This is a genomic window from Brenneria sp. L4-2C, assembly GCF_040240335.1.
Taxonomy (GTDB): Bacteria; Pseudomonadota; Gammaproteobacteria; order Enterobacterales; family Enterobacteriaceae; genus Brenneria.
Genome location: NZ_JBEIAC010000013.1, coordinates 57,672 through 114,360, shown reverse-complemented (window position 1 = coordinate 114,360; position 56,689 = coordinate 57,672). Strand labels below are relative to the sequence as shown.

The 56,689-nt window shown below is 53.1% G+C and carries 53 protein-coding genes and 2 pseudogenes (1 of these 55 running past the window's edge); 21 read left to right on the top strand and 34 right to left on the bottom strand.

Translation table 11 applies throughout. The features are described 5' to 3' along the window. Positions 1–29: 29 nt before the first annotated feature. Complete coding sequence (locus ABRZ26_RS17660; protein WP_319605462.1) at positions 30–929, top strand: LysR family transcriptional regulator; 900 nt, start codon at positions 30–32, stop codon at positions 927–929. An 897-nt stretch (positions 930–1,826) separates the two neighbouring features. Here the strand turns inward: ABRZ26_RS17660 and ABRZ26_RS17655 are convergent. Next, a pseudogene (locus tag ABRZ26_RS17655) lies at positions 1,827–2,063 on the bottom strand (integrase core domain-containing protein); the annotation flags it as partial. 45 nt (positions 2,064–2,108) lie between these two features. Between ABRZ26_RS17655 and ABRZ26_RS17650 the strand changes: the two are divergent. Continuing rightward, positions 2,109–2,279, top strand: a complete 171-nt coding sequence (locus ABRZ26_RS17650) for a hypothetical protein (RefSeq protein ID WP_319605461.1) — start codon at positions 2,109–2,111, stop codon at positions 2,277–2,279. A 38-nt stretch (positions 2,280–2,317) separates the two neighbouring features. On the opposite strand, the gene ABRZ26_RS17645 is transcribed toward ABRZ26_RS17650, so the two are convergent. Next, positions 2,318–3,208 carry a LysR family transcriptional regulator gene (locus tag ABRZ26_RS17645; RefSeq protein WP_319605460.1) on the bottom strand — a complete coding sequence of 297 codons (891 nt, stop codon included), beginning with the start codon at positions 3,206–3,208 and terminating at the stop codon, positions 2,318–2,320. A 99-nt stretch (positions 3,209–3,307) separates the two neighbouring features. Between ABRZ26_RS17645 and ABRZ26_RS17640 the strand changes: the two genes are divergently transcribed. Continuing rightward, positions 3,308–4,669 (top strand): DHA2 family efflux MFS transporter permease subunit, encoded by a 1,362-nt coding sequence (locus ABRZ26_RS17640; protein ID WP_319605459.1) that lies wholly within the window; start codon positions 3,308–3,310, stop codon positions 4,667–4,669. Positions 4,670–4,692: 23 nt separating this feature from the next. On the opposite strand, the gene ABRZ26_RS17635 is transcribed toward ABRZ26_RS17640, so the two are convergent. After that, positions 4,693–5,736 (bottom strand): MerR family transcriptional regulator, encoded by a 1,044-nt coding sequence (locus tag ABRZ26_RS17635; protein ID WP_319605458.1) that lies wholly within the window; start codon positions 5,734–5,736, stop codon positions 4,693–4,695. Between the two features lie 158 nt (positions 5,737–5,894). Next, positions 5,895–6,629, bottom strand: a complete 735-nt coding sequence (locus ABRZ26_RS17630) for a GntR family transcriptional regulator (protein WP_319605457.1) — start codon at positions 6,627–6,629, stop codon at positions 5,895–5,897. Between the two features lie 244 nt (positions 6,630–6,873). Between ABRZ26_RS17630 and ABRZ26_RS17625 the strand changes: the two genes are divergently transcribed. From ABRZ26_RS17625 to ABRZ26_RS17615, 3 genes are all read left to right on the top strand, one after another. Beyond that, a complete protein-coding gene (locus ABRZ26_RS17625; RefSeq protein ID WP_319605456.1) occupies positions 6,874–8,226 on the top strand; it encodes a class-II fumarase/aspartase family protein in 1,353 nt (450 codons plus the stop codon). 35 nt (positions 8,227–8,261) lie between these two features. Continuing rightward, a complete protein-coding gene (locus ABRZ26_RS17620) occupies positions 8,262–9,683 on the top strand; it encodes a DASS family sodium-coupled anion symporter (RefSeq protein WP_319605455.1) in 1,422 nt (473 codons plus the stop codon). Positions 9,684–9,993: 310 nt separating this feature from the next. Then, the gene (locus ABRZ26_RS17615; protein ID WP_319605454.1) at positions 9,994–10,515 is read left to right on the top strand and encodes a hypothetical protein; all 522 of its coding nucleotides are present in this window, start codon (positions 9,994–9,996) and stop codon (positions 10,513–10,515) included. 77 nt (positions 10,516–10,592) lie between these two features. Here the strand turns inward: ABRZ26_RS17615 and ABRZ26_RS17610 are convergent, their stop codons facing one another. The 3 genes from ABRZ26_RS17610 to ABRZ26_RS17600 all read right to left on the bottom strand — a co-directional run bounded on the left by ABRZ26_RS17610 (position 10,593) and on the right by ABRZ26_RS17600 (position 15,408). Beyond that, positions 10,593–11,288 carry a DJ-1/PfpI family protein gene (locus tag ABRZ26_RS17610; RefSeq protein WP_319605453.1) on the bottom strand — a complete coding sequence of 232 codons (696 nt, stop codon included), beginning with the start codon at positions 11,286–11,288 and terminating at the stop codon, positions 10,593–10,595. Positions 11,289–11,965: 677 nt separating this feature from the next. Then, positions 11,966–13,663, bottom strand: a complete 1,698-nt coding sequence (locus ABRZ26_RS17605) for an AIPR family protein (protein ID WP_413556313.1) — start codon at positions 13,661–13,663, stop codon at positions 11,966–11,968. Positions 13,664–15,084: 1,421 nt separating this feature from the next. Further along, positions 15,085–15,408 carry a helix-turn-helix domain-containing protein gene (locus tag ABRZ26_RS17600; RefSeq protein ID WP_319605452.1) on the bottom strand — a complete coding sequence of 108 codons (324 nt, stop codon included), beginning with the start codon at positions 15,406–15,408 and terminating at the stop codon, positions 15,085–15,087. 98 nt (positions 15,409–15,506) lie between these two features. On the opposite strand from ABRZ26_RS17600, the gene ABRZ26_RS17595 reads away from it, so the two are divergent. Next, the gene (locus ABRZ26_RS17595) at positions 15,507–15,767 is read left to right on the top strand and encodes a helix-turn-helix domain-containing protein (protein ID WP_121576508.1); all 261 of its coding nucleotides are present in this window, start codon (positions 15,507–15,509) and stop codon (positions 15,765–15,767) included. 21 nt (positions 15,768–15,788) lie between these two features. Here ABRZ26_RS17595 and ABRZ26_RS17590 read toward each other — a convergent pair whose 3' ends face one another. The 5 genes and pseudogenes from ABRZ26_RS17590 to ABRZ26_RS17570 all read right to left on the bottom strand — a co-directional run bounded on the left by ABRZ26_RS17590 (position 15,789) and on the right by ABRZ26_RS17570 (position 19,660). Continuing rightward, entirely contained in the window at positions 15,789–16,106 is a 318-nt protein-coding gene (locus ABRZ26_RS17590; protein ID WP_319605451.1) for a helix-turn-helix domain-containing protein, read from the bottom strand. Between the two features lie 87 nt (positions 16,107–16,193). Continuing rightward, positions 16,194–16,374, bottom strand: a pseudogene (locus tag ABRZ26_RS17585) (hypothetical protein); the annotation flags it as partial. Between the two features lie 191 nt (positions 16,375–16,565). Continuing rightward, positions 16,566–17,429, bottom strand: a complete 864-nt coding sequence (locus tag ABRZ26_RS17580; RefSeq protein WP_319605450.1) for a YicC/YloC family endoribonuclease — start codon at positions 17,427–17,429, stop codon at positions 16,566–16,568. A gap of 115 nt (positions 17,430–17,544) precedes the next feature. Continuing rightward, positions 17,545–18,453, bottom strand: coding sequence for a LysR family transcriptional regulator (locus ABRZ26_RS17575; protein ID WP_319605449.1), 909 nt, complete (start codon positions 18,451–18,453; stop codon positions 17,545–17,547). Positions 18,454–18,583: 130 nt separating this feature from the next. Continuing rightward, the gene (locus ABRZ26_RS17570) at positions 18,584–19,660 is read right to left on the bottom strand and encodes a dipeptidase (RefSeq protein ID WP_319605448.1); all 1,077 of its coding nucleotides are present in this window, start codon (positions 19,658–19,660) and stop codon (positions 18,584–18,586) included. Positions 19,661–19,868: 208 nt separating this feature from the next. On the opposite strand from ABRZ26_RS17570, the gene ABRZ26_RS17565 reads away from it, so the two are divergent. The 6 genes from ABRZ26_RS17565 to ABRZ26_RS17540 are packed head-to-tail and all read left to right on the top strand — an operon-like array spanning position 19,869 to position 26,446. Next, complete coding sequence (locus ABRZ26_RS17565; RefSeq protein WP_319605447.1) at positions 19,869–21,464, top strand: ABC transporter substrate-binding protein; 1,596 nt, start codon at positions 19,869–19,871, stop codon at positions 21,462–21,464. Beyond that, positions 21,464–22,474, top strand: a complete 1,011-nt coding sequence (locus ABRZ26_RS17560) for an ABC transporter permease (protein ID WP_319605446.1) — start codon at positions 21,464–21,466, stop codon at positions 22,472–22,474. The genes ABRZ26_RS17565 and ABRZ26_RS17560 overlap by 1 nt, the downstream gene beginning before the upstream one ends. Continuing rightward, positions 22,471–23,373, top strand: coding sequence for an ABC transporter permease (locus tag ABRZ26_RS17555; RefSeq protein ID WP_319605445.1), 903 nt, complete (start codon positions 22,471–22,473; stop codon positions 23,371–23,373). The genes ABRZ26_RS17560 and ABRZ26_RS17555 overlap by 4 nt, the downstream gene beginning before the upstream one ends. Continuing rightward, positions 23,374–24,201: an ABC transporter ATP-binding protein gene (locus ABRZ26_RS17550; protein ID WP_319605444.1), complete on the top strand. Its 828-nt coding sequence runs from the start codon at positions 23,374–23,376 to the stop codon at positions 24,199–24,201. Beyond that, complete coding sequence (locus tag ABRZ26_RS17545; protein ID WP_319605443.1) at positions 24,201–24,947, top strand: ABC transporter ATP-binding protein; 747 nt, start codon at positions 24,201–24,203, stop codon at positions 24,945–24,947. Before ABRZ26_RS17550 ends, ABRZ26_RS17545 begins: the two co-directional genes overlap by 1 nt. Next, the gene (locus ABRZ26_RS17540; RefSeq protein WP_319605471.1) at positions 24,938–26,446 is read left to right on the top strand and encodes a serine hydrolase domain-containing protein; all 1,509 of its coding nucleotides are present in this window, start codon (positions 24,938–24,940) and stop codon (positions 26,444–26,446) included. Before ABRZ26_RS17545 ends, ABRZ26_RS17540 begins: the two co-directional genes overlap by 10 nt. On the opposite strand, the gene ABRZ26_RS17535 is transcribed toward ABRZ26_RS17540, so the two are convergent. From ABRZ26_RS17535 to dgcA, 8 genes are read right to left on the bottom strand one after another with little or no spacing between them, the layout of a single operon-like run. Beyond that, the gene (locus tag ABRZ26_RS17535) at positions 26,437–27,387 is read right to left on the bottom strand and encodes an isoaspartyl peptidase/L-asparaginase family protein (RefSeq protein WP_319605442.1); all 951 of its coding nucleotides are present in this window, start codon (positions 27,385–27,387) and stop codon (positions 26,437–26,439) included. The two genes, ABRZ26_RS17540 and ABRZ26_RS17535, sit on opposite strands and share 10 nt — an antisense overlap. A gap of 22 nt (positions 27,388–27,409) precedes the next feature. Next, a complete protein-coding gene (locus tag ABRZ26_RS17530; protein WP_319605441.1) occupies positions 27,410–28,231 on the bottom strand; it encodes a M55 family metallopeptidase in 822 nt (273 codons plus the stop codon). Positions 28,232–28,241: 10 nt separating this feature from the next. Further along, the gene (locus tag ABRZ26_RS17525; protein WP_319605440.1) at positions 28,242–29,300 is read right to left on the bottom strand and encodes a DmpA family aminopeptidase; all 1,059 of its coding nucleotides are present in this window, start codon (positions 29,298–29,300) and stop codon (positions 28,242–28,244) included. A gap of 9 nt (positions 29,301–29,309) precedes the next feature. Further along, entirely contained in the window at positions 29,310–30,209 is a 900-nt protein-coding gene (locus ABRZ26_RS17520) for an ABC transporter permease subunit (RefSeq protein WP_319605439.1), read from the bottom strand. A gap of 8 nt (positions 30,210–30,217) precedes the next feature. Then, complete coding sequence (locus ABRZ26_RS17515; protein WP_319605438.1) at positions 30,218–31,138, bottom strand: ABC transporter permease; 921 nt, start codon at positions 31,136–31,138, stop codon at positions 30,218–30,220. A gap of 25 nt (positions 31,139–31,163) precedes the next feature. Continuing rightward, positions 31,164–32,705 carry a glutathione ABC transporter substrate-binding protein gene (locus tag ABRZ26_RS17510; protein WP_319605437.1) on the bottom strand — a complete coding sequence of 514 codons (1,542 nt, stop codon included), beginning with the start codon at positions 32,703–32,705 and terminating at the stop codon, positions 31,164–31,166. A 39-nt stretch (positions 32,706–32,744) separates the two neighbouring features. Then, positions 32,745–34,634 carry an ABC transporter ATP-binding protein gene (locus ABRZ26_RS17505; RefSeq protein ID WP_319605436.1) on the bottom strand — a complete coding sequence of 630 codons (1,890 nt, stop codon included), beginning with the start codon at positions 34,632–34,634 and terminating at the stop codon, positions 32,745–32,747. Between the two features lie 20 nt (positions 34,635–34,654). Further along, positions 34,655–35,620: an N-acetyl-D-Glu racemase DgcA gene (dgcA, locus tag ABRZ26_RS17500; RefSeq protein ID WP_319605435.1), complete on the bottom strand. Its 966-nt coding sequence runs from the start codon at positions 35,618–35,620 to the stop codon at positions 34,655–34,657. A 339-nt stretch (positions 35,621–35,959) separates the two neighbouring features. Here dgcA and rph point away from each other — a divergent pair, with 339 nt between their 5' ends. Together rph and pyrE are read left to right on the top strand one after the other, a co-directional pair. Beyond that, a complete protein-coding gene (rph, locus tag ABRZ26_RS17495) occupies positions 35,960–36,676 on the top strand; it encodes a ribonuclease PH (protein ID WP_319605434.1) in 717 nt (238 codons plus the stop codon). A gap of 105 nt (positions 36,677–36,781) precedes the next feature. Next, complete coding sequence (gene pyrE, locus ABRZ26_RS17490; protein ID WP_319605433.1) at positions 36,782–37,423, top strand: orotate phosphoribosyltransferase; 642 nt, start codon at positions 36,782–36,784, stop codon at positions 37,421–37,423. 114 nt (positions 37,424–37,537) lie between these two features. Here pyrE and slmA read toward each other — a convergent pair whose 3' ends face one another. The 3 genes from slmA to coaBC form a co-directional block, all read right to left on the bottom strand. Beyond that, entirely contained in the window at positions 37,538–38,134 is a 597-nt protein-coding gene (gene slmA, locus ABRZ26_RS17485; protein WP_319605432.1) for a nucleoid occlusion factor SlmA, read from the bottom strand. A gap of 116 nt (positions 38,135–38,250) precedes the next feature. Continuing rightward, complete coding sequence (dut, locus tag ABRZ26_RS17480; protein WP_319605431.1) at positions 38,251–38,709, bottom strand: dUTP diphosphatase; 459 nt, start codon at positions 38,707–38,709, stop codon at positions 38,251–38,253. Further along, positions 38,687–39,940: a bifunctional phosphopantothenoylcysteine decarboxylase/phosphopantothenate--cysteine ligase CoaBC gene (coaBC, locus tag ABRZ26_RS17475; RefSeq protein ID WP_413556315.1), complete on the bottom strand. Its 1,254-nt coding sequence runs from the start codon at positions 39,938–39,940 to the stop codon at positions 38,687–38,689. The genes dut and coaBC overlap by 23 nt, the downstream gene beginning before the upstream one ends. A 183-nt stretch (positions 39,941–40,123) precedes the next feature. Between coaBC and radC the strand changes: the two genes are divergently transcribed. From radC to ABRZ26_RS17450, 5 genes are all read left to right on the top strand, one after another. Beyond that, the gene (radC, locus tag ABRZ26_RS17470) at positions 40,124–40,789 is read left to right on the top strand and encodes a RadC family protein (RefSeq protein WP_319605430.1); all 666 of its coding nucleotides are present in this window, start codon (positions 40,124–40,126) and stop codon (positions 40,787–40,789) included. A 238-nt stretch (positions 40,790–41,027) separates the two neighbouring features. After that, positions 41,028–41,264, top strand: coding sequence for a 50S ribosomal protein L28 (rpmB, locus tag ABRZ26_RS17465; protein ID WP_048637009.1), 237 nt, complete (start codon positions 41,028–41,030; stop codon positions 41,262–41,264). 11 nt (positions 41,265–41,275) lie between these two features. After that, a complete protein-coding gene (rpmG, locus tag ABRZ26_RS17460; protein WP_004392084.1) occupies positions 41,276–41,443 on the top strand; it encodes a 50S ribosomal protein L33 in 168 nt (55 codons plus the stop codon). A 304-nt stretch (positions 41,444–41,747) separates the two neighbouring features. Next, positions 41,748–42,557, top strand: coding sequence for a bifunctional DNA-formamidopyrimidine glycosylase/DNA-(apurinic or apyrimidinic site) lyase (gene mutM / locus ABRZ26_RS17455; protein ID WP_319605429.1), 810 nt, complete (start codon positions 41,748–41,750; stop codon positions 42,555–42,557). A gap of 118 nt (positions 42,558–42,675) precedes the next feature. Next, positions 42,676–43,569, top strand: a complete 894-nt coding sequence (locus ABRZ26_RS17450; protein WP_319605428.1) for a glycosyltransferase family A protein — start codon at positions 42,676–42,678, stop codon at positions 43,567–43,569. Between the two features lie 88 nt (positions 43,570–43,657). On the opposite strand, the gene coaD is transcribed toward ABRZ26_RS17450, so the two are convergent. The 4 genes from coaD to aldA form a co-directional block, all read right to left on the bottom strand. Beyond that, positions 43,658–44,137 (bottom strand): pantetheine-phosphate adenylyltransferase, encoded by a 480-nt coding sequence (gene coaD, locus ABRZ26_RS17445; RefSeq protein WP_319605427.1) that lies wholly within the window; start codon positions 44,135–44,137, stop codon positions 43,658–43,660. 37 nt (positions 44,138–44,174) lie between these two features. Further along, positions 44,175–45,452: a lipid IV(A) 3-deoxy-D-manno-octulosonic acid transferase gene (gene waaA, locus ABRZ26_RS17440; RefSeq protein WP_319605426.1), complete on the bottom strand. Its 1,278-nt coding sequence runs from the start codon at positions 45,450–45,452 to the stop codon at positions 44,175–44,177. 272 nt (positions 45,453–45,724) lie between these two features. After that, positions 45,725–46,879, bottom strand: coding sequence for an FMN-dependent L-lactate dehydrogenase LldD (gene lldD, locus ABRZ26_RS17435; RefSeq protein ID WP_319605425.1), 1,155 nt, complete (start codon positions 46,877–46,879; stop codon positions 45,725–45,727). Between the two features lie 43 nt (positions 46,880–46,922). Next, positions 46,923–48,362, bottom strand: a complete 1,440-nt coding sequence (aldA, locus tag ABRZ26_RS17430; RefSeq protein WP_319605424.1) for an aldehyde dehydrogenase — start codon at positions 48,360–48,362, stop codon at positions 46,923–46,925. A gap of 199 nt (positions 48,363–48,561) precedes the next feature. On the opposite strand from aldA, the gene ABRZ26_RS17425 reads away from it, so the two are divergent. After that, complete coding sequence (locus ABRZ26_RS17425; RefSeq protein WP_319605423.1) at positions 48,562–49,806, top strand: glycosyltransferase family 9 protein; 1,245 nt, start codon at positions 48,562–48,564, stop codon at positions 49,804–49,806. Positions 49,807–49,933: 127 nt separating this feature from the next. Here the strand turns inward: ABRZ26_RS17425 and ABRZ26_RS17420 are convergent, their stop codons facing one another. The 7 genes from ABRZ26_RS17420 to rfaQ all read right to left on the bottom strand — a co-directional run. Then, positions 49,934–50,932, bottom strand: a complete 999-nt coding sequence (locus tag ABRZ26_RS17420; protein WP_319605422.1) for a glycosyltransferase family 8 protein — start codon at positions 50,930–50,932, stop codon at positions 49,934–49,936. Positions 50,933–50,985: 53 nt separating this feature from the next. Beyond that, positions 50,986–52,053, bottom strand: coding sequence for a glycosyltransferase family 9 protein (locus tag ABRZ26_RS17415; protein ID WP_319605421.1), 1,068 nt, complete (start codon positions 52,051–52,053; stop codon positions 50,986–50,988). 103 nt (positions 52,054–52,156) lie between these two features. Further along, positions 52,157–53,173: a lipopolysaccharide 3-alpha-galactosyltransferase gene (gene waaO, locus ABRZ26_RS17410; RefSeq protein WP_413556310.1), complete on the bottom strand. Its 1,017-nt coding sequence runs from the start codon at positions 53,171–53,173 to the stop codon at positions 52,157–52,159. Positions 53,174–53,220: 47 nt separating this feature from the next. After that, the gene (gene waaB / locus ABRZ26_RS17405) at positions 53,221–54,303 is read right to left on the bottom strand and encodes a lipopolysaccharide 1,6-galactosyltransferase (protein WP_319605420.1); all 1,083 of its coding nucleotides are present in this window, start codon (positions 54,301–54,303) and stop codon (positions 53,221–53,223) included. A 22-nt stretch (positions 54,304–54,325) separates the two neighbouring features. Further along, positions 54,326–55,123 carry a lipopolysaccharide core heptose(I) kinase RfaP gene (gene rfaP, locus ABRZ26_RS17400; protein ID WP_319605419.1) on the bottom strand — a complete coding sequence of 266 codons (798 nt, stop codon included), beginning with the start codon at positions 55,121–55,123 and terminating at the stop codon, positions 54,326–54,328. A gap of 9 nt (positions 55,124–55,132) precedes the next feature. After that, positions 55,133–56,254, bottom strand: coding sequence for a glycosyltransferase family 4 protein (locus ABRZ26_RS17395; protein WP_319605418.1), 1,122 nt, complete (start codon positions 56,252–56,254; stop codon positions 55,133–55,135). Next, positions 56,251–56,689, bottom strand: partial view of a lipopolysaccharide core heptosyltransferase RfaQ gene (rfaQ, locus tag ABRZ26_RS17390; RefSeq protein ID WP_319605417.1) — the 3' end only. 644 nt of this gene lie beyond the right edge of the window; only the last 439 of its 1,083 coding nucleotides appear in the window; its start codon lies beyond the right edge, outside the window; its stop codon occupies positions 56,251–56,253. Before rfaQ ends, ABRZ26_RS17395 begins: the two co-directional genes overlap by 4 nt.

Sequence of the window (56,689 nt, the reverse complement as noted above, 5' to 3'; positions counted from 1 at the left end):
GAATAGAACCGTTATTTGCAGGAGTCGTCATGCAACTCAGGGCATTACGATATTTTAATGAAGTGGCGCAATGCGTTTCGTTACGTAAAGCGGCCACCCGACTCTATGTGACGCCCAGTGCGGTAAGCCGCCAGATTGAACAACTGGAGCATTTTTATGGCGCTTCGCTGATTGAACGGAATCCGCGCGGCATCCGCTTAACACGAGAAGGCGAGTTTCTTGCGCAGGCGGTCAGCGCCACGCTGCGCGAACTGGATCATGTGAAGGAACATATTGCCAACAGTCAGGGGGTGGTGGCGGGCACCATTCGGATGTTCGTCAGCGAGAGCTTAATCGCCAGCATGCTGGCGCCGGTGCTGGCGAAATTTTCCCAACAGTACCCCAAAGTGCAGTTTCAAATCGAAACCGGCAGCGCGCCCCGTATTGCGGATGCGTTTCGCGCCGGAGAAGCGGATATCGGGCTGACCTTCTACATGCCGCCCTGCGCCGAAATTGAAGTGACCCACCATTGCGATGTATGGCATCGGGTTCTGGTGCCGAAAGGACATGCGTTCACCGAACGCCACTCCATCACCATACGAGATCTTGCCGGCCAGCCGCTGGCGATACCCAATTCCACTTTCTCCACCCGGCAAATCATCGAAGCCGCGGCACGAAAAGAGGGCGTTCAGCTTAATGTCGCCTACACCACCAGTTCGGTGGAAGTACAAAAATCCCTGGCTCGGGCCGGTATCGCCTTGCTGGTGCTGCCGCAGGCCGCGCGCCAGAATCGGGATCTGGGGGATGGCCTGGTCGCCGTCCCGTTGCTGGATCCGCTGATTGAGCGCGTACGGGTCGATCTGTGTCTGCCCCGGCAGAGGACGTCATCCATCGCCATCAAAACCTGCCAGAGTATGCTGGCGCAAATTATGGCGGATTGCTCGATTTAATCGGATCACGGGGAGCGACGACGCCTTGTTCCGGGATGTTAATCGTAACCTGATAAGGAGAGCTGTTTAAAACAATCGCTTATCGCAGAAATCGTCGCCTGAACGCGCCCCGCCGACCAGACGTCCGGATTGACCGCCAGCTGGATGTCGGCGGTGGTGAAATCGCTATTATTTCCTACGCCGGCCCTAAACAGGATTATATCAACGCGTTGTATCGCATCTTCTCCCTCTATTATCAAAGTCTGAATCGACAACGATTCATCATGACCATGTCTAGTACCGCAGTCTTATCCCTTTGCTATCAGTGATAGCCGGATAGAAAAAATCAAACCGGCGTTGACTGTCCGGGGAAGTCCGTAGAGTAGAAAACGGGATGGGCTGATTATTCATAATAGTAATAAAAATCCCATATGATATATGGAATAATGAAAATAAAAGTAATAATCTCAATTTGAATGTTTAAATGAAATTGTACAATTTGGGGGTGGAGTATTTAATTTATAAGGGTTATATTAAATATGCTTAAGTACGCTTTGTTTTAATCTATAAGGAGCAAGGATGACTATTATCATATTATTATTGATACTCATCTATATCTCCACTGCGTTTCACATAGATGGGGTAAAACACAGAAATCCATTGTATAAGTTAAGAAAAAAGAGGAGGCAAAAACTTACATATAAGTTAAAAAGAATAGTTAGGGTGCTAGTATTTTCTAGCTAGAAAATAGCACTAATAAGTAGATCCGCCAGTGAGTATTCGACCTTATATAACTGTACCCTTACTCATTGAAAATACTTTATTTTATAGGTAATGACTTAAATAACTTCGCCTAATAGCGCTACGGTTGTACCTTTCGGTAATCCTCCTGTTTTTAACGAAGGTCATAAGTAGATTTTATGTAGCACGTAATATATTTTGCTTTTGTGTATATCTACCCAGTACCATATTGGGCCTTTCGTGATTATAAAACCATAGCCGTACTGTTGCATACGGCTGTAATTAATCCAGTGATGAAAATAGATATTTTCCCAGCTAGTCATAGCGCACTGTCCGGTTGTAGTGCTCAATATAGGCGTTCTGTTGCGGTTTACCCGGCTGGATAAAATTCAGTTCAATGTCATTATTTTTAGCCCCTTTACCAACTCGCCACGCGTATATTCCGGGTCATGGTACCTATTGAATGAATACAACGAGCGTTTAAGTCGGCCGGTCGCCGTCCCGTTGCTGGATCCGCTGATTGAGCGCGTACGGGTCGATCTGTGTCTGTCCCGGCAGAGGACGTCATCCATCGCCATCAAAACCTGCCAGAGTATGCTGGCGCAAATTATGGCGGATTGCTCGATTTAATCAGATCACGGGGAGCGACGACGCCTTGTTCCGGGATGTTAATCGTAACCTGATAAGGTGAGATTTTTAAAACAATCGCTTATCGCCGAAATCGTCGCCTGAACGCGCCCCGCCGACCAGACGTCCGGATTGACCACCAGCCAGATGTCGGCGGGCTCGCTGCGGGCGGGCATAACGTTTATCAGTTCAGGACAGCAGCGTTGCATGATTTCCCGCGCCATCATGCCGATACCCTGGCCCTGGCGAAGGGCTTCGATGTACATCCACTGCGAATTGGTTTCCAGCACGATACGGCCATTGGTCAGGGGCTCCCCGCACAGCCTTTGCCAGTATTGCGGCACGGTTTCCTGTGGAAACATCACCAGATCGTGGCCGGAAAACGCATTGCCGGGTACGGGTCGGCCTCGCCGGGAAACATATTCCCCGGAGGCATACAGACCAAGCTGCAACGTCGCCAGACGGCGGATGATTAAATTGCTATCCGTGGGACGGGCGCTGCGTACCGCCAAATCGGCTTCACCGCGCCGGATATCCACCACGTCGGGGGCGGTGGACAGGGTTATCGTAATGTTGGGGCAGGCTTGTTGGAGTTCATGCAGCGCCGGCAGCAAAAAACAGCGGGCCAGCGAGTCGGTGGAAGCAATATGCACTTTGCCCGCTAAAGACGCATTCATTCCCATGCTTTTTCGTTCGATAGATGCCGCCGTCGCTTCCATCCGTTCGATATCGGGCAGCAGTTGCTTCCCGCTTGCCGTCAGACGATAGCCTTCCGGAGAACGATGGAATAACGAGGTATTCAGTTGTTGCTCCAGCGAGCGTAATCGGCGGGCAACCGTTGCCTGATCGACGCCCAGGCAGGCGGCGGCGGCGCGTAAACTTCCAGTACGGGCGACGGCTAATAAATAACGGGCGTTGTCCCAGTTCATCATCCCCTCTGCATTTTTGCTGCGGATAAGTCTATTTCCGCTGCGTTTTCAACTCATCCTTCTCTTTTTACACTCGTAGCCCTGTTCCGCCAATAGGGGAAAATGATGTCGCCGCTGAGTTTGGTCACCGATGAACCGCGTCAGGTTCATACCCTGCTGACGCTGTGTGCCGGAATGTTTATGGCGATTCTGGACGTCAATGTGATTAATATCGCCACGATGAATATTCAGTCCGAGTTTCATGCATCCCTCTCCGCGGTGACCTGGGCTGTGGATGCTTATAATCTGACGCTTTCCGGGCTGATGCTTTCGGCGGGGGTTCTGGCCGATCGCTACGGCGCCCGACGTATGTGGTTGCTTGGCCTGGTCGTGTTTACCGGCGCATCGGTCGGTTGCGGCATCAGCGGGTCGATGCCGCAATTAATTCTGCTGCGTCTGGCGCAGGGTGTGGGGTCGGCGCTGTTTATTCCCGCGTCATTTTCATTGCTGTCGGTTATCTGGTCGGATAATCAGTCGCGACAGCGGGCGATAGGGCTGTTTGGCGGCATGGTATCGGTGGCGGCGGCAGCGGGACCGGTACTCGGCGGCTTTCTGGTCGGCTATTTCAGCTGGCGCGGTATCTTCTTGATTAATTTGCCTATTGGGTTGTATGGCGTGCTGACCGGTTGCCGCCTGCTGCCTTGTTCGTTGGCGAATCCGGGAAAAGGGCTGGATATGGCGGGACAGATTTTGGCGATCGCCACGCTGGGCTGCATCAGCTATGTGCTGATACAGCTTCCGGCGCAGGGATGGTCGCATAGTCTGTTACCGTTTATGACGCTGTTTGCGCTGATATGCGGAGCGGGTTTCATCGTAGTGGAACGGCGCGCCGTTTCCCCCATGCTGCCGTTATCTTTCTTTCGCCGTCGCGCGTTTAACCTCGCCAACCTTACCGGTTTTTTGATTAACGTCTGCTATTTTGGCAGCCTTTATGCCCTGAGCCTGCTTCTACAGCAGCACCTGCGCTATACGCCTTTGCAGACCGGGATCGCGCTGCTGCCGCTGGCGGCTTGTCTGATGGTCGGCAATTTATTGGCTGGCCGCTCAATGTCGCGCTGGGGCGTGAAAAAACAGATGATCGCCGGATTGCTGCTGAGCGCCATGGGATATGCCGGCATGTTGTGTTTAGACGAACAGGTAACGTTTCCCGTGGTGATAGCGATGGCGCTGCTGGCCGGCGGCGTGGCATTTGTGGTGCCGCCGATGACCGCGACGGTGTTGTCCGGCCGTTCCCCGGATACCGCCGGCACGGCGTCGGCAGCCCATACCGCTTTTCGCCAGATTGGGTCGTTAATGGGTATCGCTCTGGCCGGCCTGATATTTTCGCTGGCGGCCTCGCCATTGACGATGCTGATGGCGCTGGCGGCGCTGATTCACATACTGCTGGCGTTAGTGATTGCCTGCATGTTGAGCATGGATGATTGAGCCCTCGCTTGCGGCAGGTTGGGTTACGGTATTTTGGCCTGACGACATTGCACCATTATCCCGATCGCCTGTTGCAGCCACTGGAGCACGTCTGGCGTCATCCAGGTTCCTTTCAGCATATGCGGCTCCTGCTGCATGGCGAAATGAAATTTTTGCTGCGTGACGGGATCTTCCCCCGCATACGACTGGAAGAGTTCAAGCCAGTTTTCCGCCAGCGCCTGTCCGTCCTCGGACGCCGGATCGAGCCTGTCCCGGCTGGCCTGATGCAGCTTCGCCACCAGCGGCGGCCACTCCATCAGGCGATCAAAATAGTGCGTCCGGGTAAAGGCCAGCTCTTCCGGCGTGAGATAATGCTGCCAGATAGTCAGCTTGCTTTCGGCGAAGGCGCGGGTGATGTAGTCGGTCATCTGTGCGGTAATTCCGGTCAGTTCCCGCATTTGCGGCTCGACGCTGTGCATCGCGTTCAGCCGGTTTAAAAACTCCGCTTTCCCCGCGGTATCCTGCTCCAGCCGCTCCATCCAGCGGATCGCCAGATCTATCGCCCGCGGATCGGCCTCATCGACTTTCTGCGACATCAGCGTTTGCGCTTCCATCACCAGCGCCGCCCAGAGGGATGACAGTCGTTCGCTCTGCGAGACGAACGGCAACTGCTGCAACTCTTCTTTGCTAAACCAGCGATCGTACATATTCATTAACTCCAGAGTCTGTAACCAGGACTCCAGGTCAGGCTCTTCTCCAGCCGCCAGCTCCGTACGCAAAAACACCAACTGGTCGCGCAGCGTATTAATGCTGCGCATGTGTTTATCCAGCAAGGCGATTTGCGCGTCGAGAAGTTCCGGCATAGAGAGCGTATCCTGCTCCAGAAAATCCTTGATCTCGGCAAGCTCCAGCCCCGCTTTTGCCAGCGCCTGAATCATATGCAGGCGCTGAACATCCGCAAGATTATACAGCCGGTAACCCGCCGCGCTTCTGGCGGAAGGCAACAGCAACCCTGTTTGCTCGTAGTGGTGTAAAGTACGAACGGTGATCCCGGCGCGTTTCGCCAGTTCCCCCACTTGTATCAACATCGCTGCTCCTTGTCCTTAGCCAGTTGCGCTACTCTGCGGCCTTACGTTACGTGAGGGTCAAGACAATATGCAAAAAATGCCTGAAGGCGTTAAATACCCCGCTTAAGCGCCTCTTCGAGATCTGCTGACGAAGCGCGGCCAGTGGCGTTCAGCGGTTGTTAGCTGTTGTTCTGCCGTTTTAGCACAATAGAGCAGGTGTATCGGTCTGCGGGATGGATCGATACCGTGGTTTCAAACGTTTCACCGTTGCGATCGATATAGCGGCGTATGATTTTCAGAGCAGGCGAACCGTTTTCAACGCCAAGCGCTCTGGCTATCTTGGCGGGAATGCTGACGGCGGAAATGGTCTGCCTGACTTCCTCGCTCTGCACGCCATAGTGTTCTTCGATTAAATCGCTGATTAACGCGAACGGATCGCTGCGCACCAACTGGCGTATTTTGCTGTACCTTGGGCTCGCGTAACTGTCGGTCCAACATATCGGTTCATCTTTTTTCTCGCTGTCTTCACGGATACTGGCGATATGCAGCCAGCGCGCGCCGGGCGCGCCGCCGATGATTTGGGAAAGCTCATAGTCCGCAACGATTTCATCGATCTTCTTCACGACCCGCAGATTGTTTTTCGCCAGGAAAAATAAATCTTCAAGACATGCCAGCGGATGGTTGAGTCCTTGGTTTGCCGTTCTGTCGGCCACCAGGGTGCCGATACCTTTACGTCGCAGAATTAATCCCTGCTCGGTCAGCTCGCGCAGTGCTTCGCGTACCGTATGACGGCTGACCTGATACTGTTCGCACAATTCCAATTCGGACGGCAAAAGCGAGCCTGCCGGAAACTGGCCGGACGCGATGTTTTGAACCAGTTCACGCGAAATACGTTTATACAAAGATTCTTTCATAGGTAACGGCTTCAATAAATATTGATGATCCCCATCACAAAGGGATAGAAAAAAACTTCCCTTTAAATGTCCGTACATTCTATCTTGTCTGCACAAATTAAATGTACGGACATTTGATGTTGTTCGGCCATTTGACCGGCTGCGTATGTCTCATCATCGTACGGCATTCAACAGATAGTCGCCGCGTTCCGACGTAAGGCATGTCGCATTTTATCACCCTTCATGATGTATCAAGGATTCTTTTATGGCCTCGAATGTACTTGATTCAATTTTATTTCGTGATTCTTTCGGCACACCGGAAATGCGCGCTATTTTTGACGACCACGAACTGATTCGCAAATACGTGGAGGTGGAAATCGCGCTGGCGAAAGCTCAGGCTCGCTGCGGCGTTATTCCTGAAGCGGCCGCGCGGGAAATCGCCGCCAAATGCGACGCCGACGCGCTGGATTTCGATCTGCTGCGTCACGAAACGGAAATCGTCGGTTATCCCATTCTCCCGCTGGTGCATCAAATCTCTAAGCAGGCGGGGGAGTCCGGCGGTTATGTCCACTGGGGCGCAACCACGCAGGACATTATGGATACCGCCGTGGTGCTGCAAATCCGCGACGCTTTTGAACTCATCAAAGCGGATATCAAAACGCTGCGCGGCACGCTGGCCGATCTGGCGCAACGTTACCGCAATACGCCGATGGCGGGTCGTACCCATTTACAGCAGGCGTTGCCGGTGACATTCGGCTACAAGGCCGCGATCTGGCTGGATATTTTTGATCGTCATGAAGAGCGTCTTCAGCAAGCCAGCCCGCGTATTCTGGTCGGCGAGTTCGCGGGCGCCGCCGGCACGCTGGCCTCTCTGGGCGATAAAGGGCTGGATGTGCAAAAAGCCATGATGGAGGAGCTGGGCCTGGGCGTGCCGGTTTCAACCTGGCACGTCGCGCGCGATGGGTTTGCCGAAGCGGTCAATTTATTGGCGTTGATCACCGGTTCACTGGGCAAGATTGCCTATGACGTGATGCTGATGGCTTCCAACGAGTTCGGCGAGCTGTATGAGCCGTTCGTGAAAGGCCGCGGCGCCAGCAGCACCATGCCGCAAAAACGTAATCCTATCTCCAGCGAATTGATGCTGGCCTGCGCCAAGGGCGTGCGTCAACAGGCGGGTTTGATGCTGGACGCCATGGTGCAGGATTTGGAACGCGCCACCGGGCCGTGGCACGCGGAATGGATCGCCATCCCTGAAAGTTTCGTGTTGACGGCCGGCGCGTTGCATCAGGCCAAATTTATGCTGAGCGGACTGATCGTGGACGAAGAGGCGATGGCCAGAAATCTCGATATGACCAAAGGACTGATCGTTGCGGAAGCCGTCATGATGGGGTTGGCGCCGTATATCGGCCGTCAGGATGCGCACGACATCGTTTACGACGCCTGCCGGATAGTGAACGAGCAAGGCGGTCGTCTTGCCGATGTGCTGAATGCGATGCCCAGCGTTTCCAGCCGTCTTGATGCTGAATTAATAGAACGACTGACGAACCCGGCTAATTATCTCGGCATGGCGCCGGCCATGGTCGATCAGGTATTAAAAAGTTCGGCCGCGCGCAATTAATTCACGCTAATCGTACAACGATTGAGGAGATGATTATGTCATCTGGATCGTCTACGGGGAAAAAGCTGATTGCCGCCATTATTCCTGTCGCCATCGGCGGAATAATCTGGTTTTCTCCTGTCCCGGAAGGTCTCACGCCTCAGGCATGGCATATGTTTGCTATTTTTGCCGCGACTATCGCGGCAATTCTAACCCAGCCATTACCCTCTGGCGCAGTGATGTTAATTGCGCTGTGCGTGACCATATTCACCAATACATTAACTGAAGCAAAAGCATTATCCGGTTTTTCCAGCGGCACCGTATGGTTGATATTTTGCGCTTATATTCTTTCTCTCGGTTTTGTGACTTCCGGTCTGGGGAATCGAATTGCGTATAAAATGCTGTCGTTATTCGGCGGCAGCAGTCTCGGTATCGCCTATTCATTAGGGGTATCCGATTTGATCATGGCGCCGGCCATGCCTTCGGTAACGGCACGATCGGGCGGCATTATTTTTCCGATAGCCCGTTCGATTAATGTCGTTCTTGGCTCTGCGCCGGGCGAGACCGGGAAAAAGATCGGTGATTTTCTCACTATGGTCTGTTTTCAGTTTACGCCGATCACCGGCGCGATCTTCCTTACCGGAATGGCGGCCAACCCGCTGGTCACCAGCCTGGCGAAAAACTCTTTGCAGGTGGAAATCACCTGGGGAGGCTGGTTTATCGCGGCAGTGGTTCCCGCTATGGTGTGCTTTTGCCTGATGCCGCTGCTGCTGTATAAAATGCTTAATCCCGAGTTAAAACGCACTCCGGAAGCGAAAGAGATGGGGCGTCGCTCGCTGGAAACGCTAGGCCCCATGACAAGGGTGGAGAAAAAGGTCGCCATTGGCTTTATTCTCGCGCTGGTTGGATGGGGAACCAGCTTGATCACCGGGTTATCCGCCACATCGATTGGGCTCGGACTGGCGGCCTACCTGTTTGCCGTCGGCGCCGTCGACTGGAAAGCGTTGCTTAAAGATCATGCGGCCTGGGATACCGTCATCTGGTTCAGCGTGATTATCAGCCTGGCCGGCGGACTTTCCGAACTGGGCTTTATTAAATGGATGGCCGCGATATTAGGCGATTCTGTTGATGGCTTTGGCGTGATACAAACATTTGTATTATTGGGGGTGCTGTATATTTACGTGCATTACCTCTTTGCCACCGCCTCCGGCCATGTTGCGGCGCTGTATGTTCCTTTTGCCGCGACGGCCATCGCCGCAGGCGCGCCGCCGATGATGGTCGCCATTTGCTTCGGTATTTTTAGCAACCTGATGTGGAGCACCACGGAATATGGCGGCGGGCCGGGGCCGATTTATTTTGCCCAGGGATATTTTGAACGCGCGCGCTTCTATAAAATTAACTTTGTCATTGTCACCTTTAATGTGTTCCTGATTTTCGCCGTCGGTTTGGCATGGTGGAAATTACTCGGTTACTACTAATAAGTCATAAAATAAGGCCGTATCCCTTATTTAACGAATAGGCGGATAGGGCCTTTTTTTGCGGTAAGTTGCCATCCTCTGCATATAAAATCATTTATCATTGCTGTTTTAAGCTGAAATTATCCTGTTGGCATACGCGATAAGTGGTTTATAATCTTCACACTTCCAGTTGCCTGTGTGTTGGCGTTGTTACTTGGCCGCTTCAGTTGCCGCCTTCCTGCAACTCGAATGCGCTATTTAAGAATTCAAAGAATAGGCGCTCCCAGCATGAGTAAATTAAAAGCAAACGGCACAATCGAGGTGTTCTCTAGTGGCGAAACGTGTTATTGATTTGATAATAAAACTTGTCCTGTTTTTTGCGGTAATGATGATGGTTGCTAAATTTGGGCATTATGATGATTTGGTCAACAACATCATGAACAAGTACGTCAGCTTCGATACCGCCGATAAATTAGGTAAATTGCTCTTCGGAGAGGCCGATCCAGAACCTTACGAATCAGTCAGCTATTACATCAACATTCTTATTAATCTTCTCATCAGTGTGCCATTACTCAGTGCGATGATAACTGTTTTTAATGTTATAACTAACCGAGTGAAATTCACTGAACACCTGAGCGAATGTGCTTTGTCTATTGTGAGACGGTTTGTAAAAATCTTTATTTTTACTTTTCTGTTTTTGGGGGTGTTTAGAATATTTCCCTATGAAATTTTTATCTCTGATAATCAAAGGATTTCTTTTGCCACTATGGCGACAGTAGTGGGTTTTAATCTTTTGATAACGATTGTTTTCTATTATTTCAGCGCTAGATTAGTAAATAAACGGAATTGGTAAAATGCCAATTACGGTGATAGGTAGCTGAAAGATGATGGCGGCGCAGATATTAAGGGGATCTAACATCATCTTCTGTATTACGGCGTCAGTTTTTTGGCCGCCAGTAGCGTCGCCTCGCGGCGTGTTGCGATGAAATCAGCAATTTTTTCTCGCGCGGCGGCAACCTGCTCCGGCGTGGCTGAACGAGGCGAACCGCTGCGAAAGGGCGGGGCTGGGTCATACTCCATCTGCAATTGAATCGCCTGCGCCGTTTCCGCGCCATACAGTTCAGCCACCAGCGTCAGAGCAAAATCAATACCGGAGGTCACCCCTGCGCCGGTTATGCGATTACCATCGCGCACCACGCGTTCATGTACGGGTATCGCCCCCAGCAAGGCCAGTTGATCGACGGAAGTCCAGTGCGAAGTGGCCCGATAGCCTTGCAACAATCCCGCCGCGCCCAGCACCAGCGACCCGGTGCATACCGAGGTAATCAACCTCGCCTGTTGTGCCTGACGGCGTAAAAAGCACAGTGTTTCTTCATCCGACATCAGCGCAATCTGACCCGGCCCCCCAGGGACGCAAACCACATCCAGCAGCGGACAGTCGGCAAAGGTGGTGGTGGGCAGCATCGCTAAACCGCGATCGGAATACACCGGTTCACGGTTTTTCCAGATAAGGTGAGTTTGCACGCCAGGCGTGCGGGCAAAGACCTCAAAAGGGCCGGTAAGATCGAGCTGTGTCAGTTCAGGAAACAGCAGCAACCCGATAGTGAGTGGGACGGGAAGTGACATAGCGGCATTCCTTGTAGGTGATTCCTCATGCTGATTGCACGGAGTCTTGAGGGGATCTCCCCGCAGGGCAAAGGAAGCATTAATCTTCTGCCACCCATATCAAAAGCCCCGAAAAATCCAGTGAAAGCCGGCACGGAAAGTTGTTTGGTATGCCGCTAACAGGTTTTAGCCGCATATCGTGATTTCCACGATAGCCAGTAGCCGGGATCTCTTCAAGCTTTAGATGGGATAGACGCCAGAGGGTCTGAAAGCAGTTGCATTACCCGCTTGGCATAGTCCGCGGAAACGCCCTGAAAACAGGGCGTTGTGGAAGTTGGTGGAACAGGGGGGAAATTATTCGATTGGACCTGTTTATTGAATATGAATAAAAGGTATTAGAAATTAGCTTGTTAGTGGGATTTATTCTGTTTCGGTGGGGATTTACTACCCAATGTACTACCCGTTTGGGGTTGGAGATTTTTAGGCCTGTAGAGTCGCTATTTGGCTTCATAGGTTAAGGAATGTAATTGGCTGTTTGGCTTCAATTCGCTTCAATAGTCGGGCCAGTGCCAGAAAATGATACTACCAAAAACCCAGTGTCTTGACAAATTGGGAACAGGTCAGATTTATATAACGAGGAGTTTATAAATAATCAACTGAAGAAATAAGAGAGGGGGAGGTTTCCCCCTCAATAATCATTATATTTTGGCTAACATTTCCTCAAGAATTGTCTGCCGTTTCATTCTATCATCTGTAATACCTTCAATAGATAGCACTATTTCTACAGCTTTCTGGAAGGTTGCCTTAATTTTATCACCGTGTTTTGTCATCTCTGTTATTATTTTTCCGCAGTAGGCGTCCATTTTCTTTGAACCTAACTTTGGAATTTCTTTGCCAGCGATAACTGCTCCAACAACAGCCATTAAATGCCATTTGTATTTTCGGATGTTTTGTGGAATATCTGCATTAGATGTCAATAGGTGTAGTCTGTACAGGGTAAGGCAAGCAGCATAAAATACGATCTCTTTAGAATCGCTTGAAAAAATCTTTTCTGCAAGAAGTTCGTACATTCTTTTCGGATATCTATAGGAAAGATCAGGTCGTCTAAAGAACATTGCTGCAACGCATTTGGCTGCCATATGTACAGAGAAAACTCTCACAGCAGGTATATCTCTACCTATAAATTGTCTTTCGCGTCTTTCCAAGAATAGTCGACCATCTTGGCCTTCATATGTATCAAAATAGGCTTCAACTTTTTTAATGATTGGGCGTAGAGAATAAAATTGTGTCTCATCAACTTTTGTTTGACTGTTTGTTGCTCGAACTAACTCAGAAAAAACGTCTTCATTTGAAGTTTCTACAACTTTAAGGTTTACCATCATTGAATCATCTAAGGAATTTCGGCATTCATAGAGAACGTTCGAAGTTTGGCAACCATTAACTATTTGAAAACTCTCTAAATGTAAAATATTACCTTGAAGTTTTACATCGGGGCTTACAATGGTGATACCATTATTTAAAACGGGAAATCTTGAAGCGGAATCTTTATTTTTTATTGTCTCGGCAATAGAGGCGTTTACTAGATTATCAATTCCTAAGAAAGCTCGGACATTCTCAACAAAGACATGATTGCGAAGAGAACCTTCCTCTGTTATTAACAAACTGTCTACAAAATCCTTGGCTTTAACAACAGCAAGATAAGCCTCTTCGATGCCATTTATTTTAGGCAGAGCTGCATTGCTAAATAAAGGAAGCTCTGCATTTACAACTGAATATGTGTCGATCCAAGTGCGCGTTAGTTCATCTCGGTCTACAAACTCAACACTGATGTTACAGAAATATCCCAGTTCATTAACTTCATTGATAAATGCACTTCGAGCTGATTCAAGTTCTTTTGGTTTTTTATATATTCCAGTTGCTACATATCTTGCTGTGAAAGTAGGCCTGCCACCTCTTATTTTAGGTACGTTCTTAATAACAACGTCGAATATATCATGGGCATTTTTTTGGATATCATCTGTGGATGAATAAGGTGTCTCTTCTACAAACCGAAAGATTGATTCTTTGAACTTTAAAAAATCGCCAAGATCGAAGGATTCACTTCTTTTTGATTGAATAAAAACTATGTCGACATCATGGTTTTTCCGTTGTGATGAATATACAGAGTTTGCATCTTCTGGAGAGATACAAAGTTCTTCATCAATAATGATAGCAACACCGTCCATACCATCATCACCAGAACCGCTTGTTACGTCATCAATCTCGAAATCCATACTAATTCGCGAAGATAAGATAGCTTTATTACAAAACAACTCAAATTGAACATCTTCTTCGAGATTTTCAATACCAAAACTTTTCACGAAACTTTCAAGGTGGGCTTTAACTATTCTGTGCATAGGACAAACCTTTGAAAACAGCGGTTGAAATTTTTCTTATCCTATCACTGGAAACTTGGTTTGGATATTTCCTTAAGCTCCTATTGCCCGTTTCACTTAACAGCATGGTTTTTATGCACACTGTAAATCGCTATCGGGGCCGCCATACAACAAATTTCGCATAAAAATGGTGCATGAGACTCATACATTTTCAAGCGACATAAGCATACACTCATGCGCATTCAGGTCTGCCAGAGATGAGGTAAATAAAAACCCGGTATAGGACCGGGAAAATTTCTCAGGCAGGTGACTGCTGCCGGTGAGATAGTTTTCTGGCTGAACCGTAATGGTTAAGTGTAACTGTTTCATATAATAGAGCTATCCACTCTTAACGGTCTTACTACATGCGGATTATGTTCCTGAGGCTATCAGCAGCTTCTCGTTCATAACATTCCAAGACGCTGTTATTGGAAAATTGTGCCAGAAGCGCATGTTACACATATTCGCTGCGTGTTAATCAATGGGGAACAGATCAAATAGGTAGGTCCTATGGTTCTACTACAAGGTCGGTCGGAATCAACTGTACTTGAACAAGTCTGTCTCCTGAAATGAATAATTATTCGGTAATTTTTACAAATTATTTATCTTACCGTGTGTGGACTCCCACGCTCCTTACTGGATTTCTATGGAATAGAAATCCAGTAAGGAGCCAACAAGCGCAGCGCGTTAGCCGCTTGATATACGGATTTTGGCGCAGTAAATTGTCAGTGCTATACCGCTGCTGCAAGCAGCACTCCCATGTTGCCACGACCTTCAAGGCAACGCGCAGGACCAACCTGTGTGGTCGATTCCCAACCCGCCTCGCTACCACTTTGCGGGTGATCGCTGCGGCGATGGTAGCTCACTTATCCCAATGCCTTAGGGCTGCATCCTGTTTATTCTTGCCTTTCGCATACGCATTGATGCGTAACAACCTTTATAGCTGGCGCAACCGTCAACGGCCATTTGCTGCCTCAGAGAATGCATCCATGAGGCAGCGGCGTCACTTCATACGGCGCAAAGCCGTTGCAAGTGACGCCGCTAACGATCTCTGCGCCAGCCCTTGCGCCACAGCGCTTTCCGGCGCTACCTGTCATCTGACGCACATTTTCTGCGTCAATTCTTATCAACCCACTTATCAGAGGAGGACTGAACCGATACCTGAGGCAGGTTTTTAGCCTGAGGGGATTACCCTGCTGATGCAGGCGGCTGCCCCGAGTGCATAACCGATATCCCCGTCATACCTCAACCGCTGCCGCTCCGGCGCGCAGGTATTGTTCAGCGTGGCACGGTAAATCCGTGTCGTAAATCGCCGTGCGCTGGAGAACAGAGGTTGTTGAGGATGGAAGAGAGGGTAATGCTTGAAGATAAAAGAAATATGTAGGAAGCAGCCTTTAGCGACGCTATTCAGCCCGGCTTTTTACCAGCGCCAGAATTTCCGATTTTTCCTCAGGCGGCAGCGCCTGAAACGCCAGTATTAGTTCGGCCAGTTCGTCATCGGCGGTATAAAAGTAAGCTACAGGTAATTCCAGCACCTCCGCCAGCAGTTGAATCGTCTCAATATTGGCCTGATGTATGCCTCTTTCATAGCGATTGATGCGCGTACTGGCGACAAACTCATCTATCCCGGCGTCAATACCAAGCTGTTTTTGCGAGAGTCCTTTGGCATGACGCGCCTGCTTAAGCCGTTGACAGAAAATGTCGTGATAATTAGGTCTTGTTTTCATGGCTACGAGAATCGTAGTTTTTGCTTGAGTCGGATACTACGAATAACGTAGTATTGGGTTGTGCATGATCCTTTTACGACGAAGAGTTAGGGGGTTACATGAAAAACGACTGGCATAAGGCGGATATCGTTGCGGCCTTGCACAAACAAGGCACCACAATGGCTGCGCTTTCCCGTGCGGCAGGGCTGAGTTCATCGACGCTGGCAAACGTAATTGCTCGTCCCTGGCCGAAAGGTGAATGGATGATTGCCGAGGAATTGGGCATTCATCCTGCCGAGATCTGGCCGAGTCGCTATTATGATGAGACAGGGAAATTAATCGATCGCAAGATAAGAATCAGAGGGCGGCAGTCTGAGTAAAACATGATTGCGTTACTTTGTTTATTTGTTTTCTAACGATGCAAGCAGTGCGCTTTGTTGTGCGGCGGGCAGATCGGAGAAAAGCAGGATTATTTTCGCCAGATTGTCATCATCCGCATAGAAATACGCCAGCGGGACGTTTAATGCTTCCGCTAATCGGTTTGCCGTTACGATGTTGGCTTCATGCACGCCTTTCTCATAACGGTTAATACGCGCACTGGCAACAAACTCATCAATCCCGGCAGCAATACCCAGCCCTTTCTGGGACAAGCCCCGAAGTAAGCGGGCATCCTTAAGACGTTGACTGAAAATATCACGATGCTGTCGGCGAGTATTCATGACTACGATATTCGTAGGTATAAATTCGCCTGCATACTACGAATGTCGTAGCTTATATGTCGCTGGTACAACCGGAAGTAGAGAAAATTAATAGTTCGCAATAATCGGCTTACCGAGGTCTGCCAGTTTACAATGCGCTTCCCGCTGTTCCTCAAAGTAATCATACCGATCATAAATGCCTTCAACGCCTTTCAGCTTATGATTAAGGCACCGTTCGGCGACATAGCAGAACGCCTAACGCAGCCAGCAGGCTGCGGCAGGTGTGGCGCGATCTCTCTGGCGAAGATCCGCTGTGGGATAGGCGGGTGTTTAAGGCGTCGCACCAAATCCTGTTTCCAGTCGTTAAACAGATCGTTGACGTTATGGATTCTGGCGGGGCGATTGCGTTTACGTTCGGCGATAGCAACAAAAACGCCCTGAAAACAGGGCTTTGTGGCAGTCGGTGGAACAGGGTGGAAATTATTCGATATTTTGGATCTGCTCGCGCATCTGCTCAATCAGCACCTTGAGTTCGATGGCGGAGGCGGTGACGTCGGCGTTGATGGATTTGGAGGCCAGCGTGTTGGATTCACGGTTGAACTCCTGCATCATAAAGTCCAGACGACGGCCGACGGCTTCCTCTTTCTTCAGAATTTTATAGGTTTCCGCCACGTGCGCTTCCAGGCGGTCGAGCTCTTCCGCGACGTCGATGCGCTGGGCCATGATGACCAGTTCCTGTTCCAGCCGGTTATTTTCCAGCTGTACCTGCGCGTCTTCCAGCTTGCTGAGCAGTCGTTCGCGCTGCCATTGCAGAATATTCGGCATCTGCGCGCGCACTTTGGCGACTTCGGCGCTGACGCCGGCCAGACGCTGTTCAATCAGCGTTTTTAATGCATGGCCTTCGCTTTCCCGCGCGCTGATGAAGTCATCCAGCGTGCGATCCAATGCCTGCAACAGCTCGGCGCTGATGGCGTCCAGATCCTGTTCTTCCGCCGCCATGACGCCGGGCCAGCGCAGGATATCGACCGGATTGATTTCCCCTTCGTCGCTCTGCATTTTTACCCAGTTGGCGGCGCTGACCAGCTGTTTAGCCAGATTTTCATTCAGAATCAGCGAGCTTTGCGCGCGCGGGTCGAGATCAAAACGCAGGTTGCATTCAATTTTACCGCGGGTCAGACGGGAGCGGATACGATCGCGAATAACAGGCTCCAGACTGCGGAACTGTTCTGGTAAACGGATGTAGGTTTCCAGATAGCGCTGGTTAACGGAACGCAGTTCCCAGGCTGCGCTGCCCCAGTCGCCCTTGACTTCCTGCCGGGCGTAAGCGGTCATACTGCGAATCATCGGTGCATACCTGTAAAGCAAATGATGCAGGGATTATAGCGTCGTGTCTGCGGGCAGGGTAGGACAAAATCTTTGATCCGGCAGTCAGGCTGCCCGTTTGGGGGCAGGGTTGCGGCTATACGGCGTGCAATAGCGCTTCATTTTGTCTGGCGATCTCCCGGCATTTGTTCTTCATCATCTGCTTTAGCTGCAATGTCGCCCGCGACTGCGGGTTATCTCGTCGGCTGATCAGCGTGACTTCAAACGGCAAGGGTTGATCGATCGGCACGATTTTAAGCAGATCGGCATAGCGACAGGCGGTAAAGAGGTCGACCACGCCGACGCCGCCGCCGGCCAGCACCATATCCGCAATGACCGAGTAGGTTTTGATGTACAACGAGGCCGGCGGTTGCAGATTCCGATCGCGCAGCGCGCGGTGCAATACCTGTCCGAGCGGATCCTGGCGCTGCATCATCAACAGATTGTTTGCACATAACCATTCGAGCGACACCGGGCCGTTCACCGGACTGGTTTTCGGCAGCAGCGCCACCATGGAGGACTGAAACAGCGGTTCCGCCAGCAATGCCGTGTCGACCTGCTGCCCGAACACCAGGGCGAAATCGAGCTGGTCTTGCAGGATGTTCAGGCACAGGGTGCTGAAATGCTCCGTCACCAGTTCCACGTTGACGCGCGTTTCCTGTTTATGAAACTCGACCAATGCCGGGGCGACAATCATTTGTCCAAACGCGTGCGCGGCGCCCAGGCGAACGGACTGCTGTTTGCCGATTTTAATCTGCTCGGTCAACCTACTGATGTTTTGCAGCTGTTTATACAACTCCTGCACTTTGGGGATCAGGCTGCGTCCTTCTTCCGTGGCGATCATACCTTGCGTATGTCGTTCAAACAGGGCGAAGCCCAGCTGTTGTTCAGCATGGTTAAGCACCCGGCTGACATTGGGCTGAGAAACGTTGAGCAAACGGGCGGCGCCGCTGATGGTGCCGGCCTGTACGATAGCCTGAAAAATTTCGATATGTCGTAAACGCATGGGAGCACGCCCCGTGTATCTGTGGTGGTGGCTGTACCCTGAGGCACAACGCTGTCTGCAATATTCACTATGCAATATCCACGCCATACGGCAGAGGTTAGCGCTCCTTTTCCGTTTCCGCTGGTTTACCTCACCCGCCCCAGGTCGTTTCCAATACGCGCAGCCAGTTGCCGTAGCAAATCTTTTCCAGCAGCGGGCGATCGTAACCCTGTTTAGCCAGCGCATCGACCAATAGCGGCAGACCGGCGACATCGGCCAGATCCGGCGGCACGGTGGTGCCGTCGAAGTCCGAGCCCAGGCCGACGCCGTCTTCACCCAGCTTTGTCAGCAGATAATCAACGTGGCGGACGATTTCGCCTACCGTCGCATCGGGATCTTTTTTCCCGTCCTCGCGCAGGAACATGGTGCCGAAGTTCACGCCGACGAAACCGCGGCTTTCGCGGATCGCGGCCAGCTGTTTGTCGGTCAGGTTGCGTGACTGGGCGCAGAGCGCGTGAGCGTTGGAATGGCTGGCGACCAGCGGCGCGTCGCTGATGGCGGCGGTTTGCCAGAAGCCTTTTTCATCCATATGCGAGACGTCCACCATAATGCGTTTGGCGTTACAGGCCCGCACCAGACGTTTACCGGCTTCCGTTAATCCATCCCCGGTATCCGGCGAGGAAGGGAAGCGGAACGGCACGCCCTGACCAAAAATATTCGGGCGGCTCCATTGCGGCCCCAGCGTGCGTAATCCGGCCGCGTGCAGGATATCCAGCAGCGTCAGGTCGGGATCGAGCGCTTCGGCGCCTTCAATATGCATCACCATCGCCAGCACGCCTTCCGCCATACACTGGCGGATATCCGCCGCGCTGCGGCAGATTTTGGCCTGCCCGGCGGACGCCGCCTCAATGCGCAGCAGAGTGGAAATGAATGAAAACGTGATCTCCCTTGCGTTTTCCATCGTCGGCGTGGCGTGAGGCACAAATAGTCCCCCGTTTTCTGGTACGGTTTTTGCTGGTGCTTTGGGTGAGGGAACATAAACGGCAAACAAACCGCCGGCAAAGCGGCCTTGCCGGATGCGCGGCAGATCGATCTGGCCCGCGGCCGGTCCGTTTAGAAAGGCTTCTACCGGGTTATCCCGATGAGAAGACCAAAGACGCAGGAGTACGTCGTTATGTCCGTCGAAAACAGGGATTTGTTCACTGAAGGGAAACTGATTGTCTGACATAGTCACAAGTACCGGCTCTGGATGCGATGGAGTGGTGCGTAAGCTTGCTTCATTTCAGTGCTCTGCACCAAAAGTGAACAAACCGCCGCTAAGGGAAAATAACCCCTTAGTTCATCCATTTTAAGCCAGCCTTGTTTGTCGATGTCAAGACAATACCTGAAATAAAAAAATCAAAAAACTATTTTAATATCAACATGTTGAGGTGTTTATGGTTACCAGGAGACGTTTTCTTGCCGGGTGCGGCGCCGTGCCGTTCCTTTCCTATCTGAATCTTCACTCCGCCTTCGCCGCGACCCCGCCTTCCATACTGGTGATGGCGATGCAACTGGACAACATGACCAGTCTCGATCCGCATGAGAGTTTTGAAGCCGACGGCTCTGAAATCGCCGGTAACCTCTATCAGCGTCTGGTGATGCCAAACCCGGATAAACCGAGCGAAGTCAAAGGGGAGCTGGCGACCCATTGGGAAGTGAGCAACGGGGGAAAAACCTTTACGTTCCATATCGATCCCAACGCCAAATTTTCCGACGGCAGCGCGGTGACGGCGGAGGATGCGGCGTTTTCGTTGCAGCGTGCGGTCAAGCTGGATAAAAGCCCGGCGTTTATTATTAACCAGTTTGGTTTTACCAAAGACAACGTCGAACAGCACGTTACCGCCTCGGACGCGAGTACGCTGGTGATTAATCTGGATCAGCCGGCGGCGGAAAGTTTCCTGCTCTATTGCCTGTCCGCCCCGGTGAGCAGCGTGGTGCAGAAGAAGGCCGCGTTGGCCAATCAGAAGGGCGACGATCTGGGCAACGCCTGGGTGAAACAGCACAGCGCCGGTTCGGGGCCGTTCGCCCTGCGTAGTTGGAAAGCCAGCGAGAGCGTGATTCTGGAGAAAAACCCCCATTATCCGACGGACAGTAAAATCCAGCGCATCATCATGAAGCATATTATCGATCCGTCCGCGCAGTTGTTGATGTTGCAGAAAGGGGATGTGGATATCGCGCGTAATCTGACCAGCGAACAACTGCGCCCGATTCTGAACGATGAGAATTACCATGTGATTCGTAAGGATGTTTCCGCCATTATGCTGATGTCCTGCAACACCACTCATGAAGCGCTGAAAAAACCGCAGGTCTGGCAGGCGCTGAAGTGGGCGGTGGATTATGACGGCATCCAGAAAAACATCATTCCACTGACGCACCGCGTGCATCAGAGCTTCCTGCCCGGCGGCTTCCCGGCCGCGCTGGACGATACCCCGTTCCATCAGGATATCGCCAAGGCGAAAGCCCTGCTGGCCGAAGCGGGTTATCCGAACGGTTTCGAGATCACGCTCGATCACTACTCCGCTCAGCCTTATCCGGATATCGCCCAGGCGCTCCAGACGCAACTGGGCGCCATCGGCATTAAAGTCAGACTGATTTCCTCGGAAAACCGTCAGGTATTGACCAAAATGCGCGCCCGCCAGCATCAACTGGCCGTTACCGCGTGGGGCGCGGATTATTTCGATCCCAACTCCAATACCGAAGCGTTTTGCGTGAATACCGATAACAGCGAAAACGCCCGCAGCCGCACGCTGGCATGGCGCTGCGGCTGGTCTGACGAGAAATTCAATACCCTGACCGAGCAGGCGCTGCATGAAAGCGATGCGGATAAGCGTATTGCGCTGTATGAAACCATCCAGCGCGAACATCGGGAACACAGCCCGTTTATCATGCTGATGCAGAATACGCTGCCGATTGCCTGCCGTAAGAATATCAGCGGCGTCAACATGACGGTGCTGCGCGATAGCGCTTACGATCGGGTGAAAAAAGCGTAATGTCGGTATTCAAACGTGTTCTCAGTACGCTGGGTAGCCTGATACTGACGTTGTTTGGCCTGTCGGTGCTGACATTTTTTATCGGTCGGGTAATGCCGACCGATCCGGTGTTGGCGGTGGTCGGCGATAACGCGCCGGAATCCGTGGTGGCGCGCGTACGTCAGGAAATGGGGCTGGACCAGCCGTTGTGGGTGCAGTTTGCCCGTTATCTGCATCAACTGCTGCAAGGCGACCTGGGGAATTCGGCGCTCACCTCTAACCCGGTTATTTCGGATATCGCGCGCTTTTTCCCCGCCACGCTGGAACTGGCGACCGCGGCGATTATTATCGCCGCGCTGGTCGGCATTCCGCTGGGCGTGTGGGCGGCGGTGCGTCAGGGCTCCTGGGTCGATCAAATCATCCGGGTGGTCTGCCTGGCCGGACATTCCCTGCCGGTGTTTGTGCTGGCGCTGCTCAGCCTGCTGATTTTCTATGCGGTGCTGGGTATCGCGCCGGGGCCGGGCCGGCAGGACATCATCTTTCAGGACATGGTGCCGCAGGTGACCGGGCTGCTGACGGTGGATTCGCTGCTGGCCGGCGATTACGACGCCTTTAAGGACGCCGTCGCCCACATGGCGCAGCCGGTTTTGATACTGGCGTACTTCAGCATGGCCTATATCACGCGCATGACGCGAACCTTCATGCTGAATGCGCTGAGCGGCGAGTTCGTGATTACCGCACGGGCGAAAGGGTTGTCGTCGCGCCGGGTGATCTGGCGTCACGCCTTTCCAACGGTGGCGGTGCAACTGGTGACGGTGTTGGCGCTGACCTACGCCGGTCTGCTGGAAGGCGCGGTGGTAACGGAAAACGTCTTCTCCTGGCCGGGGCTGGGGCAATACCTCACCACCTCGCTGATGAACGCCGATATGAATCCGGTGGTTGGCGCCACGCTGTTGGTCGGCACGCTGTATGTTCTGTTGAATCTCTGTGCCGATATTCTCTACCGACTTTGGGATCCGCGCGTAAAATGATTTTTTCTGTCTCACGAGCCTGGTTGCTCGACGAAACGCCCGCCACCCGCCGTCAGGCGGTATGGGGACGGCGCTACCGCCTGTGGCTGGGGTTACGGGCCAATCCCATGGCGATGATCGGGCTGGTCATTATTCTGTCCGTGCTGCTGTTGTCGCTGGCGGCCCCGTTATTAACGCCTTTCAATCCGGGTTTTCAGGATTTGTCCAACCGGCTGGCGCCGCCTTCGGCCGCGCACTGGTTAGGGACGGACGAACTGGGGCGCGATATCTATACCCGTATCCTGTACGGCGGCCGCACCACGCTGGGTATGGTGATTGCCGTGGTGGCGCTTACCGCGCCGATTGGTTTACTGGTGGGCTGCGTAGCGGGATACGCCGGCGGGCTGTTGGATAAAACGCTGATGCGCGTGACGGATATTTTTCTGTCGTTCCCGCGTCTGATTCTGGCGTTGGCTTTTGTGGCCGCGTTAAAGCCCGGCGTGGAAAGCGCCATTCTGGCGATTGCGCTCACCGCCTGGCCGCCGTATGCCCGTCTGGCGCGGGCGGAAACCATGCAGTTTCGCCACAGCGACTTTATTGCCGCCAATCGCCTGACCGGGGCGACGCCGATGCGCATTATTCTGCGCCATATCATGCCGCTGTGCGTGCCGAGCCTGATCGTGCGCGTGACGCTGGATATGAGTGCGATCATTATCACCGCGGCCAGTCTTGGCTTTCTCGGCATGGGCGCGCAGCCGCCGTCGCCGGAGTGGGGAACGATGATCGCCACCGCGCGGCGTTTCCTGTTTACCGAATGGTGGGTGCCGTTGATGCCTTGCATTGCCATCTTCCTGACTTCGCTGGCGTTTAACTTTTTAGGTGACGGTTTGCGCGACGTGCTGGATCCAAAGGAGCGTTAAATGCTGGTGGAAATTGAAAATCTTCGTATCTCGTTCAGCAACGGGCGCGAAAGGTCAGAGGCGGTTCGGGGCGTGTCCCTGAGCATGGATAAAGAGAAGTTCGCCATCGTCGGGGAGAGCGGTTCGGGTAAATCGCTCACCGCCCGCAGTCTGATGCAGTTGCTGCCGGGCAATGCGCAGATTCAGGCGGATAAACTCAGCTTTGACGGCATCGATCTGCGCGGCGCCAATGAAAAAACCATGCGTCGCATTCGCGGCAAGCGCGTCGGCTTTATTTTACAGGATCCGAAATACTCGCTGAATCCGGTGATGACCATCGGCGAGCAGGTGGCGGAAGCCTGGCGGGAACATAAAGGCGGCGGCAAACGCGCGGCGATGACGGCGGCGATCGAATTGCTGGATCAGGTGCGCATCCGCGATCCGCAGCAGGCGGCGGCGCGCTATCCGCATGAGGTGTCGGGCGGAATGGGGCAGCGGGCGATGATCGCCATGATGCTGGCGCCCGACCCGGAGTTGCTGATCGCCGATGAACCGACCAGCGCGCTGGATGCCACCGTACAGGCGGATATTCTGAAACTGATCGACGATCTGGTTTCGCAGCGGGGCATGGGCCTGATTTTAATCAGCCACGACCTGCCGCTGGTCTCGCATTTTTGCGATCGGGTGGCGGTGATGTACGCCGGCCGCATTGTGGAAATGCTGGCCGCCGGCGATTTGCATCGTGCTCAGCATCCTTATACCCAGGGCCTGCTGGCCTGTCTTCCTTCTTTAAAACATCCGCGGGATCGCCTGCCGGTGATGAAACGTGACGCGGCCTGGAAAAACTGATGATTAGACTGGATAACTTACGTATTTCATTCGGATCGACCGCGGTGGTGAAGGGGGTCTCTTTTCAGGTGGACAGCGGCGCCAGTTTCGGCATCGTGGGTGAGAGCGGTTCGGGTAAATCGACCATTTTGCGCGCGCTGGCCGGGCTTAACCATGACTGGCAGGGCGGCATGCTGTTCGGCGGCATGGCGCTGACGGCGCATCGCGGGCGCGATTTCTTCCGTCAGGTGCAGATGGTGTTTCAAGACCCTTACGGTTCCCTGCATCCGCGTCAGACCATCGACCGTATTCTGCAAGAGCCGCTGTTGGTACATCACATCGATCGCGCTGAACAGCGCATCGCCCAGGCGCTTGATGACGTGGGATTGCCGTCGACGGTACGTTTTCGTTTTCCGCATCAACTGTCCGGCGGACAGCGGCAGCGCGTCGCCATCGCGCGGGCGCTGATTGCCGAACCGGAAGTGCTGCTGCTGGATGAGCCGACGTCGGCGCTGGATGTGTCGGTGCAGGCGGAAATTCTTAATCTGTTGATGGATATCCGGCAGGCGCGGAAACTCACCTACCTGATGGTGAGCCATAATCTGGCGGTGGTGACCCATCTTTGCGAGCGGGTCGGCGTCATGCAGCACGGGGAAATGGTAGAAATATTGAGCGCCGAAGATTTACGCGCGGGTCGTATGCAGCACCCGCACACCACGGAATTGTACGCGCTAAGTATGGCGTTAGAGGAGCCGGCATCATGTTGAACTGGAAACGGGCGACGGAAGTCGCCCAATCAATAACCGAGCGCTGGGATCACGACCATCAGCCCGGCGGGGCGATAGTGCTGTTTGACCGCGAACAGATCCAGGCCGCGTGCTGCGGCGGGCTGGCGGATTTGGCTCAGGGGACGCCGTTCAGCACCAGCAGCGTGGTGCGTTTCGCCTCGGTCACCAAGCATCTGTTTGCCGCGCTGGTCACCGGGCCGATGGCCGACAAAATCGCGTTGACGGATACGCTGGCGCAGCATCTGCCGCAGCTGACCGGCCCGAACGGCCAGGTCACCGTCGGCCAGGCGCTGGATATGACGTCGGGACTGGACGATATCCGCGAGACGCTGTCCCTGCTGGGGCTATCGGTTTATAACGCGACGCAGGCCGCCGATTTGTTGCAGTTCGAAGCCGATATGGGCGCGCTCAACTATCCGGCCGGCAGCGAAATTTCCTATTCCAACACCGGCTATCGGCTGGTGGAGGAAGCGTTGAAGGCTAAGGGCATTCTGTTCGAGGATTTGCTGCAACGGCATGTCTGCGCGCCGCTGAATATTCATCTGCACGCGCCGGAAACCTGGTTTGATATTGTACCCGGACTGGTACCCGGCTATTGGCAGGGGGAAAACGGCTGGCAACTGGCCAGCGCCGGCCTGCATTTATCCGCATCCGGCAGCGTGACCGGCAGCGTGCGCGACCTGAGCGTCTGGCTACAGGCGTTGCTGAGCAGCGACGGCCCCGGCGCCGGCGTGCTGGCCCGACTTTGCGCGCCGCGTCGGCTGGCCGACGGCCGGGTGACGGGCTACGGGCTGGGGATCGCCCATACGCAACTTGGCGCGGCGCATCTGGTCGGACACGGCGGCTCCCATGCCGGCTATAAAACCTACTTCCTGCTCGATCCTGAGCAGGGCGCGGGCGTCGTGCTGGTCGCCAACCGCGAAGATGTCGCCACCTATGACGGCGCGTTGCGCATTATGGCGGCGCTGCTGGAACAGCCGTTGCCGCAGCCGGGACATGCGTTGACCCGCGGGCTATATGCGTCCGACGGCGGCGGCGACTGGCTGGAGATTAGCGGCGATACCGCCTGCTGGCTGGGCGCGAGCGATACGCTGTATCTTAGCGAGGATCCGGCGGAGGCGGCGTCGCTTTCCAGCCATATGCCCATGCGGCTGCGGCAGAACGGGGCGGCGATAGAAGGGGAGATCGGTCATGTGCCGCGTCGCTTCCTGCCCGTGCAGGCGGACGACGGCATCGAGCGGGCGCAAGGGCGCTGGTTCTGTCCGCAATGGCGCAGCGAACTGGCGATTACGGGCGACAGGCTGGTGATGGGCATTGGGCCGGCGGCCGTCACTGCATCGTTGATATCGCTCGGAAAGCGCCGCCTGCTGGCCACCGCGCAGGATGGCCCGTGGGAAAAACGTTTCGCCATCCAGCTTGAGGATAACAGCATGACGTTACTGCTGAACCGCAGCCGGGTGGTGAAATATCAGCGATAAATATCGGCGACCGGATCTTCCCCGACATAACCGTAACCGCGGTACATCCCTTCACTGTTGAACGGCAACGCAATGTTGCCGTCGCCGTCGACGGCGATCAGGCCGCCGCTGCCCGCCAGCCGCGTCAGTTTTTCCATCACCACGCGATCGGCGGCCTGTTGCAGAGTCAGTCCGGCGTATTCCATCAGCGCGGAGACATCGTAGGCGGCGACGGCGCGCATGAAAACTTCGCCCGTGCCGGTGCAGGAGACGGCGCAGGTCTGGTTGTTGGCATAACATCCGGCGCCGATAATGGGGCTATCCCCTACGCGTCCGGCTTGCTTATTGGTCATGCCACCGGTGGAGGTGGCCGCGGCCAGATTGCCGTAGCCGTCCAGCGCCACCGCGCCGACGGTGCCGAACTTGCGGTCGGGATCGATAGGATCCTGTGTCTGACCGTCGTGATCCAGCACCACTTTCCCTGTTCCTGATTGGGCGTTATGCAACTGGAGTCGGCGTTCTTCGGTAGAGAAAAAGTCCGGCGCCACCATTTCCAGCCGTTGCCCGCGGGCGAAATCCTCGGCGCCGGCGGCGGTGAACATCACATGCTGGCTGTTTTCCAATACGCTTCTGGCCGCCAGCACCGGGTTGCGGATATGGTTGACGCAACTGACGGCGCCGGCATCCAGCGTGCGGCCGTCCATGATGCTGGCGTCCAGTTCGTGGGTTTCGTTATGGGTGAATACCGCGCCGTGTCCGGCATTGAACAGCGGACACTCTTCCAGCAGCCTGACGGCCTCGGTGACCGCATCCAGCGCGCTGCCGTGCGAAGCCAGAATCTGCTGCCCGCCGGCGATAATCGCCTGTAATGCGCTCAGATAGCGCCGTTCTTTCTCCGTGCTCATGGCGGCGCGGGTCAGCGCGCCGGCGCCGCCGTGGATCACAATCACTGGTTTTTTCATACTGCCGATTCTCTTTTCAATCTCAATTCTGCGTCGTCGCCAGATAAGAAAACGCGCTCAGCAAACTGATCAGCTCCGCCATGGTTTGCGCGGTATAACCGACGGTAATGGCGTCCAGCCGCTCGATGCCGGGCAGCAGACAGAACAGATCCGCCAGCACGGGTTTCGCCACCATCAGTTCAAGACGATAGGGCGCCTGGATGCGCGAGACCACGCTGTCATGCGCGTTCTGCACCGCTTTCATGGCGGACTGTCGAATCAGTTGGCGGGCGGAGACCGGGCTGAGCGATTCAGCCGCATTCTGCGAGATGGCGCGTTTTACGCAGGCATAGCCGGCGGCGGGATAATAGCGGGCGATCCACTGTTGCAGCGTATCGTCGCCGCTGACCAGCCAGAGCGGCGTGTTCTGTTCCGCGCCGGCGGCGGCGTAGATATCGCTTTCGCCCATGATTTCACCGTTAATCCGCACCCGATAAAAGGCCCGGCCGTTGATGGTGTGCGCCAGTACGCCGAACTCGCCGGCGGCGCTATGGTAGCCGATAAACATCAGGCCGTCATACTGCTGCTGCTCCAGACCTTCCACCATGGACAAGCCGCGCGGCTTACCCTGCACCAGCCGCGCGCGGGGATCGATATTTTCCGCCCGCAGATTCACCATGGCGGCATGGCTGTCGGCGACCACGACCTCGCTGGCGCCGCCGGCGAAGGCGCCGTCGATGGCGGCATTCACTTCCTGCTCCATCAGCCCGCGGGCGAGTTGATATTCCGCTGTGCCGGGGCTGCATTGTTCCGGGCGCATGACCCCGGCAATCCCCTCAATATCTGCCGAAATGAAAATTTTCATGACCAATTCCTTAATCAGATAGCGTTGCCGCCAGACGATCCAGCACCTGAGGCAGCGTCGGACGGTGGTGTCCGCGAAAGCCGGTGACGGCGTCCGCATTTAATAGCGCGTCCAGCACCGCGTGTTCGGTGGCGTCGGCGGCGGCGCTCAGCAGCGGTTCGAGCTGGCTGTCCGCCGGCGGTTGCGGTTGTCGGCAAGTGGAGAACGCCACGGCGATATCACCGGAACCGTGGCCCCAGTAACTACCCAGACGGCCCAGCCCCGCGCCGGCGCGTTTGGCGATACGGCCAAGCTGACGGGCATCCAGCGGCGCATCCGTCGCCATAATAATGATGATCGAACCCGCATCGTTTTGCGGCGCCAGCTCAGGCAACAGCGGCGCAATGGCTGCGCCGATCTGTACGCCGTCAAGCGTCAGCGCGGAGAGCGCGCCGAAATTCGCCAACACCAGCACGCCCAGCGTGGCGTGCAATTCGGGGATAAGGCGCGAAGCGGTGCCGATACCGCCTTTCAAACCGAAGCAGCTCATGCCGCGACCCGCGCCGACGCTGCCGCGGGCAAAGGCGTCGTCGGCGTCTTCCAGCGCCTCGCGCGCCATCTGTTCGGTCACGGCCAGCGCCTGAATATCATTCAGCCAACCGTCGTTACATTCCAGCACCAGCGGGTTAACGGTGGGAAGGGTGCGGCCCAACTCGGGATTATGCACGATCGCCTCGCGGGCCAGCGCGGTGAATAACGTGCCGACGGACAGCGTATTGCCGAGCAGAATGGGCGTCTGCAACAGGCCGAGTTCTTCAATCTGTATCAGCCCGACAGGTTTGGCGAAGCCGTTTAATACCGCGGCGCCGCAGGGCAGGGGATGGGTAAACAGATTACCGTCGGCGGGCCGTATCGCCGTGACGCCGGTCTGGATTTCGCCTTTCGCCAGCGTGTAGTGTCCAACGCGTACGCCGGCGACATCGCTGATGCTGTTGCGCGGCCCGCCGGCGGAACGCGGCGCGCCAAGCTGCCTCTGTTCTTGCCAGCGGCGCAACAGCAGCGCGATCTGTTCCTGTCGATAGGATGACATGTGGATTCCTTAGCTTTTCAGTTTGGGATCGAGCGTATCGCGCAGCGCATCGCCCAGCAGGTTGAAAGCCAATACGGTGAAAAAGATGGCCAGACCGGGGAAGACGCTGACGTGCCACAGGCCGGCCATCATCAGGCTGCGGCTCATGGCCAGAATATTGCCCCACTCCGGTACGTCCGGTTCCGGGCCAAGACCGATAAAGCTGAGGCTGGCGGCCGTCAGAATGCTGGTGCCGATGCGCATGGTGAAATAGACAATCACGCTGGGCAGCGTACCCGGCAGAATATGACGCATCAGCACGATACGGTTTGGCGCGCCGGCGCAGCGCACCGCCTCGACGTAGGCCGCCTGCTTCAGGGTCAGCGTGGAGGCGCGCACAATACGGGCGAAGACCGGCACGCTGAAAATGGCGACGGCGATAATAACATTATTCAATCCCGGCCCGAGGATCGCCACCACGGCGATCGCCAGCAACATGCCGGGAAAGGCGAACAGCACATCGGAGCCGCGCATGATCAGCATATCGATCCAACGGCCGTAATATCCGGCCAGCAGACCCAATACAATACCCGCCAGCATACCCAGCGTGACGGAGAAAGTGCCGATATACAACGAGATACGCGCGCCATAGATAATACGGCTCATCACGTCGCGCCCCAGGTCGTCGGTTCCCATCCAGTGAGCGGCCGAGGGCGGCGCGGAGAGCGCCATCCAGTCCGGTTCCATCGGATCCCAGGGCGCGAGCCAGGGCGCGAATACCGCCACCAGCACCAGCAATAAAATAAATCCGCCGGAAATCAGCGCCATCGGATTATGGATAAACACCTGGATGAAATCGCGCCAGGGCGAGCGAATGGTGTTTTCGCCAAGGGTCGCAGCCGCTACGGCGGGCTCGGAAGGAAGGTTCATCTTATCTCCTAACGTAAGCGAATCGCCGGATTGACCACCGCATACAGCAGGTCCACCAACAGGTTAATAACAATGAATTCAAAAACAAACAGCATGACCAGCGCCTGAATCACCGGCTGATCCTGCGTTTTTATCGATTCGATCAGCAGCCAGCCCAATCCCGGCCAGCTGAATACGCTTTCCACCACGATGGAACCGCCGAGCAGGAAGCCGAACTGCAACCCCAGCATGGTGATCACCGGAATCAGCGCGTTGCGCATCACATGTTTCCAGGTAATCAGCCGGTTACGCAGCCCTTTGGAGCGGGCGGTACGCACATAATCTTCCTGCGCGACTTCCAGAAAAGCGGAACGGGTAAAGCGCGCCATCACCGCCGCCACCGAGGCGCCCAGCGTGAGCGCGGGCAGAATCAGGTCGCTGGGCTGATTAAAGCCGCTGACGGAGAAGATGCCGAACGGCATGGCGACAAACTGGATCAACAGCAAACCCAGCCAGAACGGCGGCATGGAGATGCCGCCGATGGCGACGCTCATTAATGTCCAATCCTGCCATTTTCCCCGCTTGAGCGCGGAAACGACGCCCACCAACAGGCCCAGCACCACCGACCAGGCAAAACCGGCCAGCGCCAGCCACATGGTGGGCATAAAACTTTTACCGATGACCTCGGTAACGGGTTGCTGGGTGCGATAGGTCACGCCCAGCTCGCCTTTGAACAAACCGCCAAGCCAGTTGATGTACTGCTGCGGCAGCGGATCGTTCAGTCCCAGAATCCGGCGCGCGGATTCCACGGCCTCGATAGAGGCATCCGCGCCGGCGTAGATGCGTGCCGGATCGCCCGGCAGCAGTTTGATAAAACCGAACACTAACAGGGAGACCACCAGCAGAACCGGGATCATTTCCAGCAAACGTCGGACGATATAGGCAAACATGGTGTTCTCCCCGCTTCCCGCTGTATTACTTGAATTCCGCCTGATTGAAGACCAGCGAACCATCCGCCAGGATATAAACGCCGTTCAGATTTTTCGTTTTACCCACCAGATTGTCCGGCGCGCCGAGGAAGGCGACGGCCGCATCCTGCCAAATCAGTTTCTGCGCTTCGGCATAGGCGGCGGCGCGTTTGGCCGGATCGGCGGTTTGCAGGCCGGCCATAATGGCCTTATCTACCGCCGGGTTGCTGTAGTAAGAGACGTTATAGGCGGTCGGCACCCAGGATTCGGTGGCGAACAGCGGACGCAACGCCCAGTCGGCATCGCCGGTGGAGGTTGACCAGGCGCCGTAGTAGAGATCATATTCCGCCTGTTTCGGGTCCTGCACGCCCCACAGCTTGGCGTTGCGCGCGCCGGAGTCCATCGGCGTGACAGTGGCGCGGATGCCGACCTGGGCCAGCTGCTGTTTGAAGAACTGCGCGCTGCGGATGTAGTCCGTGCGGTTGGTGGTCCACAGTTTCAGATCGAGCCCGTTGCCGTAGCCGGCTTCTTTCAGCAGCGCCCTGGCTTTTTCCGGGTTGTAGCTGTAGTCCGGCGAAGTTTGTTTCTGGTAGAACTGAACGTTAGGCGGCATGGCCGAGGTGGCCGGCACGCCCATGCCGGCGAATCCGACTTTCAGCCACATATCGCGGTTGATGGCGTAGTTGATCGCCTGACGGACGCGCAAATCCTGTAGCGGCTTGTGCTGCGCGTTGATCGACATGTAGTAGAGGTAAATGCCTTCATCGCGCTGTACCGCCAGTTTGGCGTCGTTTTGCACCGCGTTCAGCAGATCGGACGGCAGCGGGTAGATGGCGTCGACCTGACCGGATTTCAGCGACGCGACGCGGGTGGAGTCTTCCGGCGTCGGGAAGAAGGTGATGCTGTCGACTTTCGGCCAGCCTTGCTGCCAATAGTGGTCATTTTTCACCAGCTTCACGTCTTTGCCCTGCTGCCACGCAGCAAATTTGAACGGGCCGGTTCCCACCGGGTTGAGACGCAACTGGGCTTCGTCGGGATATTTTTTCAATGCTTGCGGGCTGTGCATCACCGCAGACGGGTGGGCCAGGGTATTCACAAAGGCGCCGAACGACTGGTTAAGATCGATTTTCACCTGGGTCGGGGAAACGACGGTAACCGTTTTTATCATTTTAAACAGGCTGTTGCGTTTCAGCCCTTTGGTCTGATCGGCGAGTCGGTCGAGGTTGGCTTTAACGGCGTCGGCGTTGAAGGGCGCGCCGTCCTGGAAGGTGATGCCCTCGTGCAGCGTAATGACGAATTCCGTGGCGTCTTCATTGCTGGTGTAGCCGGTGGCCAGTTTGGGAACCAGTTTCATTTTATTATCAAACTGGAACAGGCGCTCAAAGATGCCGCTTTGCACCGAGTAGCTCAGCGTATCGGAAGTATCGTGCGGATCCAGTCCGGTAATGTCGGCGTAGATGGAAATGCGAAGGTCCTGTGCCTGGGCAACGGCTGCCAGACACAATGAGAGCCCGAGGGCGACGGCGGTACGGCGAACGAATAGCTTCATGGTGTCTCCTGGTTAGCGATAAAAATGCAATAAACAACGTCAACTCATGGGTTGGGCATCGGGACCGCTGTCCGCCACCCAATGATGCGGCGCGACCTGTCGATAGCGCGTTTTGGCGACGCTCTCGCCGGCTTTACGCAGCGGAGAGGGGATTTCACTGTCGTCGAACTGGCGCGTGCCGCGCCGGGCGGGATCGGCGACAGGCACGGACGCCAGCAAACGGCGAGTGTAGGGATGCTGCGGCGAGTTGAATACCGACTGGCGCGGGCCGATTTCCACAATCTGCCCGAGGTACATCACCGCCACCCGGTTGGCGATACGCTCGACCACCGCCATATCGTGCGAGATGAAAATCCACGATACGCCGGTATTTTTTTGCAGATCCATCATCAGGTTGACCACCTGCGCCTGAATGGACACATCCAGCGCGGACACGGCTTCATCGGCGATAATGACCTGCGGTTTCAGCGCCATGGCGCGGGCTATCGCGATGCGCTGACGCTGACCGCCGGAAAATTCATGGGGATAACGCCGGGCGTGTTCCGGCAGCAGGCCCACGCTTTTCAATAGCGCCTGCACCTGCGGCGTGGCTTCTTCCAGCGATTTCACCAGTCCGTGCAGCAGCAACGGCTCGGCGATGGTGAAGCCGACGGTAAGACGCGGGTTCAGCGAGGCATAGGGATCCTGAAATACCATCTGCATTTCCCGGCGCAGCGGCTGGAACTCGCTGTCTTTCATCAGGGAAATTTCTTTCCCCTGAAAGTAAATACTTTCGGCCTCGCTCTGAACCAGACGCAGCAATGCGCGGCCGGTGGTGGATTTGCCGCAGCCGCTTTCGCCCACAATGGCCAGGGTTTCGCCCGGCCAAACGTTGAAATCAATCTGCTCTACGGCATGCACATTGTGGGTGATGGAAGAAAATATCCCGCCGCGCACCGGGTAGTAGACGCGCAGGCCGCGGATATCCAGCAACGGATCGTCGTCGTAACGGGCCGTGATTTGATCGTCGTCATCGCTGCCGGACTGCTGACCGAGCAGCGGGAAGCGTTTCGGCCAGGCGCTTTCGCGCATGTCGCCCAGTTTGGGTACGGCGGCCAGCAGAGACTGGGTATAAGGATGTTGAGGCCGGGCGAAAATCTGCTCGACCTCGCCTTGTTCCACCACTTCGCCCCGATACATCACCACCACGCGATCGGCGATTTCCGCCACCACGCCCATATCGTGCGTGATAAACAGCACCGCCATATCGCTTTGCTGTTGCAGATCGCGCAGGATTTGCAGAATACGCGCCTGCACGGTGACATCCAGCGCGGTGGTGGGTTCATCGGCGATCAGCAACTGCGGGTCGCAGGCCAGCGCCTGCGCGATCATCACGCGCTGGCGCATACCGCCGGAAAGCGAGTGGGGATAGCTTTTCATCACCCGATCGACATCGGCGATGCGGACCTTACGCAACAGCTCGCGCGCTTTTTTATCCGCACTGGCCCGATCGCAAATCCGGTGGTCGCAGAGCGCTTCCGTCAACTGATCGCCGACTTTTAGCACCGGATTCAGCGAGGTCATCGGTTCCTGAAATATCATCGCCATTTCGCTGCCGCGTAGCTGACGGCGCTGTTCGGCTTTCATGTTTAACAGGTTATGACGCCGACCGTCGCGGGCGGTGAAATTGATGCCGCCGCGTTCGATGCTGGCGGCCTCGGCCAGCAGCCCCATCACGGTTAACGAGGTGACGGATTTGCCTGAACCGCTTTCCCCCACTACCGCCACCACTTCCCCTTTATTCAGAGTGAATGAGATGCCTTTCAGCGCCAGATGCTTGCCGGAACGTCCGCTGAAGCTGACGCTCAGATCGTCGATTTCCAGCACCGGTCTGGGGGTTGTACCGGGTGCAGGGGCGGTTACCGCACCAGTTTGCATGATATCCGTCATTGTCACTCCGGTTGGTTGGGTCATAGCCAGATACGACCGAGTTTATAGGTTAGGTAGGGCGAGCTGTCCGCCGCCAGCCAGATAGGGCCGTCGAGATCGACATATTCCGCCGCGTTGACGATCGGCAGGGCGGCTTCCATCGCCATGGATGAACCCAGCATGCAGCCCACCATCACCTGCAAGCCGTAAAGTTTCGCTTCTTCCACCATCGCCAGCGCTTCGCTGATGCCGCCGCACTTATCCAGCTTGATGTTTATCATGTCGTAACGGCTGCGCAGCCCGGCGATATCGCCGCTGTGGTGACAACTTTCATCCGCGCAAATCGGTATGGGGTGGGAAAAACGCAGCAAATCATCATCTTTGCCGGCGGGCAGCGGTTGTTCCACCATGGCTACCTGATAGCGGGTCAGCGCATTGAACAGGCTGCCGAGATCCAGACCGCTCCAGGCCTCGTTGGCGTCGATAATCAGCCTGACGTCGGGCGCCGCCTGGCGAATGGCCGCGACTTTCTCCAGGATCAGGTCGCGGTCCAGTTTGATTTTCAGCAACAAGGCGCCGCGGGAAGCCGCATCCGCGGCGGCGGCGGCCATGTTTTCCTGACTATCGAGGGACAGGGTTTCCGCGGTGATGACGGATTTGGGCGGCTGAATAGCGAGACATTGCCATAGGGTCTGTTTTTTCAGCGCCGCCTTGAGCCGCCATAACGCGCAGTTCAGCGCATTGCGGGCGGCGCCGGGCGGCAGGTATGTTTGCAGTTGTTCGAGACTGAGTCCGCTTTCCACCGCTTCAACAACGCTATTTAGCTGCCGACAAACGCTCTCCACCGATTCGCCGTAGTGGGGCGTCGGCGTACATTCGCCCTGCCCGATGAATCCCTGTTCTTCCAGCGTCACCCGCACGACCGAAACGGCGTGACGCGTGCCGCGCGAAATGGTGAACGCTCGTGCTAACGGCAGATTTACCGCTTCGATTTGCATATGGCGCATTGTTAACCTTGCTCCGTGTGCTGTTCAATATTGATACCGACGGACGGGCGTTCGAAAACGCGTATCAGACGGAAGTGAAACAGGCCGCCTGCCGGTATTTTTCCGCCTCGTTGCCGAAGCGCGTCGACATCGCGCTTATCTCTGCGAAGGGAAGGACCTGAGAAGAATATTTCATGCGCAATTCGTACTGACGAATACTTGTTCATGGGTAGGGTATAACCTCAGGTTATACCCCGACGGCGTATGACTTTTTGTTATTGCCGCGAGGCAAGGTAGGCATTGCAGCGTGAAGTCCGTATAATGCGCGCCAGTTAACTTTTCACCCGCCGGAGATGTTCCATGCGCCCTACAGGCCGAAATGCACAGCAAGTGCGCCCCCTGAAATTAACCCGCCATTACACCAAACATGCCGAAGGGTCTGTTCTGGTTGAGTTCGGCGACACCAAGGTTCTATGTAACGCCACGGTTGAAGACGGTGTGCCGCGCTTTCTCAAAGGACAGGGTCAGGGATGGGTGACCGCCGAATACGGCATGTTGCCGCGCGCCACGCATAGCCGTAACGCCCGCGAGGCAGCGAAGGGCAAACAAGGCGGACGGACGATGGAAATTCAGCGGCTGATTGCGCGTTCGCTGCGTGCCGCCATCGATCTGAAAGTGTTGGGCGAATACACCATCACGCTGGATTGCGATGTGTTGCAGGCGGATGGCGGCACCCGTACCGCGTCGATTACCGGCGCCTGCGTAGCGCTTGCCGACGCGCTGAATACCATGGTGGCCAACGGCAAGCTGAAAAAGAATCCGCTGAAGGGCATGGTGGCGGCGGTATCGGTTGGTATCGTCAACGGTGAACCGGTCTGCGATCTGGAGTATGTTGAAGACTCCGCGGCGGAAACCGACATGAATGTGGTGATGACCGAAGATGGCCGCATGATTGAAGTGCAGGGTACGGCGGAAGGCGAACCCTTTACTCATGAGGAGTTATTGTCTTTGCTGGCGCTGGCGCGCGGGGGGATAGAACATATCATTCAGGCGCAGAAAGCTGCGTTGGCTGATTAATTTTTTGATAGCGACCACCAGGTCGCTTTTTTACGGTCTGTCGTTTATGGCGTTGACCGGCGCGAGCAATAAATCCATAACCGCATGATATGAGGAGATGCAGTAATGAAAGCCTATCAGCGCCAGTTTATTGAGTTTGCGCTCAGCAAACAGGTATTGAAGTTCGGCGAATTTACGCTGAAATCCGGACGCATCAGTCCCTATTTCTTTAATGCCGGCTTGTTTAATACCGGGCGGGATTTGGCGTTGCTGGGGCGTTTTTATGCCGAGGCGCTGGTGGATTCGGCCATCGAGTTTGATTTGCTGTTCGGGCCGGCTTACAAGGGCATCCCTATCGCCACCACCACGGCGGTGGCGCTGGCCGAACATCATGAGCGCGATCTGCCTTACTGCTTTAACCGTAAAGAAGCCAAAGATCACGGCGAAGGCGGCAATCTGGTGGGTAGTCCGCTGCAAGGCCGGGTGATGCTGGTCGATGATGTGATTACCGCGGGGACGGCGATCCGCGAATCGATGGAGATTATCGCCGCCAACCGCGCCCGGCTGGCCGGGGTAATGATTGCGCTGGATCGTCAGGAACGCGGGCGCGCCGATATTTCCGCGATCCAGGAAGTCGAGCGCGACTACCAGTGCAAAGTGATTTCCATCATTACGCTGCGGGATCTCATCGCCTATCTGGCGGAAAAACCTGAAATGGCGACGCATCTCGCCGCCGTTGAAGCCTACCGCGATCGCTACGGCGTGTGATCGGCTCTGAAAGGCAGGTTGCAATATTTCTCATCCTGCCCGTTATGCCTGCGTCCCTCCCTCGTTATTCCCGCCTGCGCGGGAATAACGAGGAATACGCTCTGACTTGTGGCGTTAGTGCAACTGAGCGGCCAGCAGCGGCCAGCGGGTATCAAATTCCTGGGTGGGGCGATAGCGAAATTCAGAACGAATAAAGCGTGAGAGCATCCCTTCGCAGAACGCCAGTAACTGGCTGGCCAGCAGCGTTTCGTCATGCTGAAAACCTTTGCCGTCACGTAGCTTTTGTTCACGTAATACCTGTCGCAGCTGTGATTCGATGCGTTCAAAGAGCTGATTGATGCGGCCCTGCAAACGATCCTGTTCAAACATCAAGGCGTGGCCGGTCAGAATGCGGGTCAAACCCGGATTGCGTTCGGCAAACCCCAGGATCAGCAATAAAATCAGTCGCAGACGAGTGAAGGTCTCTTTTTCATCTTGCAGAATCAGGTTGATGCGGGTCGTCAGGCTATCCTCAATAAACTCGATCAGGCTGTCAAACATCCGCGTTTTGCTGGGAAAATGCCGATAAAGCGCCGCTTCGGATACCCCAACGTTCGCGGCCAGCTTGGCCGTGGTAATGCGCTGGCTGCCGTCGCTGGACTCCAGCATTTGCGCCAGCGCCTGCAAAATTTCCTCGCGACGATTCCTTTTCGTATTTCCTTGTTCTGCCATGTATGAAAATACCCTTGCTAAAAATTTGACGGACAAACACCCGCTAGCGCCACAGTCACGCTGCGTGCTGTGGCTTATATGAATTTTTATCCTGCCGGACGGCAGGCGAAGACGCGTCAGCTACGGCCCGAATGGCCGAAGCCGCCTTCCCCGCGTTCGCTGCTGACGAAATCGTCGACCAGATTAAATTCAACCTGAACGACCGGAACGATAACCATCTGGGCGAGGCGTTCGCCGGGTTCAATGGTGAAGGTCTGTTGACCGCGGTTCCAGACGGAAACCATGAGTTGCCCCTGATAGTCGGAGTCGATCAGCCCGACCAGGTTACCCAACACCACGCCGTGTTTGTGACCCAGGCCGGAACGGGGCAGAATCATCGCCGCCAGATTGGGATCGGCGATATGAATCGCCAGTCCTGTGGGGATCAGAACGGTTTCCCCGGCTTTCAGTTCCACGGCCTGATCCAGACAGGCCCGCAAATCCAGCCCGGCGGAGCCAGGCGTGGCATAGGTGGGTAACGGGAATTGTTGACCGATTCGCGGGTCAACAATCTTAACGTCGATTTTTTTCATCATAACGGCTGACAATCTCGTCGATTAAGTTTTGGCCAAGAAGACGTTTGTCGCATTGCGGCAACAGCTTGTCTCCGGTGGGCCAGAAAAGATGTAATGCATTGGTTTCACTGTTAAAACCATGCCCGGAAAGGGATACGTCGTTAGCGCAGATCAAATCCAGATTCTTACGCGCCAGCTTTTGGCGGGCGTATTCTTCCACATTCTGGGTTTCGGCGGCAAACCCGACGACATAAGGCCGATTTTCACCCATGGCGGCGACATCAGCGATAATATCCGGATTTTTTATCATGGCGACAGTGATTTCATCACCCTGCTTTTTGATTTTTTCGTTCGCGACCTGTTTGGGCCGGTAGTCCGCAACGGCCGCGCAGCCGATGACAATGTGCTGTCGCGCGGCTTCCGCCATCACCGCCTGCCGCATATCCAGCGCGCTGCCGACATCGATGCGCCTGACGTTAGCCGGGGTAGCCAGGGTCACCGGTCCGGCGACCAGCGTTACGTTGGCCCCTCTGTCGGCGGCGGCCTGGGCAATGGCAAATCCCATTTTCCCCGAGCTGTGGTTGCTGATGAAACGCACCGGATCCATCGCCTCTCGCGTCGGACCGGCGGTGATCAGAATATTCAGATGTTGCAGGTCGCAGACCGCAGTGAAATAGCGCCGGGCCAGTTCGACAATCGCCTGCGGGTCAATCATTCTGCCGGGGCCGACATCGCCGCAGGCCTGGCTGCCGCTGTCCGGACCCCAGATAGGCAAACCGCGCGCGGCGAGCGTTCGCAGGTTGTCCTGCGTCGGCGCGGCGCGGTACATCTGCTGGTTCATGGCGGGAACAACGGCGATGGGCGCGGGCGTCGCCAGGCAGAGCGTGGTCAGCAGGTCATTCGCCATACCGGCGGCCAGACGCGCGATCAGGTCGGCCGTCGCCGGCGCCAGAATAACCAAATCGGCCCATTTCCCCAGCTCGATATGACCCATCGAGGCTTCCGCCGCCGGGTCGAACAGATCGTCCGCCACCGGGTGACCGGAGACCGCCTGCATCGTCAACGGTGTGATAAAGGCCTGCGCGGCCTGCGTCATGACGACGCGTACCTCCGCGCCATAATCGCGCAGACGCCTTACCAGTTCCGGACATTTGTACGCCGCGATGCCGCCGCTGATACCGAGCAAAATTCGTTTGCCGGCAAGACCTTGGTCAGAAGAGAGCCCATTCGGGCTGGAAAGTGCCGTCATCATCATGGTCCGATTAAACCTTAAAGAAGGCGCTATTTTACCATAACCTTGGCTCATGAGATGAATCTTAACGGTGTCGCCGCTTTTCCCGACAAAAATTGCGCACCGATTCGCAGCCTGCGATCGTCGGCATCGTCCCGTGAGGTCGGCCGTGCCATGATGTCGCTCTGCCGGAAAGGAGGTTCGATGGACTGGGGAGATAAGCAGGCGCCGCGCGAAAAATTGGTCAATTTAGGGGCCAACGCGTTGACGGATACCGAGCTGCTGGCGATTTTTTTACGTACCGGGATTTCCGGCATGGACGTCATGCAGTTGGCGGACAGCCTGTTGACGCAGTTTGGTTCGCTGCATCAATTGATGTTCGCCAGCCAGTCCGAGTTTGATCGGGTGAAGGGCATCGGTATTTCAAAATATACGCAGTTAAAAGCGGTGGTGGAGTTGTCGCGCCGGCTGTTTTCATCCCGTCTGGCGAAAGAAGATGCGATGCTGAGCCCTGAAATAACCGGGCAATACCTGCAATTATTGCTGGCTCGCCAGGAGCGGGAGGTCTTTTTAGTCATGTTTCTGGATAATCAGCATCGGGTTATTCGTCATCAGGAGATGTTTGCTGGTACTATTAACTGCGTAGAAGTACACCCACGGGAAATTGTGCGTGAAGCGTTGAAAGCCAATGCCGCCGCATTGATTCTGGCGCACAATCATCCATCGGGGAAAGCGGAACCGAGTCAGGCCGACCGTGCGATAACCGAACAAATCATTAAAGCTTGCCTGCTATTAGAGATTCGTGTGCTTGATCATCTGGTCATTGGACACGGCGAGTATGTCTCTTTTGCCGAGCGCGGATGGATTTAACCGATATTTCCGCGATCCAAAGAGATCTTTAGCTGTTCGGGACTTGAGCACTTACGCTTCAGAGCGTATACTACGCCACCTTTGAGAATCTTGGGTTTGGCGTTAAGAGCCTATCTCAGCAGGTTTATCCTGATGACGGAGTCTTTTCAGTGAAGTTGCTGAGATGGGCTCTAGAGCCTGACGAGGCGGCCAAATCCTATACGAAGCTCGAGCTGATTTTGATTTTTGGAGAATAGACATGTCCCGAGTCTGCCAAGTTACTGGCAAGCGCCCGGTGAGCGGTAACAACCGTTCCCATGCACTGAACGCGACTAAACGCCGTTTTCTGCCGAACCTGCACTCACACCGTTTTTGGGTTGAGGGTGAAAAGCGCTTTGTTACGCTGCGCGTATCCGCTAAAGGTATGCGTGTTATCGATAAAAAGGGTATTGAGACGGTTCTGGCCGATCTGCGTGCCCGCGGTGAAAAGTATTAAGGAATTGAATCATGGCTAAGGGTGTTCGCGAGAAGATCAAGCTGGTTTCTTCTGCTGGTACTGGTCACTTTTATACCACTACGAAGAACAAGCGTACTAAGCCGGAAAAACTGGAACTGAAGAAATTCGATCCGGTTGTCCGTCAGCACGTAATCTACAAAGAAGCTAAAATTAAATAATTTTGGCGGATTGCTAAAAACCCTGCTTCGGCAGGGTTTTTTTATGGCCGTCATTCCGGCCCGACGCGTAGTTTCCCTGACGTGCCGCGCTTTCCGGCGTCTGTTTTCGCCAGCCGCTGGCCTCAGGCCGTCGTAAAGCTTATGATTATGCGGCCGATTATGCGGTTAGCCGGATAAACCGGTCTCGGGTAAACAGCGATGCGAATAGCGGCTATATCAGGCGTAACTGCAACAACAGCACGGGCGGAAATAGTCTTTCTGGCAGCGGCTTAACTCATCTGTCGGATTTTTCAGGAGATAACACATGCCGGAATTGCCGGAGGTTGAAACCAGTCGTCGGGGGATTTCGCCTTATCTTGTTGGTCATACCATTCTCTATGCTGAAGTGCGTAACGCCCGTTTGCGCTGGCCGGTCGCCGGCGAGATTTTATCCCTCAGCGATCAGACGGTGCTGGGCGTTCATCGCCGCGCCAAATATCTGCTGATCGAATTGGCCGCCGGATGGATTATCGTCCATCTGGGCATGTCCGGCAGCCTGCGGATCCTGCCTGAATACATTGAGCCGGGTAAACACGATCACGTTGATCTTGTCATGGATAGCGGCAAGGTGCTGCGTTATACCGATCCCCGCCGCTTCGGCGCCTGGCTATGGGCCAACAGTCTGCAAGAAAGCGCGGTGCTGGCGCATTTAGGGCCGGAGCCGCTGAGCGAGGATTTTTCCGGCGCCTATCTGTATCAGAAGTCACGCGGTAAAAAGACGCTGGTCAAACCCTGGATTATGGATAACAAGGTGGTGGTGGGCGTAGGGAACATCTATGCCAGCGAGTCGCTGTTTACGGCCGGCATCAGGCCGGACAGAGCCGCCGGGTCGTTGAGTGAAGCGGAAGCTGATCGGCTGGTGGAAACGATTAAACAGGTGCTGCTGCGTTCTATCGAGCAGGGCGGGACAACGTTGCGTGATTTTCTGCAATCAGATGGCAAACCCGGCTATTTTGCTCAGGAACTTCAGGTCTACGGGCGGACGGGGGAGCGTTGTCGGGTGTGCGGAACGCCGATAGAAACGGCGAAACACGGACAGCGCAGCACCTTTTTTTGTCGTCGTTGTCAGAGATAAGCGACGAATAATTGGTCGTTGCGATCGTATTAAGTCATGAAAACATCTATTGGCTAATCGTTTTTGTAAGGTTTTATTTTTTTATAAGATATAAAGAGCAGAGTAAAGGACAGGGTAGATGGGCAGTGATTATTCTTGTTTGACAAGGCATCCGCTTGACAAACAACATATCAAATTAACTTATGTAACACATTTTTATTGTAATCAAAATAATATGGATTCAGTAACCAGCTTACTGAGGAAATATGAGCAACTTCCTGAAGATATTCGTACCGCGGTTGAATTTGTTATTGTTGATGATGGTTCGCCGATTGAATATGAAGTCGGTGAATTTGATTTAAACATCACCTGGCTGAGGATAAAGGAAGATATAAGATGGAATCAGGCGGGGGCGCGGAATTTAGGCGTCACCTATGCAAAATCCGATAAGTTTTTCGTAACGGATTTAGATCATGAATTACCGGAAGAGACATTCAGGTACTTGATTAAATTAAAAAATCCTGGGCGAAAATTTTATAAAATCTATCGGAAAAGTAGAGAGGACGGAATTGTCCGCAGAGGAAAAGTCTATAATACCGGCGAGCGCTATTATGGACATCCGAATACGTTCTTTATGTCGCGCGCCAGATTTATGCGCTTTTTTGGCTATGATGAAGAGTTTGCCGGTAACTACGGCTCGGAAGATTTTCGGTTCGTGAAATATCAAAAGTATCATGGGTCTCAGCAGCAGTATTTACCGAAAAGGATATGCTGCTTTGAGCGCAATGTGGATAGAGATGGAAGTTACCATTCATTACAGCGGGATTTAGCCGATAATACACCGATTGATCTAAGAAAAAAAGAGGAATGTGAACTATTTGGTGATGAATATGGACAAAGTCGAATATTCCTTAATTTCACCTGGGAAATAAAATACCGTCATAACAAACGGCCCGTCACGCTCCCGCCATTCAATAAATGCTGGAAATCACTTTGGTGGTTCAGATATTTATTTGAGCCTCTTTCACGATAATAAATCGTCAGGGGCAAAATGATTCGTTCTGCCCCATTTGAACATCTGTGTTATTGGCGATCGGGTATCGCGGTGAAGCAGGGCGGCGCTACGGCAGCCTGGCGCGTAGGGCTTTCTCGATGGGAGCCGGCAGAAAATGGGTAACATCCCCGCCGTGCTTCGCCACTTCCTTAACCAGAGATGATGAGATAAAAGACCATTCTTCTGACGGCATCAGGAATACGCTTTCCAATGTCGGCATCAGATGATGGTTCATTTTAGCCAGTTGCAGCTCGTACTCGAAATCAGCAACCGCACGCAATCCGCGCACCAAAATATTGGCATTTTGGTTTTGTGCGAAATGCGCCATCAGTTCGCTGAAACCGATCACTTCCACGTTTGGCAAGTGTTGAGTAACCTCTTTTGCCAGCGCCACGCGTTCATCCAGCGTAAATAACGTATTTTTGCTCTGACTGGCGGCAATCGCCAGCACCAGATGGTCGAACATGTGCGATGCGCGGGTCAGCAGATCGAGGTGACCGTTGGTCAGCGGATCGAAAGTGCCGGGATAAATCGCTTTAGTCGTCATGGCGTTCCTCTGCATCTGTGCGCAAAACCACGGTTAATCATTGAGCCCGAGGCGGCAGATAAGGTTCAAGCAATGAGAGCAACTTCTGCAACGCCCCCTGATTCTGGTGCAATACCTCTACGGCATGTCGGCCATAATAGCGACGATAGTCTTCATCGGCGAGCAGATTGCCCACTTCTTTGGTCAGCGATGCGGTATCGGTAACCGTAATCAGCCCGTCTGCCTGCTCAAGTTTGTTGCAGATATCTTTAAAGTTAAACGTGTGCGGCCCCATCAGTACGGGAATGGCGTGAGCGGCGGCTTCAAGCGGGTTATGTCCGCCACGTTCCACCAGGCTGCCGCCGACGAACGCCAAATCGGCGATGCCATATAACAGCATGAGTTCGCCCATGGTGTCGCCGACAATCACCTGAGTGTCGGCGGACGGCGGCTCCCCGCTGCTGCGCAAAATATAGTTGAAGCCCAGCGCTTGCGTCAGCGCTTGCGTAGTAGGAAAGCGTTCCGGGTGCCGGGGAACCAGAATCAGCAATAGATCGGGAAAGTTAGCCAGCAGCTGACGATGGGCCGCTAACACAATCGCTTCCTCGCCTTCGTGAGTGCTGGTCGCGATCCACACCGGACGGTGCGGCGCCCACTGACGCCGTAGCGTCACCGCGCGCGCCGCCAGCTCCGGGGTCACGGAAATATCAAACTTGAGACTGCCGGTGACCGCCAGACTTGCGCGTTTCAGGCCGAGATCGATAAATCGTTGGCCGTCTTCCTGATTTTGCGCGGCGACCAGCGTAATACGTTGCAGCATATGGCGGGTCAAACGCCCTATTTTTTTATAACCGGCGGCTGAACGCGCCGACAGACGGGCATTGGCTATCACCAGGGGGATTTTGCGGCGGTGTAATTCTGCAATCAGGTTCGGCCACAGCTCGGTCTCCATGATGATGACGACTTTAGGTCGCACCTGATTGAAGAAGCGCTTCAGGGCGCAGGGCAGATCATAGGGCAGATAGACATGATAAACCGAGTCGCCGAAGGCCGAGCGCACGCGTTCGGAACCGGTGGGCGTCATGGTGGTGACGGTGATCGGCAGGTTAGGATAACGGTGGCGCAATGCTCTGACCAACGGAATGGCCGCCAGCGTTTCCCCCACGGAAACGGAGTGCAGCATAATGCCGTCGGGTTTGACTTTCTCCGCGCAGAAACCGTAGCGCTCGCTCCAGCGTCTGCGGTAGGCGGGCGCCTTGCGGCCGCGCAGCCACAGTCGGATCCAAATCAATGGCTGGATTAGGTATAAAAGAACGGTGTAGAGGGTTTGTAGCATGCGTTTTACTATAGTTGGTTATCGCTGATGGCGATTTTATCGGGTTAAGCAGGAGAAGGCTATTTGTAAAACAGAGGACCGGTGTTTCTCGCGCTGATAGCGGGGATTCGGTGTCTTAAAGTGCGCCGGTCAGGCTGACGCGGCTTGAGCGACTGGCTAGGCGGCGTTTGGAGCATAGCGGCGTCAGTGATTAAATATATCTGATGCTGGCGCATACAACCGCAATGCTATTTCGAATGTAGCCAGGTTCATTACGGCTCGCCGATATCCGTTTAGCGAATGCCCGGCGATGCGCCGTACGCCAGCGAGTCCGCGCCGATTTCGGCGATGGACCTGGCGCCGGTCAACGTCATCGCCACGCGCATCTCTTTTTCGATCAGGTTCAGCAGGTTAACCACGCCCGCTTCGCCCGCGGCCGCCAGCGCATAGACAAAGGCGCGTCCCAGCAGCACGCCGTCCGCGCCCAGCGCAATCATGCGCACCACGTCCAGGCCGGTGCGAATGCCGGAATCCGCCAGAATGGCGATGTCGCCTTTCACCGCGTCGGCGATCGCCGGCAAGGCGCGCGCCGTCGACAGCACGCCGTCGAGCTGGCGGCCGCCATGGTTGGAGACCACAATGCCATCCGCGCCAAATCTCACCGCTTCTCTGGCGTCCTCCGGGTCGAGAATGCCTTTGATGATCATCGGGCCGGTCCAGAATTCACGGATCCACGCCAAATCTCGCCACGAAATGGAGGGATCGAAGTTCGCCCCCAGCCAGCCGATATAATCTTCCAGCGTCGTCGGTTTACCGCGATAGGCGGAGACGTTGCCGAGATCGTGCGGTTTGCCGTTCAGGCCGACGTCCCACGCCCACAGCGGATGCGTTGCCGCCTGCCATAAACGGCGAGCCGCCGCATTCGGGCCGCTCATCCCGGAATGCGCGTCGCGATAACGCGCGCCCGGCACCGGCATATCCACGGTAAAGACCAGCGTTTTCACGCCCGCCGCCTGCGCGCGCTCCAGCGCGTTGCGCATAAAACCGCGATCTTTCAATACGTAAAGCTGGAACCACATGGGGCGGTCGATGGCGGGCGCCACTTCCTCGATGGGGCAGACCGAGACGGTGGATAGGGTAAACGGAATGCCTTTTTGCGCCGCCGCGCGCGCGGCCTGCACTTCGCCGCGCCGGGCATACATGCCGGTCAGCCCCACGGGGGCCAGCGCCACCGGCATCGCCAGCTTTTCGCCGAATAACTGCGTCTCCAGACTCAGCTCGGACATGTTTTTCAGGATGCGCTGGCGCAGCGCGATATCGGCCAGATCGGCGGTATTGCGCCTGAGGGTATGCTCGTTATATGCGCCGCCGTCAATGTAGTGGAACAGAAACGGCGGCAGCCTGCGCTGCGCCGCCGCGCGGTAGTCCGTTGAAGCGGAAATGATCATCGTGGTTTCTCGTTATCTTTTTCTTGGGTTAACGAAATAGCCTTTAGTGGAATTGTAGATAAGCCACGTGCGTTTGCAGATATTCCTGCAAGCCGTGTTTGCCGTCAGCGCCGCCGACGCCCGATTTACGCCACCCCGCATGGAAGCCCTGCATTGCCTCGAAATTCTCGCGATTGATATAGGTTTCGCCGAATTTCAGCAGCTTCAGCGCCTGCATCGCGGTGTTGATATTTTGCGTATAGATCGACGACGTCAGGCCATATTCGCTATCGTTAGCCATGGCGATCGCCTCTTCCAGCGTGGCGAACGTCGCTACCGGCAGCACCGGGCCGAATACCTCTTCGTGCATAATCGGCATATCCTGGTTAACGTCCACCAGCAGCGTCGGCGGGTAAAAATAACCGGTGCCGCCTGCGCGCTGGCCGCCGAGCAACACTTTCGCCCCCTGCGATACGGCTTTCGCCACTTTGTCCTCCACCCGCTGCAACGCCGCCGCGCTGATCAACGGCCCCATATCCAGATCTTTTTGCGCCGCGGTATTGCCAAAGGTCACTTGCTTCATCGCTTCGCTCAGGCGCGAGATAAATTCGGCGTACACCCCTTGCTGCACGTAAACGCGTTCCGCGCAGTTGCACACCTGCCCGCTGTTGATGACGCGGGAACTGACAATGGCTTTCACCGCCAGATCCAGATCGGCGTCATTCATCACGATGGCCGGCGCTTTGCCGCCCAGTTCCAGCGACACCTTGGTGACGTTCTGCGCCGCGGCGGTCATGGTGGCGATGCCCGCGGCGACGCTGCCGGTCAGACTGACCATGCCGACCTTCGGGTTGGCGGCCAGCTCTTGTCCCACGGTGGGGCCGAAGCCGGTGACGATGTTCAGCACCCCCTTGGGCAGACCGATGTTATGAACGATCTCGGCGAAAATTATCGCGTTGTTGGGCGTAATTTCGCTGGGCTTGATAACGATGGTGTTGCCGGTGATCAGCGCCGGCGCAGCTTTGCGGGCGATGAGGAAGAATGGAAAATTCCACGGCAGAATACCGGTGGTGACGCCGATGGCTTTGCGGAATACAAAAATGTTCTCGTTCGGGCGGTCGCTCTGGATGATTTCCCCTTCGTAGCGACGCGCCCATTCCGCCATATAATCCAGATAATCGGCGGTGAACAACACTTCGGTCTGCGCCAGCGCGTGGGTTTTTCCGCCTTCGGCGATAATGGTGTCCGTCAGCTCGGCGGCACGCTCGCGGATGCCGTCGGCGATTTTATGCAGCCAGACGCCGCGCTCTACCGCCGGCAATGCTTCCCAGCCGGGCTGGGCGATTTCGGCGGCGTCAACCGCTCTTTTGGCATCCTCCGTCGTGCCTTCCGGGATCTGCGAAATCACCTGCTCGGTCGCCGGATTCACCACGTCAATCCACTTTCCGCTGCGGTTTTCGACAAATTCGCCGTTGATGTACATTTGCTTCTGAATGGTGGTCATGTAGAGCGTCTCCAACGTCTGGATGCAGTGATGAACGAATTGTTAATAAATTAGTTCTTTTTTGTGAGATTTACGCATCCTGCCCTCTCCGTCAGACTTTTACCTTTGTGTTGCTGCCATTTAATATCGGAAAGTGGCAAAAACATCATGACTGACGCGTTTGATGTAACATTTTTGCAAAATTTCGCAGGAGGGAGTGGTGAGAGCGGTACTTATCGGCCAGAAATTAAAAAAGGCGGGGGGGATTCAGCAACGCGTATTGCCGAAAGGCGATGTTTTATTTCCCGTAAAAGTAATAAATTTTACCCTTTGGGCAGTTATGCTACAGTGTGGTGGTGAATCGCAGTCTATTCGCGATGTGAAAGCGGGAACGACAGGAAATTGGGAAATTATGAACAGGCCGCAAGATAAAAAAATAAAAAATATAAAGTTTAAAATAAAAGAAATGTTGTTTTTGACGTTATCAAAAGCAAAAAAAGAGCCCCTGGACATGAAAAACGTAAAGAGTATAGGGGTACTTCTTTTTAACGTCGGTCTTGGCGATGTTATTGTTGCAACCGGAATATTTCGGGAGTTAAAAAAACACGGTTATCAAGTCAGCGTATTTGTTGATGCTAAATCAGCCTTTTTATTCGAAAGAAATATGAATGTTGAGAATGTCATTGTCGTAAAAAGAAAAGGTATTATTGATAATTATAAGGAATTGTATTTTGATTTACTGATTGACCTGTATAGTCGGGTAGATGAGCATTTTAATATCCGTTATCTTAGTGTGATAACCAAAATAAAACACCGCTATTGTATCGGTTTTGATGTTAAAAATACCAAAGTCTATAACGATAACATTATTCCTGCCAGTAAAGAAATTCATCTGACAGATGCTTATGCCAGCTTGTTAAATCATATCGGTATTCATGATGCAGACCTGTCGTACGATATTTATTTGCCTGAAGAAGAAAAAACGCAAGCAAAAGGATTCTTAGCGCCGTATGCGCATAACAGGATCGTCGCCTTTAATCCGTATGCATCAAATGACACAAGAAGTTTTACTTCTCAGCAAATTGATGAGCTTTTGCGTTTATTGCAGAAAAATGATGATGTTATTGTGATTATCATCGGTGAAAAGAATAAAATAGCCGATATTGAAGAGCGGGAGAGGGTAATAAAGAATCCTTTTGAATCTTTCTGGGGGGCGGCAGCGATGGTTGCTTACTCTGACATGGTTATATCGGTAGAGACCTCAATTGTTCACTTGGCGAACGCGTTGGACAAAGAGTTAGTATCGGTTTACAGTTCTGAAAAATTTGGCGGCTATGAATCAAACTTTTTATTTGCTCCTCATTATGATAAGGCCGTGCAATTGATTGCGCCAAACGGCGCCGCGAGGAATATGAATATTGATGTGGTGTTTTCTTATGTGAAAATTTTTTTAAATTCTAAATAAGAAGTTTTTCTTATTAGCATTAGTTCATGACGCCATGATTAAAGTATGGCGTTTATTGAGTTATCTTTATATGATTTTTCTACTAATTATACATTGTTCACATTAAAATTTATAATTGTTTTCTGAGTCATTTTTTATAAAAAAACTTGGTTATTTTATACATAAGATAATAAAATATAGAGGGTATTATTTTCCCTTCTTTTCGTAATTCCTCTGAATAAGTTTTAAGAACATATCGATTGCTAGTTTCTTTATCGTAAAGTTTTAGTTTCACATTTTTACATGGAGAGGATGAAAGATACTCAATATATGTTTTATTATTTCTTATTTTAAACCAAGGCTTTGGATTGGCTGCAAAATGCAAAATTATTACATCTTTAGGAATATGATCATCTTTTTGTAGCATAAAGTTATATTTTGAAGGGAGGTAATGTATATCCCCATCCATTAATATATTTAAAGCATCTTGGTCCGGCCAGATAAATTTTCCATTATCATCAATGATTAGCTTTATTGCTTTATCAGTGAGTTTATTACTTACCCATTTTTCTGTATTTATCAGCATGACGCCAGAATTGAAATATGTTTCATCAAGATTGTTGAATAATAACTTTCGATACTCACTAGCCGCAATATCTTTAATACAGGCTGCATGGAATTTAGAAATATCAAGAGAAATAAGAGGCGAGAGGCTATTTATACAAAGAGTATCACAATCCATATATAAAACTTTTGGAGTTATAGTCTTTAATATATCAGAGATAATGAATCGCAAACAAGCTGATGATAATCTATTCTTATTTAAATACCAGTAGCTATCTGATGATTCATTTAGATCTTTTGTTAGTTCATCTATAAATGAATGATTTATTTCATAGTTATATATGGTTAAGTTATTGGCTAATAAAGATTTAAATCTGTCTAATGATATTTTACTAACATTTAAAGTGAATAAATGAAGAACAATATTTATATCCGGATTGTTTTTAATAATCGAAAAAGCTGAAACACAAGCTGGCATGGCATAGCCGTCATCAAAACATAGCGCTATATGTAATGTTTCAAATTCTGGTACACTATTCTCATTAAATATTGACTTTTTTTTTATGAATCTTTCTGTTTTCATATTAAGTTTATTTCATAAGTGAGTTTAGAAAAATGGATTATTTTTTTTGAAACTTATATTTTTGATAATATATTTTTGTAGACAAATACTGTATCAATATTTTTTGCTGCTTCATCGGGGGCTATTAATTGTATTGAGTTTTCATGATTGGGAGCATAAAATTGATCCCCTTGAAAGCCATTAATAACTTCTGAGCTATATATAGAAACCAAGGGCTTATTAAATGCACTGGCTATATGTACAATGGATGTATCAACAGAGACTACCAAATCAGATAATTTGACGATGGAGGCTGCATTCCAAAATGAACTAAAGCTGCAAATATTAGAGTTAAGTGATTTTTTTATTTTTATGATCTTTTCTTGCTCCCCTATTATAATAATATGTGCATTATCGATATTTTCACATAGTTTAAGAAGTTCATTTGTCTGTTTGATTGTTAAACTTCTTCTAGTGCAGGAAGCAAAAGGATTGAGGGCAATTATTTTTTTCTCAGGAAATTTTTTTAAATATTTTTCTGTTTCCTCAATAAATGAAGCTGGGATATTTAAGTGATATTGAAGAGATGACTTTTGTATACCCAATAACTCAAGCATTTTCTGATATGCGTGGGTTATATGTGCATGTTTTTCGTTAACACTAAAAACGATGTCATAAGGTTTCTTGTATGCAGAATTAAACCCTATACAGAATTTATGACTGATTAGTGAAATTGTTTTGATGTACGAGTATGTGAGATATTCTAACCTGCTATATAAATCGATTATTAGATCAGTTTTAATACTTTTTAGTTTATTGAAGTCGCTTTTTCCTTCTATAACTATAATTTCATCAACACCTTCTATACCTTCAAATAGAAAGAATACTCTATTATTGATTAAAATCCTAACATTGTAACCATGATTATGTAATTCGCGAAATACGTCACTAAGAAATATAACGTCACCAATACCTATCCCTGTTAGTATGAAAAGAATATCATGTACTTTTTCAGGAGAGAATTGTTCGTTTTTTCTTTTCATCTGTAATAGCAATAATTTTATTTTTATCTCTTTTTTTAATTTTTTTGTTTTATAATTTCTTTGTCTATTAATATGTTTTATCTTTTTTATTAAATCCATAATCTCTTATCCTGAGAGTGATCGGTTTTACTATTAGTCTGATAAATTTATTGAGATTTAAAGTCTATGCTAGATCTTAAAGAGTTGAAAATGGTAGAAGGTATTATTTTATTTTTTTTAAAAAGTAACACCAATAAAAATAAATAGCAGAAATTCTTTTTTTCCGATGAAACATATGCTTAGCGCAATATCTTAGCTGATTCGCATCCTGAGGCTCTTGTAATGGCATATCTTTCCAGGGCGAGTGCTGTTTCGCCTGCTGGAAAAAACGGGTGCTGGGATAATCCGCCCATGCATGCCAGGGCTTGGTTGGGCCGATATAGTGGATAAACACCGTACTGTCGTTGATCGGATGAGGGTAGGTCTGGCCGGGCTTACATTTAAGCTCATAATTAATACTAAATTGCGTATTGTATTTCTTATCAAGAAAAAGAATATGACCCGGCAATAAAATATTAAGAATATCCTGATCGGGATAGGATATTTTTCCTTTGGTCTTGTTATCCGTTAACAGGCTCATCGTTTTTTGTGTGACGTTGAACTCATGCCATTTCTTTAAGTTGATCAGTAAGAAGCCGGAATTAAAATAGCCTTTTTCAATTGTCGGCGTCGCCAGTCTTTGTGCGCATTTGGCCCACCAATTATGCGAGCCTTCAGCAACCGCCGCAATGATATGGTGACTGATATCTAAATCAATTAATTCCTGTAGCGAACCATTGCAGGTGATGTCGGAGTCCAGATAAACGATCTTATCCAGCGTATTGCTGAAATAGTCGGTGATAATAAAACGGAAATAGATCGCATAGGACCAATTCTTGGTGCTGGGCAACTGTTTAAGCCAACCGCAATTCACGATATAGAATGTGATCGTTGTGTTATATTGTTGCGCCAGTTCACGGAATTTTTCTCGTTCATCGTTTTCCAGCGTATCGGTAAAAACATGAAAAGCCAACTGCTGAGAAGGGTTATTCATTAAAATGGATGCGATGGAAATGGCGCAGCCAAACAGGAAGTTTTTATCCGTGCCGAAAGAAATATTTAACGCCGGCTTGCTTTCCGGTTCGGCGCTAAATGAAAATTCGATGGTTTCGGTAATAACATCGTTTTTATTGAAATACATAATAATCTCAGCAATAACGTTTTTCGTGATGCGGCAGGTGAAGTCGATTAGCGGTTCGATATAAACCGAATCGTCTCTTTAATTTCCTGATAATATTTTTCATCATAAAAACGGCTTATCGAATCTTTGATGATATCGGCAGGCGGCAATGCGACCTGGTTAACGATGCCTTGCAAAATAGAGGTCAGGACCGCGGTTTCTCCGGGAGGATATAACTTTCCATTGATGTCGTTTTTGATGATATCTCCCGGTCCTGAAGGACAATCGGAACTGATGCAGTAGACGCCGTGAGACATCGCCTCAAGTAAGGTCATTGGCAGACCTTCAAATGCCGAGGTCATCACGAATGCGCTGACGTGCTTTATTTTGTCCTGAACGTATTCCCACGGATTCGCCTGCCAGCCATGCCAGTGGATGCGCTGACCGATGCCCAACGTCTGTGCGTAATCCTGGCAGATTTTCATATCCGAACCATCGCCCACGGCATGAAATATCCAGTCGCCATCAAGTTTGGCGAGCGTATCCAGTAAGTCTTTAAGCCGCTTCTGGCCGGTGAATTTTATTCTGCCGACATATAAAAACGAGGCCGGCTGGGTTGGGCCTGGGCGGGGAATGATTTTCTCCGTCGGCGTTACCGGATTGAATATTGTAAAGATGTTATCCGCCGGCACGCCGCGGGCGACCAATTGCTGTTGAATACCCGAGCTGATAGCCAGATGATAATCGGCCGTCAGCACGCGTTCGGCGTGCTTTTTATGATCGAGAGAATAGTGGATCCATGAAATCAGCCGAATATCTCTTTTGCTGGCTTTTATCGCTCTGGAGGCAATCAGACAGGATGGCGCATCAAACGAAATCACAACATCAGGATGGTTTTTTGCAATATAACGTCCGAGCGCGCAGGTATGCCTGAGTCGTCTGATAAAGGAAATCTTGATGCCTGAACGGGAATAAACGGCGTTTTTACCTGCAAGCCAGTTTTTGTCCATTCTGTCGTCACGGCAAAGGAAATAGAGCGTATAGCTGTTCCTGGTTTCAGGATCGTCGGTGAGAAAGCGGGTTACCTTTTGTATTACCGTTTCAATGCCGCCAAACCCGGATACGGCTTCGCCAACGAAAAGTATATTCATATTGATTCAATCTTGCCGTGGATTAGAGTGATTTGCGCTCGGTTCTGCGTTTGATTTTATCAGCCTTAATTTCAGCTTCACTGAGCAGGTTTTTTTCATCTGTTACTATCATGCGCAACGGCTGATTAAAATAAATTTTCATGAAATAAAAGATATCCGATTTCGTCAAGCCGATATCCAGCGATGAAAAATATAAACCAATAAGGTCTTTATTACGCCAGCGGGTAGGGACTGTTGCCCTTATCTGAGAACGATGTAAATCAATCACCGATATTTTCAGCTCGTCGCTGCCCGGCGTATAGGGCAGGTGGAGTAAAAAGTGGCAGATATAGCAATCGCGATGATTGACGCCGGCGGCGTGCATTTTGCGCACCATTTCCGCCACCCGGCGGATAATCGACCTTTTCTCCCGTAACAGCGGTCGGCGGCGCGGCCACTCGGCGCAGTAATCCTCCAGGCTGATCGCCGGGTTAAGATCTTCCGTGATAATAAAAGAGTGGCGGCGCAATGGGTTTAACCCACGCTGACCAAAGCCCACGCCGCGCATGGTATCCACGCCCGCCTCGGCCAGACGGTGGATGGCATGCCACTCGCGGTCGGCGCCCAGTACCGGCAGCCTGAGCGAAACCAGGTTTTTAAGCGCTTCTTTCAGCGTGGTGCCGCGATGTATTTTGATGAAATACGACTGGCCGTCCAGGGTGAAACGCAAGGTTCGTCGGCTTTCAAGCGCCCGAAATATCTCGCCGTCGAGTTTGTCGACTTCTTTAAAGGGATCTTTATCTTTCCATAAAGAAGCGAAAGGGGGTTTTAATTCAATCATACGGCTCATTTACTCATCGTCGCCTGAAATCAGCATGGCTGCTTTCTGCGGCAAACTGTATAAATCTTCGCTATCGGCGAAATGGCGGGCATTATGCGCCCAGTTCCGTAAGCTGTCCGGCTGGCTCAGCGCGTCCCGCAAGGCGTCGTTCAGGGCGTCCTGACGGTAGGGCGAGGGGATGACGCGCCCCGCCTGCGCCTTGTCGATATAGAAAGCATAGCCGCACACCTCGGTAACCATCACCGGTAATCCGGCGGTGAGCGCTTCCAGCAGTACGATGCCGGCGGCTTCCTGATAAGCCGGATGCATCAGCAGGTCGGCGGCGGCCATAAAGTCGGCGATATCATCGCGCCCGGAGAAAAAACGAACATTGTCACCAATGCCGGACTGGGCGGCCAGCGACTGGTAGCGCTCAGGTTTATCCTGCCCGACAACCAGGAACACCACGCGCCGGCGGAGTTCCTCCGGCAAACTGGCGATGGCCCGGATGCTGCGCTCCACGCCTTTGCGTTTGAAATCGGAACCGACCTGAAGCAGGACGACGGCGTTTTCGTCGATGCCTTGCGCGCGGCGGAATGTCTGGCGGGCGTCGGGCGCCCGGCGATCGTATTTGCGGTCGAGAGCGATGCCCGGCGGCAGAATAAAGAAGCGTTCATCCTGCGTGGCGTAATGCTTTTTAAAATCCGCAATCTGGCGCTGGGTCAGCATCAGCATTTTGGTGTGGCCGGCGCGATCGAATACCGCTTGCTCAAATGCGGCGTAATGGCGGTAGCGCGGCGTCAGGCGGTAGAGCCAGCCCTTTTCCTGCGCCACCTTTTCCGCATAGCACACGTCGGCCGCATAATAGAAATCCAGTCCCGGCATTTTATTAAAGCCCAGCACGCGATCGACCGGATGTTGCTGCAAATGGCGCCGCACCCACTCGGCATAGCGGCGGTTGCGGGTATGGTTGCTGATGCCGGATACGGGTACCAGAATAATCTCCAGGTTATCCGGTTTTTCGCCTTGCCATGACAAAACATAGACGCGGACGTGATGCCCCTGGGCGACGCAGGCCTGGGCAATACTGTAAAAGTCACGCTGTAGCCCGCCAAAAGGAAAATATTTGTACAGGCAGATGGCGATATTCATGGCGATTCCTTATTTCCCGCTGGCGAGATGTGGTCGGCAAACAGGCTTTCCGCCGCCTGAATCACGTCCTGAGCGGGAATGCAGGAGAGGTACTTATGGCTTCGGTCGAGATGCCGCCGCTCCGGCATGGCCTGATAATCTCCCGCCCAAATGACGATGCTGTTATCCGACCAGGGCCGCCATTTTTTATGGTCGGTAGGACCAAACAGGCATACGGCGGGGGTGTTTAACGCCGCCGCCATATGCATCGGCGCCGAATCCACGCCGATATACAGCACCGCTTTGTCGATCAATGCGGCCAGTTCCGGAAAGCTGGTTTTGCCGGCGAGGGAGATATCCGGCTTATGTCCGCATTGTGCGTGAATATCGCGGACCATATCGAGATCGTCCGACGACGGGCCGCAGGTCAGCACGACTTCCCATCCCTTTTGTTTC

What these genes read in the sequence shown, in the direction of transcription:
- ABRZ26_RS17635 (WP_319605458.1), bottom strand. Translation starts at nt 5,736, where the DNA reads ATGTTGATACAAGTGGGGGAACTGGCGAAACGCGCCGGGATCACCGTT.
- ABRZ26_RS17395 (WP_319605418.1), bottom strand. Translation starts at nt 56,254, where the DNA reads ATGAATATCGCCATCTGCCTGTACAAATATTTTCCTTTTGGCGGGCTA.
- ABRZ26_RS17575 (WP_319605449.1), bottom strand. Translation starts at nt 18,453, where the DNA reads ATGCGTTTACGACATATCGAAATTTTTCAGGCTATCGTACAGGCCGGC.
- lldD (WP_319605425.1), bottom strand. Translation starts at nt 46,879, where the DNA reads ATGATCATTTCCGCTTCAACGGACTACCGCGCGGCGGCGCAGCGCAGG.
- ABRZ26_RS17520 (WP_319605439.1), bottom strand. Translation starts at nt 30,209, where the DNA reads ATGAACCTTCCTTCCGAGCCCGCCGTAGCGGCTGCGACCCTTGGCGAA.
- ABRZ26_RS17595 (WP_121576508.1), top strand. Translation starts at nt 15,507, where the DNA reads ATGAAAAACGACTGGCATAAGGCGGATATCGTTGCGGCCTTGCACAAA.
- ABRZ26_RS17600 (WP_319605452.1), bottom strand. Translation starts at nt 15,408, where the DNA reads ATGAAAACAAGACCTAATTATCACGACATTTTCTGTCAACGGCTTAAG.
- ABRZ26_RS17450 (WP_319605428.1), top strand. Translation starts at nt 42,676, where the DNA reads ATGGGCAGTGATTATTCTTGTTTGACAAGGCATCCGCTTGACAAACAA.
- ABRZ26_RS17545 (WP_319605443.1), top strand. Translation starts at nt 24,201, where the DNA reads ATGATTAGACTGGATAACTTACGTATTTCATTCGGATCGACCGCGGTG.
- dgcA (WP_319605435.1), bottom strand. Translation starts at nt 35,620, where the DNA reads ATGCGCCATATGCAAATCGAAGCGGTAAATCTGCCGTTAGCACGAGCG.
- ABRZ26_RS17420 (WP_319605422.1), bottom strand. Translation starts at nt 50,932, where the DNA reads ATGAAAACAGAAAGATTCATAAAAAAAAAGTCAATATTTAATGAGAAT.
- ABRZ26_RS17560 (WP_319605446.1), top strand. Translation starts at nt 21,464, where the DNA reads ATGTCGGTATTCAAACGTGTTCTCAGTACGCTGGGTAGCCTGATACTG.
- ABRZ26_RS17565 (WP_319605447.1), top strand. Translation starts at nt 19,869, where the DNA reads ATGGTTACCAGGAGACGTTTTCTTGCCGGGTGCGGCGCCGTGCCGTTC.
- rpmG (WP_004392084.1), top strand. Translation starts at nt 41,276, where the DNA reads ATGGCTAAGGGTGTTCGCGAGAAGATCAAGCTGGTTTCTTCTGCTGGT.
- mutM (WP_319605429.1), top strand. Translation starts at nt 41,748, where the DNA reads ATGCCGGAATTGCCGGAGGTTGAAACCAGTCGTCGGGGGATTTCGCCT.
- radC (WP_319605430.1), top strand. Translation starts at nt 40,124, where the DNA reads ATGGACTGGGGAGATAAGCAGGCGCCGCGCGAAAAATTGGTCAATTTA.
- ABRZ26_RS17415 (WP_319605421.1), bottom strand. Translation starts at nt 52,053, where the DNA reads ATGGATTTAATAAAAAAGATAAAACATATTAATAGACAAAGAAATTAT.
- ABRZ26_RS17620 (WP_319605455.1), top strand. Translation starts at nt 8,262, where the DNA reads ATGTCATCTGGATCGTCTACGGGGAAAAAGCTGATTGCCGCCATTATT.
- rph (WP_319605434.1), top strand. Translation starts at nt 35,960, where the DNA reads ATGCGCCCTACAGGCCGAAATGCACAGCAAGTGCGCCCCCTGAAATTA.
- slmA (WP_319605432.1), bottom strand. Translation starts at nt 38,134, where the DNA reads ATGGCAGAACAAGGAAATACGAAAAGGAATCGTCGCGAGGAAATTTTG.
- ABRZ26_RS17550 (WP_319605444.1), top strand. Translation starts at nt 23,374, where the DNA reads ATGCTGGTGGAAATTGAAAATCTTCGTATCTCGTTCAGCAACGGGCGC.
- ABRZ26_RS17610 (WP_319605453.1), bottom strand. Translation starts at nt 11,288, where the DNA reads ATGTCACTTCCCGTCCCACTCACTATCGGGTTGCTGCTGTTTCCTGAA.
- aldA (WP_319605424.1), bottom strand. Translation starts at nt 48,362, where the DNA reads ATGACCACCATTCAGAAGCAAATGTACATCAACGGCGAATTTGTCGAA.
- ABRZ26_RS17555 (WP_319605445.1), top strand. Translation starts at nt 22,471, where the DNA reads ATGATTTTTTCTGTCTCACGAGCCTGGTTGCTCGACGAAACGCCCGCC.
- ABRZ26_RS17510 (WP_319605437.1), bottom strand. Translation starts at nt 32,705, where the DNA reads ATGAAGCTATTCGTTCGCCGTACCGCCGTCGCCCTCGGGCTCTCATTG.
- ABRZ26_RS17605 (WP_413556313.1), bottom strand. Translation starts at nt 13,663, where the DNA reads ATGCACAGAATAGTTAAAGCCCACCTTGAAAGTTTCGTGAAAAGTTTT.
- ABRZ26_RS17630 (WP_319605457.1), bottom strand. Translation starts at nt 6,629, where the DNA reads ATGAAAGAATCTTTGTATAAACGTATTTCGCGTGAACTGGTTCAAAAC.
- coaBC (WP_413556315.1), bottom strand. Translation starts at nt 39,940, where the DNA reads ATGATGACGGCACTTTCCAGCCCGAATGGGCTCTCTTCTGACCAAGGT.
- ABRZ26_RS17525 (WP_319605440.1), bottom strand. Translation starts at nt 29,300, where the DNA reads ATGTCATCCTATCGACAGGAACAGATCGCGCTGCTGTTGCGCCGCTGG.
- ABRZ26_RS17515 (WP_319605438.1), bottom strand. Translation starts at nt 31,138, where the DNA reads ATGTTTGCCTATATCGTCCGACGTTTGCTGGAAATGATCCCGGTTCTG.
- waaO (WP_413556310.1), bottom strand. Translation starts at nt 53,173, where the DNA reads ATGTATTTCAATAAAAACGATGTTATTACCGAAACCATCGAATTTTCA.
- rfaP (WP_319605419.1), bottom strand. Translation starts at nt 55,123, where the DNA reads ATGATTGAATTAAAACCCCCTTTCGCTTCTTTATGGAAAGATAAAGAT.
- ABRZ26_RS17580 (WP_319605450.1), bottom strand. Translation starts at nt 17,429, where the DNA reads ATGATTCGCAGTATGACCGCTTACGCCCGGCAGGAAGTCAAGGGCGAC.
- pyrE (WP_319605433.1), top strand. Translation starts at nt 36,782, where the DNA reads ATGAAAGCCTATCAGCGCCAGTTTATTGAGTTTGCGCTCAGCAAACAG.
- ABRZ26_RS17625 (WP_319605456.1), top strand. Translation starts at nt 6,874, where the DNA reads ATGGCCTCGAATGTACTTGATTCAATTTTATTTCGTGATTCTTTCGGC.
- coaD (WP_319605427.1), bottom strand. Translation starts at nt 44,137, where the DNA reads ATGACGACTAAAGCGATTTATCCCGGCACTTTCGATCCGCTGACCAAC.
- ABRZ26_RS17640 (WP_319605459.1), top strand. Translation starts at nt 3,308, where the DNA reads ATGATGTCGCCGCTGAGTTTGGTCACCGATGAACCGCGTCAGGTTCAT.
- dut (WP_319605431.1), bottom strand. Translation starts at nt 38,709, where the DNA reads ATGATGAAAAAAATCGACGTTAAGATTGTTGACCCGCGAATCGGTCAA.
- ABRZ26_RS17660 (WP_319605462.1), top strand. Translation starts at nt 30, where the DNA reads ATGCAACTCAGGGCATTACGATATTTTAATGAAGTGGCGCAATGCGTT.
- ABRZ26_RS17570 (WP_319605448.1), bottom strand. Translation starts at nt 19,660, where the DNA reads ATGTCAGACAATCAGTTTCCCTTCAGTGAACAAATCCCTGTTTTCGAC.
- rpmB (WP_048637009.1), top strand. Translation starts at nt 41,028, where the DNA reads ATGTCCCGAGTCTGCCAAGTTACTGGCAAGCGCCCGGTGAGCGGTAAC.
- waaB (WP_319605420.1), bottom strand. Translation starts at nt 54,303, where the DNA reads ATGAATATACTTTTCGTTGGCGAAGCCGTATCCGGGTTTGGCGGCATT.
- ABRZ26_RS17535 (WP_319605442.1), bottom strand. Translation starts at nt 27,387, where the DNA reads ATGAAAAAACCAGTGATTGTGATCCACGGCGGCGCCGGCGCGCTGACC.
- ABRZ26_RS17645 (WP_319605460.1), bottom strand. Translation starts at nt 3,208, where the DNA reads ATGATGAACTGGGACAACGCCCGTTATTTATTAGCCGTCGCCCGTACT.
- waaA (WP_319605426.1), bottom strand. Translation starts at nt 45,452, where the DNA reads ATGCTACAAACCCTCTACACCGTTCTTTTATACCTAATCCAGCCATTG.
- ABRZ26_RS17530 (WP_319605441.1), bottom strand. Translation starts at nt 28,231, where the DNA reads ATGAAAATTTTCATTTCGGCAGATATTGAGGGGATTGCCGGGGTCATG.
- ABRZ26_RS17505 (WP_319605436.1), bottom strand. Translation starts at nt 34,634, where the DNA reads ATGACGGATATCATGCAAACTGGTGCGGTAACCGCCCCTGCACCCGGT.
- ABRZ26_RS17590 (WP_319605451.1), bottom strand. Translation starts at nt 16,106, where the DNA reads ATGAATACTCGCCGACAGCATCGTGATATTTTCAGTCAACGTCTTAAG.